The sequence below is a fragment of the Zoogloea sp. genome (genome assembly GCF_044344315.1).
GTDB lineage: Bacteria > Pseudomonadota > Gammaproteobacteria > Burkholderiales > Rhodocyclaceae > Zoogloea.
Genome location: NZ_JBIJDC010000003.1, coordinates 1 through 56,714, shown reverse-complemented (window position 1 = coordinate 56,714; position 56,714 = coordinate 1). Strand labels below are relative to the sequence as shown.

Sequence of the window (56,714 nt, the reverse complement as noted above, 5' to 3'; positions counted from 1 at the left end):
ACGGCAGCGTAAGGCAGGCTCCAGTACCAGCTTGGGGGCGGGGAAGAAGGTGCAGGTGGCAAGGGATTGAGAATCACGGATGGGCTGGAATTACGTTATCGCCGGAGCGGGCCGGGAGGACCATCAGAACTTTCCACACTGCGGATGACCACAATTGATGCGGATCCCGGGCTTGTCGATAGTGCACGGGCAGCCTGCTGTCGCCTCGGCAGCCCTTATCAAGTACAAGTTCCAATTACGGAGACAAAAAATGAAACTGCGCACTGTAATGTTCAGCCTCGCTGCCCTGGGTTTCTGTGCCTCGGCGTCTGCCCAGGCCCCGATCGTGATCAAGTTCAGCCACGTGGTGGCGGTGGATACACCCAAGGGCAAGGCCTCCGAGTTCTTCAAGAAGCGTGCTGAGGAGCTGACCAAGGGAAAGGTGAAGGTTGAGGTCTACGCCAATAGTGCACTTTACAAGGACAAGGAAGAACTGGAAGCCCTCCAGCTGGGTGCCGTGCAGATGCTGGCCCCGTCCCTGGCGAAGTTTGGCCCCCTGGGCGTGAAGGAATTCGAAGTCTTCGATCTGCCCTACATCTTCGATGACGCCAGCGAACTCCATCGTGTCACCCAGGGCCCCATCGGAGCCGGCATCCTGAAGAAGCTGGAGCCCAAGGGCATCGTTGGTCTGGCCTACTGGGACAATGGCTTCAAGTCCTTCTCCGCCAATACTCCGATCCGCACCCCGGCTGACCTGAAGGGCAAGAAGCTGCGCATCCAGTCGTCCAAGGTGCTGGAAGAGGAGATCCGTACGGTGGGTGGCCTGCCGCAGGTGATGGCCTTCTCCGAGGTTTACCAGGCGCTGCAGACCGGCGTGGTGGATGGCACCGAGAACCCCCACTCCAACATGTTCACCCAGAAGATGCATGAGGTTCAGAAGCACCTGACCGTGACCGACCACGGGTACCTCGGCTACGCGGTCATCGCCAACAAGAAGTTCTGGGACGGCCTGCCTGCCGACATTCGCGGCCAGCTGGAAACGGCCATGAAGGAATCCACCGTTTACGCCAACAAGATTGCCCAGGAAGAGAACGACAAGTCTCTTGAAGGCATCAAGAAGAGCGGCAAGACCCAGGTCTATGTGCCGACCAAGGAAGAGAAGCTGGCCTTCAAGAAGGCGATGGTCCCGGTCCATCAGAAGATGGAAGGCCGTATCGGCAAGGATCTGATCCAGTCCATCTACAAGGAAACCGGCTTCGACCCCGCGAAGCTGTAAGCACTCTCCGTTTCACGTCCGAAGGGCGCCCTCCCGCATGCAGGGAGGGCGCCAGGCCCGGGCTCCGTCCCGGCGCATCCAATCGCAATTCTCTGCGAGGCTAAATCATGAAATTACTCGATCACCTGGAAGAGTGGATCATCACCTTCCTGATGGGCGGGGCTACGGCAATCATTTTTCTGTCCGTGGTACACCGCTATCTGGCCGGTCTCAGCATTCCCGGTCTTCAGGACTGGCTGCTGTCCCTCAACTTCAGCTGGGCCCAGGAACTGTGCATCATCATGTTCGTGTGGATGGCCAAGTTCGGCGCCGCCTATGGCGTGCGTACCGGCATCCACGTGGGCGTCGATGTGCTCATCAACCGCCTGTCCGATAGTAACCGCAGCAAGTTCATCATCTTTGGTCTGCTCGCCGGCGCAACGTTTACCGGCATCGTGGCAACCCTTGGTGGCCACTTTGTGTGGGAGAACGGCGCCCACTACGCCTTCTTGAACATGACCGGTGCCGAGTTCGGTGATGTGCCCGAGGGCCCCACCACGCCCGACCTGGAATGGCCGACCTGGATCGTCTACAGCGCGATTCCCCTGGGTTCCAGTTTGATGTGCTTCCGCTTCCTGCAGGTGACCTGGAACTTCCTCAAGACGGGCGAGTTGCCCCATCACGACCACGGTCATGTGGATGGTCTTGAAGACGAAGTCGCCGCGGTGGATGCTAACCCCTACTCGCTGGACGACAACCTCCACATCCACGACCTCAAGCACAAGCCGCTCGGCGACCGTGAAGGAGACCGCAAATGAACGCCGCAATCATCTTCGGGATCCTGCTGGCCCTGATGCTGACGGGGATGCCGATCTCCATCTCCCTCGGCCTCACCGTACTCTCCTTCCTGTTCACCATGACGGAGGTGCCTCTCGAGTCAGTGGCCCTCAAGCTATTCACCGGCATCGAGAAGTTCGAGATCATGGCGATCCCGTTCTTCATCCTGGCGGGTAACTTCCTGACTCACGGCGGTGTGGCCAAGCGGATGATCAACTTCGCCACCTCCATGGTCGGGCACTGGTACGGCGGCCTGGGTCTTGCAGGCGTGCTGGCCTGTGCGCTGTTCGCGGCCGTGTCGGGCTCTTCGCCGGCCACCGTGGTGGCGATCGGCTCGATCCTTCTGCCGGCGATGGTCAGGGCAGGCTTCCCGAACAAGTTCGGGGCCGGCATCATCACCACGGCCGGCGCGCTGGGCATCCTGATCCCGCCGTCCATCGTCATGGTGATGTACTCGGTGGCTACCAACACCTCCGTCGGTGCGTTGTTCATGGCCGGCGTGGTGCCGGGTCTGGCCCTGGCGGCGACGCTGGGCGGCGTCACCTGGTACCGGGCGCGCAAGTTTAACTACCCCCGTCAGCCCAAGGCGTCGGTGGCGGAGCGCGTGAAGGCCTTCAAGGAGTCCGTGTGGGGCCTGCTGCTGATCGTGGTGGTGATGGGCGGTATCTACACCGGCATGTTCACGCCCACCGAGGCGGCCGCCATGAGCGCCATGTACGCCTTCTTCGTGGCCGTGTTTGTGTACCGCGACATGCCCCTGAAGGACGTGCCGAAGGTGCTGCTCAACTCTGCCAACATGTCGGCGATGCTGCTCTACATCATCACCAATGCGGTGCTGTTCAGCTTCATCATGACCAACGAGAACATCCCGCAGGCTCTGGCCGAGTGGATGCTGGGCAACGGGCTGGGTGTCGTCGCCTTCCTGCTCGCGGTCAACGTGCTGTTGCTGCTTGCCGGCAACTTCATGGAGCCCTCGTCCATCGTGCTGATCTTTGCGCCGATCCTGTTCCCGGTAGCGATGAAGCTGGGCATCGACCCGGTGCACTTCGGCATCATCATGGTGGTGAACATGGAAGTAGGCATGTGCCATCCGCCGGTGGGGCTCAACCTGTACGTGGCCTCGGGCATTACCAAGATGGGCATCACCGAGCTGACGGTGGCAGTATGGCCGTGGCTGCTGTCGATGCTGGTGTTCCTGGGGCTGGTGACATACTGGCCGGGCCTGTCGCTGTGGTTCCCGCGCATGCTTGGAATGATCTCCTGATGGCATCACGTCAGTTATTCAAGAAGCGTGGTTCCCGCGCATGCTCCGGATGATCTGATTTCCGCCTGCTGAATGTCCGAAAGCGCGCCCGAGTGGCGCGCTTTCGGTTTTTGAGGGTCCGGGTGCGTTTTGCCGGGCCTGCGCTTTGTGATAAAAGAGCGTGTTTACCGCGGCCGTCCGGTCGCGTGCGTTGTCAGCGAGGCCCGTGTTGTCCGAATCCCTCCCGTCGTCCGAGCACGACTGCTATCACTGCGGCTTGCCCATCCCCGCTGATGTGGATCTTCCGGTGGAGATCGATGGAACCCCCCACCAGATGTGCTGTACGGGCTGCCAGGCCGTGGCCCAGTCCATCGTCAGCAGCGGGCTGGTGGATTACTACAAACGCCGCGACACGCTGCCCGAGCAGGCCCGGGAGGCCATGCCCGACGAGCTCAAGGAGCTGGGGCTTTTTGACCATCCCGACTTTCAGCAGGGCTTCGTCAAGCCCATCGGCGAGCATGAGCGGGAAGCCGACCTGATCCTCGAAGGCATCACCTGCGCCGCCTGCATCTGGCTCAACGAGCAGCATGTGGCCCATCAGCCGGGTGTCACGGCGGTGGACATCAACTACGCCACCCGGCGTGCCCGGGTGCGCTGGGACGAGCGCAATATCAAGCTCTCCGACATCCTCGGCGCCATCCAGGCTATTGGTTACCGGGCCTACCCGTATGACTCCGCCCGGTCGGAGCAGATTTCCCAGCGGGAGCGTCGTTCCGCCCTGTGGCGCCTGTTCGTGGCCGGCTTCGGCATGATGCAGGTCATGATGTACGCCTTCCCGGTGTATGTGGCTGACCCCGGCGACATGACGGCCGACATCGAGTTGTTGATGCGCTGGGCCAGCCTGATTCTCACCGCGCCGGTTGTGCTGTATTCCGCCGCCCCCTTCTTCAGCCACGCCCTGCGCGATGTGCGCCTGCGTCGCCTGGGCATGGACGTGCCTGTGGCCCTCGGTGTGGGGGCGGCCTTTGTGGCGAGTTGCTGGGCCACCTTCACGGGCAGGGGAGAGGTGTACTTCGACTCGGTCACCATGTTCGTCTTCTTCCTGCTGTGCGGGCGTTATGTGGAGATGCTCGCCCGCCAGAAGGCCGTGCGCGGGGTCGAGGAGCTGGGCAAAGCCCTGCCGGCCTTTGCCGAGCGACTGGCTGCCTACCCGCTGCCGGAAGGTGAGCGGGTGCCGGTCTCGCAACTCGTGGCGGGCGACATCATCCGCATCAAGCCCGGTGAAACCGTGCCTGCCGACGGCGTGGTGATCGACGGCAACAGCGAGGCCAATGAAGCCCTCCTGACCGGTGAGAGCCGGCCGGTGCCCAAGGCGCCGGGGGCCGAGGTGACAGGAGGGAGCCTCAATATCGGCAGCCCCCTGACCGTGCGGGTCTCCCGCACCGGTGACAACACCCGGCTGGCGGCCATTCGTCATCTGATGGAGCGTGCGTCGGCAGAAAAGCCCAGAGTGGTTCAGCAGGCTGATCGCGTCGCCGCTTATTTCATCGTGGCGCTGCTGGTGCTGGCGGTGGTGACGGCTGCATGGTGGTGGTGGACCGATCCGGACCGGGCCTTGTGGGTGTTTGTCTCTGTGCTGGTGGTGAGCTGCCCTTGCGCCCTGTCCCTCGCGACACCGGTGGCGCTCACCGTGGCGACCGATGCCCTGGCCCGCATCGGCGTGCTGGTAACCCGCGGGCACGCCATCGAGGCGCTGGCCCGGGCTGATCATTTCGTCTTCGACAAGACTGGCACCCTCACATACGGAGAGATGCGGGTCGAGCAGGTACGCCTGCTGGGGCGCGTCGACGAGGCGGGCGTCCTGGCCCTGGCCGCTGCGCTCGAACAGGGTTCCGAGCATGCCATCGCCGCCGCGCTGCGTCTGCGTGCAGGTGGCGGGGCCTTGCCGGCCATCGCTGAACTGGCCGCGACCACGGGGCAAGGGGTGTCGGGTTTGCTCAACGGTGTGGCCCATCGCGTCGGGCGGCCAAGCTTCGTTGCCGAACTTGCCGGTTCGCCGGTACCCGAGGCTCTGCGTGAGGATGAGCGCTCAGGGCGCACGGTGATTGCCCTGGGGTCGGCGCAGGGATGGTTGGCGGGCTTTACCCTTTCCGATGGTCTCCGGGAGGATTGCCCCGCAGCTTTCGAATCCCTGCGTGGCAAGGGTATTGCTCTGTCCATCTTCAGTGGTGATACGCCGTCGACGGTCGAGGCGCTGGGCCGGCGTCTCGGGGTTGCACAGGCCCTTGGCGGCATGACGCCCGAGGACAAGCACCGTGGCCTGGTTGCCCTGCAGAAGGGCGATGCGGTGATCGCCATGGTGGGCGATGGCGTGAATGACGCGCCGGTGCTGGCCCAGGCACAGGTGTCGGTGGCTATGGGCGGAGGTACCGATCTGGCCCGCAACCAGGCCGACATCGTCCTGCTGAGCGGCCATCTTTCCTCTCTGGCCGAAGGGGTCACCCTGTCCCGTCGCGCGCTGGCCATCATCCGGCAAAACCTGTGGTGGTCGTTTGCCTATAATTTCACTGCCGTACCTCTCGCCATGTTCGGGCTCGTCACGCCGTGGATGGCGGGCATCGGCATGTCGGCGAGCTCGCTCTTCGTCGTCCTGAATGCCTTGCGCTTGCAGCGCAGGCCACCTCGCTGAGGGATTCCATGGAAAGTCTTTACCTGCTGATTCCCCTGTCCGTCGTGCTGGTTTTCGTGATCGGGGTTGTATTCTGGTGGTCGGTCCGGAGTGGTCAGTTCGATGATCTTGAAGGCCCAGGCTACCGAGTGGTGGTCGACGATGATGCACCGCCGGTGGTGAAACCTCCGGTCAAGGAGGATGACGGCGGTACGTCTCGCTGACGGGGTGAAAATTCACCACGCTATCTGAAGGGTTTTTGACCCAAATCAAGACGCCCGGGCAGGGAGATGCGCATACTCCGTTCCAAGTTGAAAACGCAAACACGAGCAACAAAATGCGTTTTCCTGGTGCGATGGCGCCAGTACTTAAGTCTCTCTGTTGGGGTTGGGGGTGCGCGATGCGCACCCTTTTTTTTCGCCTTTTTGCCCCCATTCCTGTGTTTCGGAAGCCATCTGTCCGATGTCTTCGCTTGCCGGTCAGCCCCCTTGCCTGACCGTCGCGAGTCACTGCGGAACCCTTCCTTCGTCCTGGATCAGCCTTGTTCCGGGCGGGCTTCGTGATTGCTTGTCAGCGCGTTCGATCGAGTGGTGTTGGGCCTTGTGCGTTGAAAAGCGCCGTTCTGAGGCGCCAACCTGCTAAAATTCCGGGCTTTAGTTTTTCGACCATCCTTTGTCTCACTGGAGTCTGCCTCATGGCCATTGAACGTACCCTGTCCATCATCAAACCCGACGCTGTTGCCAAGAACGTGATCGGTCAGATCTACGCCCGTTTCGAAGGCGCCGGCCTGAAGATCATCGCGGCCAAGCTGGTGCACCTCTCCGAGCGTGAAGCCGGTGAGTTCTACGCTGTGCACAAGGAGCGCCCCTTCTTCAAGGATCTGGTCTCCTTCATGACCTCCGGTCCGGTGATGATCCAGGCCCTGGAAGGTGAAAACGCCATCGCCAAGAACCGTGAGCTGATGGGCGCCACCGATCCGAAAAAGGCCGACAAGGGCACCATCCGCGCCGATTTCGCAGAGTCCATCGACGCCAACGCCGTGCATGGCTCCGACGCGCCCGAAACCGCCGCTGTGGAAGTTGCTTTCTTCTTCCCCGGCATGAACGTTTACAGCCGTTGATGATCTCTGGTTGCGGGATGAAAGCCCTTCTTCCCGCTGCCAAGGATGGAACTACCCGTGGTCAATCTCCTCGATTTCGATGCCGAAGCCCTTACCGACTGGTTTGTCCAGCAAGGTGAGAAACCATTCCGCGCCAAGCAGGTGCTCCGCTGGGTGCATCGCTTCGGTGCCACCGATTTCGACCAGATGACCGACGTGGCCAAGTCCCTGCGGGCCAAGCTCGCAGGGACGGCCTGCATCACGCCGCCGGTGCCGGTGCGTGACAGCATCTCCACGGACGGTACACGCAAGTGGCTGCTGGATGTGGGCAACGCCAATGCGGTTGAAACGGTGTTCATTCCCGAAACCAACCGCGGCACCCTGTGCATTTCCTCCCAAGCCGGCTGTGCCCTTGACTGCGCTTTCTGTTCAACAGGCAAGCAGGGCTTCAACCGCAACCTCAGTGCCGCTGAGATCATCGGTCAGTTGTGGCTGGCCAATCGCATGCTGGGCGCCAATGGCGACGGTGAGCGGGTGATCAGCAACGTGGTGATGATGGGCATGGGCGAGCCCCTCGCCAACTTTGACAACGTCGTGTCGGCCTTGAAGCTGATGCTCGACGATAACGCTTACGGTCTTTCCCGGCGGCGCGTCACCGTATCCACGTCAGGCATCGTGCCGGCCATGGATCGCCTGCGCGACGCCTGCCCCACGGCCCTTGCCGTTTCCTTGCACGCGTCCAATGACGCCTTGCGGGACAAGCTGGTGCCGATCAATCAGAAGTACCCCCTCCGCGAGCTGATGGCAGCCTGTCGGCGTTACCTTCAGAAGGCGCCACGAGATTTCATCACTTTCGAGTACGTCATGCTGGACGGCATCAACGATTCCGATGCCCATGCCCGTGAGCTGGTTGCCCTCGTGCGGGACGTACCTTGCAAATTCAACCTCATTCCGTTCAACCCCTTTCCGGGGTCCGGCTTCGAGCGTTCGCCGGCGCCGCGGATCAGACGTTTTGCTGAGATCCTTATAGATGCCGGTATCGTCACCACCACCCGCAAGACCCGCGGTGATGATGTGGACGCGGCTTGCGGCCAACTGGCCGGCCAAGTGCAGGACAAGACCCGCCGCACGACGCGCATTGTGCCGATTCAGGAGGTCTGACCGTGAAACGCATTATGCTGGCCCTGTCCATCCCGCTCATGCTGTCTGCCTGTGCGGGTCCGCAGATCCCGGGAGGGGTGGCGCGACTGGAGCGCCCGGTGTCCGAACAGCCCGTTCAGAGTGACGGACGGCGCAAGGCCAAGGTGCATGTGGAGCTCGGTCAGGCCTATTTTCAGGCGGGCCGCTTCGGGGTTGCCCTGGATGAGGCGCGTGCCGCGGCCACCTATGATTCCGGCTATGCCCCCGTTTATCAGCTGATGGGCCAGGTGCATATGTATCTGGAGGAGAACGAGATCGCGGAGGCGAATTTAGCCCATGCCCTGCGTCTCGCCCCGGGTGATCCGGAAGTGATGAATGCCTACGGCTGGTTCCTGTGCTCGGTCGGCAAGGAGCAGGCCGGGCTCGAGCTCCTGACCACGGCGGCACGCAATCCTTATTATCAGAGTCCCGCCCGGGCGCTCAACAATGCCGGGCTGTGCCAGGTTCGGCTCAAGAACGATCGAGCGGCTGAAGAGCAGTTTCTCCGGTCGCTGGAGACGGATGCGACCAATCTGCAGGCCATTTACCATCTCGCCGCCATCACCTACCGGCGAGGGGCCTATGAGGCGTCGCGGCGCTATATTGCCGCGCTGCATGAAGGTGGGGAGCCGACTGCCGAAAGCCTGTGGCTTGGCATCCGCGTCGAGCGTCGCCTCGGTGACCGGGCGGCCGAGGCTGCCCTTGCCCAACAGTTGCGTCGGCGCTTTCCCGCTTCTCCCGAATATCAAGCTTTCCAGCAAGGGCTGTATCAGTGACAGATTCTCAAGCTTTGTCGTCCTCCCCGAACCCGGTTGATGAAGTCCGGGCCGGTGATGGCCTGCGCCGCACTCGTGAGGCCCAAGGGCTCAGCATTTCTGAAGTGGCACATGCCCTCAAGCTCAACCCTCGGCAGATCGAGGCCCTTGAGTCCGGGCGTTTTGACCTCCTGCCGGGTTTTGCGTTCACCCGTGGTTTCCTGCGCAACTACGCCCGTCTCCTCAAGATCGATCCCGCACCCCTGCTGGCCCAGCTTGAGCCTCCAGAGGCCGATGCCAATGTGGAGCTGGCCCCTAGCTCTAACGCTCAGGGCGAGATGCCAGAGATTGGTCGAGGCCGTTTCCGCCGCTCGGTGATTCCCGGCATCCTGGCCGCCCTGGCGCTCCTTGGGGTCGTTGTGGCGGGCTGGTATTACGACACCCTGCGCTCTAAGCCGGCCGAGGAGCTGGCTGCCAGCCTTCCGGCCCCTGTTGAAGCTGTGCCCTCGTCCGAGCCCTCTCCGGCGGGTGAAACCGTCACCCCGGTAGCTGTTGGTGCCGCTGTGGCATCTCCGGCCGAGGTGGCCGTGGCCCCGCAGGTTCTTCCTGGTGCGCCGGCGGTTGCACCTGAGGTGGTGCCGGTTGCTGTTCCCGTGCCGGCAGTTGTCGAGACGCCAAAAGCCGCCGATGGCATGGAACGCCTGGTTTTCGACTTCAGCCAGGATGCATGGGTTGAGGTCAAGGACGCGAGCGGCAAGATCATTTTTTCGCGCCTCGGCAAGGCCGGCTCCCGGGAGCAACTCGAAGCACGTGCTCCCTTTTCACTGGTTGTCGGCAATGCCCGTTACGTGAAACTTGAGCGCAACGGTACGCCGGTCAATCTGGGCACCAAGGCGACGGTTGCCCGTCTCAAGCTGGAATGAGGGCAGAAACCATGGATCTTCTTCTCTCCGGGCGGGCTGCCGCGCGGCGTGTCACCCGTGAAGTGCGGATTGGTCAGGTTGTGGTTGGCTCTGGCGGCCCAATTGTCGTTCAGTCCATGACCAACACCGATACGGCCGATGATTTTTCGACCTCGATGCAAGTGGCCCAGTTGGCCCGGGCCGGGTCGGAGTTGGTGCGGATCACCGTGAATAACGATGAGGCGGCCAAGGCCGTCCCCAGGATCCGGGACAAGCTTCTGTCCATGAATCTCGACGTCCCGCTGGTAGGCGATTTTCACTACAACGGCCACAAATTGCTGGCTGACAACCCGGCCTGCGCCGAGGCTCTTGCCAAATACCGAATCAATCCAGGCAACGTAGGGCAGGGCGCCAAGCGCGACACCCAGTTTGCGTCCATTGTCGAAATGGCTTGCCGCTTCGACAAGCCGGTGCGCATCGGTGTCAACTGGGGCAGCCTGGACCCGTCGGTGCTGGCGAGGATCATGGATGAGAATGCCCGCCGCGAGATCCCCCGGGATGCCGGTGCCGTCATGCGCGAAGCCCTCGTGACCTCGGCCCTGGAGTCGGCTGCGAAGGCGGAAGAGTACGGGCTGGGTGGTGACAAGATCATCCTGTCTGCAAAGGTCAGCAGCGTGCAGGATCTGATCGCCGTCTATCGTGATCTGGCCGCAAAGTGTGATTACCCGTTGCACCTGGGGCTGACCGAGGCCGGAATGGGTTCGAAGGGTATCGTTGGCTCGACTGCAGCGCTTGCCGTGCTTTTGCAGGAAGGCATTGGCGACACCATTCGGGTGTCCCTGACGCCGGAGCCCAACGGGAGCCGCAGCCAGGAGGTCATCGTCGCCCAGGAGATCCTTCAGACCATGGGCTTGCGCGCGTTCACACCCATGGTGACGGCTTGCCCGGGCTGTGGGCGCACCACCAGCACTTTGTTCCAGGAACTGGCTTCCGATGTGCAGAGCTATGTTCGCGACAACATGCCGATCTGGCGTGAGCAGTTCGATGGCGTCGAGAACATGAACCTCGCCGTGATGGGCTGCATCGTCAATGGTCCGGGTGAGAGCAAGCATGCCAACATCGGGATATCCCTGCCCGGAACCGGTGAGTCTCCCGCGGCGCCGGTCTTCGAGGACGGCGTGAAGACCCAGACCCTGCGTGGCGACAACATCAGTAACGAATTCAAGACAATCATTGAAAGGTACGTGGCCCGTACCTACCGCCGCAAGGGCGCTCCGGCCTGAAGCGCCGGACGTCCCCCACGAAAAACAAGAAAGATCATGAGCAAAGTCCTCCAGGCCGTGCGCGGGATGAATGACATCCTGCCCGACGACGCCGAAGTGTGGGAGCAGTTCGAGGACATCGTCCGCAACTGGCTTCACAGCTACGGCTACCGTCCCATCCGCATGCCCATCGTCGAGCCGACGCCGCTGTTCAAGCGCGCCATCGGTGAAGTGACCGACATCGTCGAGAAGGAGATGTACTCCTTCGAGGATGCCCTCAACGGTGAGCACCTTACGCTGCGCCCGGAAGGCACCGCGTCCTGCGTGCGGGCCGCGATCCAGCACAACCTGCTGTTCGGTAATCCACGCCGACTCTACTATCACGGTCCGATGTTCCGCCACGAGCGCCCGCAGAAGGGGCGCTATCGCCAGTTCCATCAGGTTGGCGTGGAGGCCTTGGGCTACGAAGGTCCGGACATCGATGCCGAACACATCCTCATGTGCGCGCGTTTGTGGGACGATCTGGGTCTTGACGATGTCAGGCTGGAGATCAACTCCCTGGGTAGCAGCGAGGAGCGCGCAGCGCATCGTGCAGCCCTGATCACCTATCTCGAGCAGCACAAGGATCGCCTCGACGAGGATGGCCTGCGCCGCCTGTACTCGAATCCGCTGCGCATCCTGGATACCAAGAATCCCGACCTGCAGGGTATTGTCGAAGCGGCGCCCCGCCTTGCGGATTTCCTGGGCGAGGAGTCCCGTAAGCACTTCGATGGTGTGCAGACCCTGCTGAAGGATGCAGGAATGCCCTATCGTATCAATCACCGTCTGGTGCGCGGCCTTGACTACTACAACCGTACGGTCTTCGAGTGGGTCACGACCCGCCTCGGCGCTCAGGGCACGATCTGTGCGGGTGGCCGCTATGACGGGCTGGTGGCCCAGCTCGGCGGCAAGCCCGCGCCGGCGGCTGGTTTTGCCATGGGTGTGGAGCGACTTCTGGCCCTCTGGCAGGAGTGTGGTGGTGAGGCGGAACGTGTGGTGCCGGATGTCTATGTGGTTCATGCGGGCGAGGCCGCCCAGCGGGCAGCCTTTCGTGTGGCCGAAGCACTGCGCGGTACCGGGTTTTCAGTGACCCTGCATTGTGGTGGTGGGGGCTTCAAGTCCCAGATGAAGCGTGCCGATGCATCCGGCGCGCCCTTTGCAGTGGTCATCGGTGACGATGAGGCCGCGGCAGGCGAGGTCAGCCTCAAGCCCTTGCGCGACGGCAGTGAACAGATTCGCGTCCCGATGGACGCGCTCCCCGAAACCCTGGCGGACCGCCTACTCGAATCGGAAGAAGACGATGGCAGCATTTGACCTCGAAGAACAGGAACAGATTTCCCAGATCAAGGGCTGGTGGGAGAGCTATGGCACCGTTGTGACAGCGGTCGCCGTGGTTGCGGCCCTGGCCTCGGTGGGCTGGCAGGGCTGGAACTGGTACCGGGGCCAGCAAGGCGCCGAGGCTTCGGCCCTCTATGCGGTCGTGCAGCAGGCTGCTGTCGAGCACAATGCCCAGAAGGCCCGGGAAGTAACCGGGGCGATCATCGAGAAGTACAGCGGCACCCCCTACGCCGACCTGGCAGCCCTGCTGTCTGCCAAGGTGCAGAGCGATGCCGGCGATCTGAAGAACGCCCGCGTGCCCCTCGCCTGGGCGGCCGAGAAAGCCAACGATCCGGCCCTGCGCAACCTGGCGCGGCTGCGTCTGGCTACCGTACTGCTTGACGAGAAGGCCTATGACGAGGCCCTGGCGCAGCTCCAGGCTCCGGTCGATGCCGATCTGGCGGCCCGTTTCGCCGATCTGAAGGGTGACATCCTGGTGGCCCAGGGCAAGCCAGCCGAGGCGCGGGCGGCCTACAAGGCCGCTGTCGATGCACTGGCTACGGCAGTGAAGCCCGAGGCTTCCACCCTGCGTGAAATTGCCCAGGCCAAGCTTGATGCCGTCGGGGGTGCCCAATGAGGGCGCACCGCCTGGCGCTGATCCTGGCGGGTGCCTTGTGCCTGGGTGCGTGTTCGTCCCTGAATCCGTTTTCCTCGTCGAACACCAAGATCCCGTCGCTCAAGCCGCTGACCAGTTCCGTGAATGCGACCGAGACCTGGAAGGGGCGCGTCGGTGGGGCAGGTCGTTTCGTTTTTCAGCCGGCGGTTTCCGGCGATGCGGTTTTTGCAGCGGCAGGGGATGGCACTGTCGTCCGCCTGCAAGCCGGGCGGAGTGTCTGGAAGACTTCGGTCGACACTCCGATTTCCGGCGGCGTGGGTGCCAACAGTCGATTGGTTGTGGTGGGCTCGCCCAAGGGTGAGGTTATTGCCCTGGACGCGGAGTCGGGCCAGATCAAGTGGCGGGTGTCGGTCAATGCGGAGATTCTCGCTGCCCCGGTGCTGTCTGACGGGATAGTGGTGGTGCGTAGTGCAGATAGCCGCCTTTTTGGGCTTGATCCGGCGGACGGCAAACGGCGCTGGGTTTACCAGCGCGCCCTGCCTGCGCTCTCCCTGCGCAATTCAGCGGGCGTGGTGCTCGAAGGGAATGCGGTCTTTGCCGGCTTCCCGGGCGGCAAACTGGTGGCCGTCAGCGCAGTCAATGGCAGCCTGATGTGGGAAGGCGCCGTGGCCGTTCCGCGAGGTGCCACCGAGCTCGAACGGATTGCCGACATCACCAGCCTTCCGGTACTGGGGGCCCGTGCAGCGTGCGCGGTGGCCTATCAGGGGCGTATTGCCTGCTTCGATCTGGCCAACGGCTCCACCTTGTGGACGCGGGACATGTCCAGCTCGAAGGGGCTCGACCAGGATGGACGGCAGGTTTTCGTCACCGATGCGAAGGGGGCCGTACATGCCCTCGATCTGTCCACCGGTGCCAGCGCCTGGAAGCAGGATCAGCTTGCCGGCCGCGGCGCGGGGCGTCCCCGCGTGGTCGGAGAGCATGTGGTCGTGGGTGACATCGAGGGCTATGTGCATGTCCTTCGCAAGGACGACGGCAGCCTCGTAGGCCGCCAGCGCACTGATTCCAGCCCGATTCTTGCAGATATCCAGCGTGCCGGCAGCGACATCGTCGTGCAAACGCAGGACGGAAGTGTTTACGCCCTTGGCGTTCAATAACGGAGTCGCCGACGCGTGAAACCCACCCTGGTCCTGGTAGGACGCCCCAATGTGGGCAAATCGACCCTCTTCAACCGCCTCACCAAGACGCGTGATGCCCTGGTCGCCGATTTTCCTGGCTTGACCCGGGACCGCCGCTACGGCATGGGGCGAGCGCTTGAACGGGAATTCCTGGTGGTTGATACCGCGGGTTTCGACCCCGTGGCCAAGGATGGCATCGTTCATGAGATGGCCAAGCAGGCGGAGCAGGCGATCGCCGAAGCCGATGCACTGGTTTTCATGGTGGATGCCCGTTCCGGGCTTACCCCCCACGACGAGCAGATTGCCAGCCGTCTGCGTCGCGCCGGCCGCCCGACCTTTCTGGTCGTGAACAAGGCGGAGGGCATGAACCGGGCGATGGTGTCGGCCGAGTTTCATGCCTTGGGTATCGGTGACCCGCTATGTATTTCGTCGGCCCACGGCGACAACGTCAATTCCCTGATGGAGTTGATCCTGGAGTCCTTTCCGGAAGACGAGGACGATGAGCTTCCTGACGAAAAGGGCCCCCGTGTGGCCATCGTCGGACGCCCCAACGTGGGCAAGTCCACCCTGGTCAATACCCTGATCGGCGAGGAACGAGTCATTGCCTTCGACATGCCCGGAACCACGCGGGATGCCATTGAGGTGCCCTTCGAGCGCAACGGCAGGCATTACACGCTGATCGATACCGCGGGCCTGCGCAAACGCGGCAAGGTCTTCGAGGCAGTCGAGAAGTTTTCGGTCATCAAGACCCTGCAGGCTGTTGAGCAATGCAATGTCGTTGTCCTGGTGCTTGACGCAAGCCAGGAGATTTCCGATCAGGACGCACACATCGGAGGCTTTGCCGTGGAAGCCGGCAGGGCGCTGGTTGTTGCAGTGAACAAATGGGACAGCGTGGACGACTACCGTCGTGAGCGTATCAAGGAAGATATCGCCCGCAAGCTGCCCTTCCTGGGCTTTGCGCGATTTCTTTACGTTTCAGCCTTGAAGGGCCAAGGTATCGCCCCCATGTTGAAGGCTGTGGATGGCGCCTACGAAGCAGCGATGACCAAGCTGTCCACGCCCAAACTGACCCGTCTGCTTCTCGATACGATTGTCCGCCAGCAGCCGCCTCGGCACGGAGGCTTCCGTCCCAAGATGCGTTATGCCCACCAGGGGGGGATGAATCCTCCGGTGATCGTGGTGCATGGTAGTGCGCTCGATCATGTGCCACCGTCATATGTGCGTTTCCTGGAGCGGAGCTTCCAGGAGGCGTTCAAACTGCAGGGCACCCCTTTGCGGATACAATTCAAGTCGTCCCACAATCCTTACGCGAATAAGGATTGAAGAACCGTTTTCCACACCATCGAGCGGCTTGCTGTCATTTTGTGGCAGTGCAGCAAAAGGCTCTATAATTATTCCAAACTAAAACCATAGAGGTTCTACCATGAGCAACAAGGGGCAACTCTTACAAGATCCGTTCCTCAACGCATTGCGGCGCGAGCACGTGCCGGTTTCCATTTACCTGGTGAACGGCATCAAGTTGCAAGGTCAGGTCGAGTCCTTCGATCAGTACGTTGTTCTGTTGAAGAACACCGTAACCCAAATGGTGTACAAGCATGCCATCTCGACCGTGGTCCCCGCACGGCCGGTCAATATCCAGCAGGAACAAAACGAGGCAGCAAGCTGACTTCCCTCATCAAGGGCCATTTGAAGGCTGAAGATCAAGCGGGCTGACGCGTGTTTGAGCGACCCTCCGCGGGAAACCGCGCCGTTTTGGTTCAGGTTGATTTCGGGCAAGGCGGTATCGACGAGCGCCTCGCGGAGGTTGGCCTGCTGGCTTCAAGTGCGGGAGCCAGTGTGGTGGGTGTTGTCCAGGGTCGTCGGCAGGCGCCTGATCCGGCGTTCTACGTGGGCAAAGGCAAGGCTGAGGAGATCGGCCAGGTCGCCCAGATGAACGAGGCGGATCTCGTCATCTTCAATCACGACATCACCGCTGCCCAGCAGCGCAATCTTGAACGCAAGCTCAACTGCCGGGTTGTCGATAGATCGGCATTGATCCTCGACATCTTTGCCCTCCGTGCCAAAAGCCATGAAGGCAAACTGCAGGTCGAGTTGGCCCAGTTGCAGCACCTTTCCACCCGTCTTGTCAGAGGCTGGACCCACCTGGAGCGGCAAAAGGGCGGCATCGGTTTGCGTGGTCCGGGTGAGAAGCAGCTCGAAACCGACCGCCGGTTGCTGGGCGAGCGCGTCAAGATGCTCAAAGGACGGCTGGCCGTTCTTGAGCGTCAGCGCGCCGTGCGCAGGCGGGCACGGGAACGGCGGGACGTGCTCAGCGTGTCCCTCGTGGGTTACACCAACGCCGGAAAATCCACGCTCTTCAACGCCTTGACCAAAGCGGGCGCCTACGCCGCCGATCAGCTGTTCGCAACGCTGGATACGACCTCCCGTCGTCTTTTTCTCGGTGAGGCCGGGAACATCGTCCTCTCTGATACGGTCGGATTCATTCGAGATCTGCCTCACTCCCTGGTAGCAGCTTTTCACGCCACGCTTGAGGAAACGGTATCAGCCGATTTGTTGCTGCATGTCGTCGATTCATCCAGCGATGACAGGGAAGGACAGATTGCGGCTGTCAATGGTGTGCTCGACGAGATCGGGGCAGGGATGCTTCCGCAGATCCAGGTCTGGAACAAGATCGACGCGAGCATGGCAAGCGCGGAAGTGCAGCAGGACGCTTGTGGTAACATCTCGCGCGTTTTGCTCAGCGCCAGGTCAGGCGAAGGGCTTGATCTGTTGCGCCAGGTTCTTGCAGACGTGGCCCTGAAACACAAGGCAGCGCTGGCAGCCATCTCGGAATCCCGGGACGAGTCATACTGACGCGTTCCAGTTACCCCACTTCCCGGAGCGGATACATACCGTGATCTCAGGCATTCTCATGTCCCTCAATGATCCCAAATGGGGCAACCGTGGTGGCGGCGACAATCGCGGCGGCGGCGATAACCAGGGTCCTCCAGACCTCGAAGAATTGTGGCGCGACTTCAACCGGCGCCTGTCGGGCATGTTTGGCCGCGAGCCCGGGCGTAGTGGAGGCTCCGGTGGTGGTGACGGTGGTAACCGTCTGCCCGAATTCAATTTTCGCCAGTTCGGCGGCGGTATCGGGCTGATCGCTGCCTTCGGTGCCGTGGTCTGGCTGGCCAGCGGCTTTTACATCGTGGATGCAAGCCAGCGGGGAATCGTGCTGCAGTTCGGACGTTTCCTGGAAGCGACCGAACCGGGTCTGCGCTGGCGCCTGCCTTACCCCGTGCAGTCCCACGAATTGGTCAATTTGACCGGCGTGCGTACGGTGGAAATCGGCTATCGGGGGTCGGAGCGTAACAAGGTGCTCAAGGAAGCCCTGATGCTCACCGACGACGAGAACATCGTGAACATCCAGTTTGCTGTGCAATACGTCCTCAAGGATCCACAGCAGTATCTGTTTAACAACCGAGGCGCTGACGATTCCGTGATTCAGGCAGCAGAAACTGCTGTTCGTGAAATCGTGGGCAAGAGCAAGATGGACTTCGTACTGTACGAAGGGCGTGAGCAGGTGGCCGCAAATGCCCAGAAGCTGACCCAGGAAATCCTTGATCGTTACGCGACGGGTATCCAGGTGAGTAAGGTGACGATGCAGAACGCCCAGCCTCCCGAGCAGGTTCAGGCCGCTTTCGATGATGCGGTCAAGGCCGGTCAGGATCGTGAGCGCCAGAAAAACGAAGGCCAGGCTTACGCGAACGACGTGATTCCGCGGGCCCGCGGTGCCGCTTCGCGTCTGCTTGAGGAGGCAGATGCCTACAAGGGCAGGGTGGTCGCCCAGGCTGAGGGTGATGCCTCGCGCTTCAAGCAGATCCTGACTGAATATTCCAAGGCGCCGGAAGTGACGCGCCAGCGCATGTATATCGAGACCATGCAGCAGGTCCTGTCCAGCACGTCGAAGGTCATGGTGGATGCGAAAGGCAGCGGCAACCTGCTTTATCTGCCCCTCGACAAGCTGATGCAGGCGACCGCTGCAGCGGGTTTGGCTCCGACTGCCGATCCAGCGCAGGCGGCACGTCCCTCTGTCGCACCTGCGGCGGAGAGCTCAGTTACACCGCCGCGTGCGGATGCCCTCTCGGGTGAGGCCAGAACCCGCGAAGCCACACGCAATCGCGATCGGGGAGAACGTTGATGAGAGAGCGCCTGTCACTTTTTGTCGGCGTCGGCCTGTTTATCGTCGCCGTGTTGTCCATGTCCTTGTTTACCGTGGATCAGCGTCAGCATGCCCTCGTCTTCCAGTTGGGTGAGGTGAAGGAGCAGATCAGTGAGCCGGGTCTGCACATGAAGATCCCTCTCATCCAGAACGTGCGCTACTTTGACAGCCGGATCCTGACCCTCGATACGACGGAGCCCGAGCGCTTCATCACGTCCGAGAAAAAGAACGTGCTGGTGGATCTTTTCGTCAAGTGGCGCATCGTTGATCCGAAGCTTTACTACATCTCCGTCGGCGGGGATGAGGCCCGGGCGAAGACGCGCCTTGAGCAGACGGTGAATGCCGGTCTGCGCGAGGAGTTCGGCAAGCGGACGGTGCATGATGTGGTGTCCGGCGAGCGGAACAAGATCATGGATGAGATGCGTGTGAAGGCCGATCAGGATTCCCGCAAGATCGGCGTTCAGATCGTTGATGTGCGCCTGAAGCGGGTTGACCTGCCTGCCGAAGTGTCCGAGTCGGTTTATCGGCGCATGGAGGCAGAGCGCAAGCGCGTGGCCAACGAGCTCCGTTCCGAGGGGGGCGCCGAGGCAGAGAAGATCAAGGCCGATGCCGACAAGCAGCGTGAAGTGATCATTGCCGAGGCTTACCGCACTGCCCAGATGGTCAAGGGTGAAGGCGATGCGAAGGCGTCCGCCATCTATGCCCAGGCCTTCGGCCAGAGCCCCGAGTTCTATTCCTTCTACCGCAGTCTCGAAGCCTACCGCAGCAGCTTCAAGAGCAAGTCCGACGTCATGGTCGTTGAGCCGAGCTCTGAGTTCTTCAAGTACCTGAAGGGCGCTGGCGGTCGGTCCGGCGGTTCCGATTCGGGCAAGAGCGGGAAGTAATGGGGAGGACCCTGATCATCGCTTTTGCACTGATGCTGGTGCTGGAAGGCGTTATTCCCTTCGTCGCTCCCGCCGCCTGGCGGGAGACTTTTGCCCGCCTGATCCGTCTGGCTGACGGGCAAATACGTTTTGTCGGTCTGGGTTCGATGGTTCTCGGCCTCGCTATTCTGATTGTCTTTTCCTGAGGCGCTCTACCCATGTTGCGTTGGGTTCTACCCGAATATATCCAGGACGCCCTGCCCGCAGAGGCTGCCAAGCTGGAAGATCTGCGCCGTCGCCTGCTCGATGCCTTTCGTTTGAACGGATATCAGCTCGTCGCGCCTCCGCTACTCGAATATCTTGAGTCCTTGCTGACCGGCGCGGGTCAGGATCTCCAGTTGAAGACCCTCAAGCTTGTGGATCAGCTGTCGGGCCGTACCATGGGGGTGCGGGCCGACATCACGACCCAGGTCGCCCGCATCGACGCTCATCTGCTCAACCGCAAGGGGGTGACCCGACTGTGCTACTGCGGCACGGTTGCCCATGCCGTTCCTTCGTCGCTTACCGCAACCCGCGAGCCTCTCCAACTCGGTGCCGAGCTTTACGGTCACGCGGGCCTCGAAGCCGACGCAGAAGTGATCCGGCTGCTGGCCGGGACGCTGAGCATTGCCGGTGTCGGTACCTCGCGGATTGACCTGGGCCATGTGGGCCTGTTCAAGGCCTTGTCCCGCAAGGCGGGGTTGCCGGCTGATCGGGAAGAGGCGCTTTTCGATTGCCTGCAGGCCAAGGATCTTCCCGGACTGCATGAGTTGCTTGGCGATGTGGCTGCGGAAGTGCGGACCGGGTTGCTGGCTTTGCCAACGCTTTACGGGGCTGCTGACGTGCTGGGTAAGGCCCGCGCCTTGCTGCCCGACGATGGCGAGATTCGTGCTGCGCTGGATGACCTGGAGCAACTGGCCACGCAGCTGGCAGACTTGCCCATCAGCTTTGATCTGGCCGATTTGCGCGGCTACCACTATCACAGTGGTGTGGTGTTTGCGGCCTACGGAGGGAATTCTCCTGTCGCCCTGGCGCTCGGCGGGCGTTACGACAGCGTCGGCCGCGCCTTCGGTCGGGGGCGTCCGGCTACCGGATTCAGCCTTGATCTGCGGGAGCTTGCTGCGCAGGTTGCCGATCCACTGCTGCCTGGCGCCATCCTCGCGTCTGGCGCGGGGACGGAAGGTTTTGACGAGGCTGTAGCCCGCCTGCGCGAAGCAGGGGAGAATGTAGTCGTTGAATTGCCCGGCCATGAAGGCACGTGGCGTGAGGCCGGTTGTGACCGGCATCTAATTCTGCGGGGCGGCGCCTGGCAGGTTGAACCGCTTCAGGGAGAGTAAGAAAAATGGCAAAGAATGTAGTGGTGGTCGGTACCCAGTGGGGCGATGAAGGCAAAGGCAAGATCGTTGACTGGTTGACCGATCAGGCTCAGGGGGTAGTGCGCTTCCAGGGCGGGCACAACGCGGGTCACACCCTTGTGGTCGGGACGACAGAGTACAAGTTGAATCTGGTGCCCTCCGGTATCGTCCGGGAAGGCGTCCAGTGCTACATCGGCAATGGCGTGGTGCTGGACATCCATCACCTGCTGGCTGAAGTCCGTGGGCTGGAGGCTGGCGGCATCAAGGTGCGGGAACGCCTGCGGATCAGCCCGGGCTGTCCGGTCATTCTCGGCTATCACTCGGCTCTCGACCGTGCGCGCGAGGCGAAGAAGAGTGCCGGTGACAAGATCGGTACGACTGGCAAGGGCATTGGCCCGACCTATGAGGATAAGGTGTCCCGTCGGGCCCTGAGGGTCTACGATCTGTTCGATCCGAAACGCTTTGCCGAAAAGCTGGCGGAAGTACTCGACTATCACAATTTCGTTCTGACCCAGTATCTGGGCGCCGAACCGGTTGAGTTTCAGGCCGTGTTCGACCAAGCGATGGCCGATGCCGAAGAGATTCGGCCGATGGTGACCGATGTTTCGGCAGACCTTTACGCCATCAACAAGGCAGGGGGCAATCTGCTGTTTGAGGGTGCGCAGGGCACCTTGCTCGACATTGATCACGGTACCTATCCGTTTGTGACCTCCAGCAACTGCGTTGCCGGCCAGGCGGCTGCGGGTTCTGGCGTGGGCCCTGGCCGGCTGCACTACGTGCTGGGCATTACCAAGGCTTACTGTACCCGCGTTGGCGGCGGTCCTTTCCCCACTGAACTGGATTTTGAGACCCCCGGTACTCCGGGCTACCAGATGTCCACCGTTGGCCGTGAGTTCGGCACCGTTACCGGCCGCAAGCGTCGCTGTGGATGGCTTGATCTGGCTGCGCTGAAGCGTTCGATCATCATCAACGGTGTCTCGGGCTTGTGCATCACGAAGCTGGATGTTCTGGACGGGCTCACCGAACTCAAGCTGTGCACCGGTTATATGCTGGACGGCAAGCGTATCGACCTGTTGCCGATGGGCGCGGAGGAGGTGGTTCGCTGCGAACCCATTCTCGAGACCATGCCTGGCTGGAGTGGAACCACCTTTGGTGCGCGCACCTGGGATGCACTGCCGCCTGAAGCCCGGGCCTATCTGCATCGCATCGAGGAGATCTGCGAGATTTCCATTGATGTGGTGTCCACCGGGCCGGAACGTGACGAGACTATTCTGAAGCGCCATCCTTTCGGCGCCTGAGCGTAGGTCTCTCGATAAGCCCCGGTTGCAGGCTCGCCGCCTGCATCCGGGGCTTCGTCCATTCATGCCCGGGCGGAAACGAGGAGGGTGGAGCGGTGAACGACAAAACAAAAAGGCCGGTCATCAACTGACCGGCCTTTCCGATATATCTGGTGCCCAGAAGAGGACTCGAACCTCCACGCCTCGCGGCACTAGTACCTGAAACTAGCGCGTCTACCAATTTCGCCATCTGGGCAACGAAAGCGCTATTATAGAACAAATTGATGCAGACGCAAAAGCCTTGCAGCCCACACTTTTTGGATCATCCGTCGCAATCGAAACAAACAAAGAAAAAGCCGGTCAACCGACCGGCTTCTCCGAAACATCCTGGTGCCCAGAAGAGGACTCGAACCTCCACGCCTCGCGGCACTAGTACCTGAAACTAGCGCGTCTACCAATTTCGCCATCTGGGCAACGAGCTCAAAATTATAGAGTAGAAATTATCCGTGTCAATATCAAAAGCCAAGAACACTAAAAAACTTAGCAAACTGCGCCGCAGTGATCCCTTCTTCGAACGGGAGTGCCAGAAGTACGAATTTCCGCTGCCGAGCAGGGAGTTCGTCATCCAAACGCTTGGCGAGCAGGGCATTCCGTTGCCGTTTGCTGACCTTGCTGCTGCCCTGGATATCCAGGCGGCGGAGATCGAGTTTTTCGAGCGTCGCATGTTTGCGATGCAGCGTGATGGTCAGGTCATGCGCAATCGGCGTGGCGATTATCTCCTGCCCGCGAAGGCTGATCTCATTCGCGGTACGGTGCAGGGGCACCCGGAAGGCTACGGCTTTGTAGTAACCGACGAAGAGGGGGCCGACGTTTTCCTTGGACCCAATGAGATGCGTGAGGTCCTTCACGGGGATCGGGTGATGGTGCGCATTGCCGGCCTTGATCGGCGCGGCCGGCCGGAAGGCAAGATCGTAGAGGTGCTGGAGCGCGCCAATACGCGTGTGGTCGGTCGGGTCTTGGTCGAGAACGGGGTAACCCTGGTTGTCCCAGAGAACCGCCGCATCTCCCAGGAGATCCTGCTGGCCCCAGGGGCCAAATCCAAAGCCGTAGCCGGGCAGGTCGTGGTGGTGGAACTGGTCGAACAGCCGACCCGCTACGCTCAGCCTATCGGCAAGGTTGTCGAAGTGCTCGGCAACTATGCAGATCCCGGCATGGAGATCGAGATTGCCCTGCGCAAGCACGAGTTGCCGTTCGAGTTTGGCAAGGCGGCGAAGGAGCAGACCCGCCGCCTGCCAGACAAAGTCCGCAAGATGGACTGGAAGGGCAGGGAGGATCTCACTGCGCTTCCCTTGGTGACCATCGATGGCGAGACGGCCAGGGATTTCGACGACGCGGTGTATTGCGAACGCCAGGGGCGTGGTTTTCGGCTGGTGGTTGCCATCGCCGATGTCTCCCACTATGTGACGGTCGGCTCTGCGCTGGATGGCGAGGCCTACGACCGTGGCAATTCGGTCTACTTTCCGCGCAGGGTGATTCCGATGCTGCCGGAGAAGCTCTCGAATGGGCTATGTTCGCTGAATCCTCAGGTGGAGCGTCTGTGTATGGTCTGCGACATGGCCATCTCCCAGACGGGGGTGATCAAGCAGTATCGCTTCTATCCGGCGGTGATGTTCTCCAAGGCTCGCCTCACCTACAACCAGGTCGCGGCGGCGCTCTATGACAATGATCCTGCGGCGCTCGAGATCGTCGGTGGCCTGCTTCCCCACCTGCAGAATCTGGACAAGCTCTTCCGGGTGTTGCTCAAGGCCCGGGCAAAGCGGGGTGCGATCGATTTCGAAACCCAGGAAACCCGGATGGTGTTCGACGACAACGGCAAGATCGAGAAGATCATTCCGGAGAGTCGCAACGATGCCCATCGCCTGATCGAGGAGTGCATGCTCGCTGCCAATGTGTGTGCTTCCGAGTTCCTGCAGGGGCAGGAACATCCAGCCCTGTACCGGGTTCATGAGGGGCCGACCCCCGAGAAGCTCGCCAAGTTGCGGGATTTCCTGGGCGAGTTCGGGCTGCAGCTGGGAGGGGGTGAGGAGCCCAGGGCCGGTGATTACGCCCGGTTGCTGGAGAGCATCAAGGCGCGGCCGGATCTGCAACTTCTCCAGACCGTGATGCTCCGCTCCCTGCGTCAGGCGGTATACAGCCCTGAAAACGTGGGGCACTTCGGTCTTGCTTACGAGGCTTATACCCACTTCACGTCGCCCATCCGGCGTTACCCCGATCTGCTGGTGCATCGCGCGATCAAGGCGGCGCTTCTGGGGCAGCACTACACGCCGGCTCAGGAAAACGGGGATTGGGAGGCAATCGGCATGCACTGCTCGATGACCGAGCGCCGTGCCGACGAAGCTGACAGAGATGTGGAAAACTGGCTCAAGTGCTACTACATGCAGGACCGCATCGGCGAGGAGTTTGAGGGCAGCGTGTCGGCGGTGGTGCCGTTCGGGCTGTTTGTGGCGCTCCATGACGTCTTCGTCGAAGGCCTTGTGCATATCTCGGATCTGGGGAGTGACTATTTTCACTTCGACGATGCCCAGCATGCACTGGTGGGGGAGCGCACCGGCCAGCGCTATCGCCTGTCCGACCAGGTTCGGGTGCAACTGGTGCGGGTGAACATGGAGGCCAGCAAGATCGATTTTCGCCTCCTTCAGGGCCCGGAGCGTGTCACCGAGCGAGTGGGCAAGACATCGCGTACAAAGGCTGCACGCATTGCGCCGGAGCCTGCTCAGGCTGTGGAGGCTGCTCCTCCAGCAGGGCGCCGTCGATCGGCCAAGGCAAGCCAGCCCGAAGTGCCTGGCGAGGCGGTAGAATCAGCGCCCTCGCCGAAGGCCATGAAAGACAAAACCAAAGCCAAGGCCAAAACCTCAATGCCGCGCAAGAGTGCCGCGGACAGCACAAAGAAGAAAGCCAAGCCTCGTGTCTGACAACACCAGTTCCCGCCTCATCTACGGTTTTCATGCCGTTCTCGCCAAGCTTCGCCAGGATCCAGAGGGCATCTTCGAAATTTTCACCGATGCCCAACGTAATGACGCCCGGGCCAGGGATCTGCTTCGTCACGCCGAGCAGCTGGGTACCCGGATCATTCCGTCCGAGGGCGAGCGGCTTGATCGCATGGTTGGAACGCGTCGCCATCAGGGGGTGGTTGCCCGGGTGGATGGTCGTCGCAAGGAGCTGAAGCTGCCTGATGTTCTGGATGGGCTTACAGAGCCTGCCTTGCTGCTGGTGCTGGACGGCATTCAGGACCCGCATAACCTGGGGGCCTGTCTGCGCGTGGCGGATGCGGCGGGTGCCCATGCCGTGATTGCCCCGAAGGATAAGGCAGTCGGTCTCAACGCTACGGCCATCAAGGTGGCCAGCGGTGCGGCAGATACGGTTCCCTACATCACCGTCACCAATCTGGCTCGTGCCTTGCGGGAGATGCAGGAGGCCGGTGTGTGGATCCTGGGTGCTGCTGGCGAGGCGGAGAAGTCTATTTACACCGTCGATCAGAAGGGGCCGATCGCCTGGGTGCTGGGTGCGGAAGGCGATGGTCTGCGTCGTCTGACCCGCGAGACCTGCGACGAGTTGATCAGCATTCCCATGTACGGCACCGTCGAGAGCCTCAATGTGTCGGTTGCCAGTGGTCTCTGCCTGTTTGAGGCGCGTCGCCAGCGTGGCGGTTGAGCGTCATCGGCGATGAAGCTCGATTACGCTGAAGTACGCCATCTGCTTCGGCGTTCGCGCAGCGGGGCGCTTGGCAGCGTTTCGCTGGCCATGCCTGGGTTCCCGTTCGTGAGCCTGTTGCCTTACGTGCTCGATGAGGCCTGCAGGCCTCTATTCCTGCTCAGCGGTCTTGCTGAACACACGAAGAATCTTCTTGCCGATCCTCGGGCCAGCCTGTTGGTTGCGGAAGGGCTGGGTAGTGTGCTTGAGCAGGCCCGACTGACCTTGTTGGGTACGGTTGAGCGGGTGGAGCTGGATGCGCCCGGGCGCGTTCGTTTTTTGCGCTACTGCCCTGAATCGGAAAAACTCCTGGCGCTGGGGGATTTTGCCTTCTTCCGGATGGCGCCGCTGAAGGCCCGTTTCATCGGAGGTTTCGGGCGCATGGGGTGGATGGATGCTACCCCCATGCCCCATGTGCTTGCGCCCGGGGAGGAGGCTACGCTGCTCGAAGTTCTTGCGCACAGGGCTCCTGCCGGTTTGCGGGTGGAGGGGGTGGATGCGGAGGGGCTGGATATCGTAGCGGCCGGGGTCAGTCGTCGTATTGACCTGACGCCTACTCACACAGGGCTCGACGCCCTGCTTGAGGCTGCTGTGAATGGGATGGCGCGGGCCGGCTTGACCATGCCTGCCGATCCGCCCGCTGGTATATTTGCCTGAGGCTCAGTCGACCCGGTTGAGCTTGTCCATATATTGTTTCGTGAACACCCGATCCGGCAGATCCTTCGCTGTCATTTGGGAGTAGCGCAGTACCGACACCTCTCCTTTTTTGAGCGCATCTTCCATCACCAGTTGCGTTGGTCGGGTACGACCACCCAGATTCTGGAATTTCTCGTAGCGGGCAACCTTGAGAAGGCGTTCAGAGAGTGAGTAGAACTCTGCCCTGTGCGGCCAGTTATTTGATTGCCTGACCCAGTAAAGAACTTTTGCGTAGGTTACGCCGCGGTCCACAGCGGTGAGCTCCAAAACGTACATCTTCTCGCCGTCAATGGTCTCGGTTCGCAAGATCTTTGGTTCATAGTCACCAGAGAAATTGGCACGGGCCAAGTCGCCATTGGCGACTTGGCCCGTCAGCCGCTGTGCAAGTGAAAGACGCACTGGCTGGGAAATGTTGGGCATGAAGATCCACAGGTCGCGGCCCCTCATGAGCATTGCCTGGCCTCGATCGGTGGCCGGTTCGATGGTCTGTACGATCGTGTTTTCATTACCCTTGGAGAGAATTCTGTACTTCCTCTCTTCCGCGGGCTCACCGGGGCTGGTTGATTCAATGGTGATCAGGACCTGAAAACCGTCGCGGGGGAAGCGTACTTCATCGGAGCGGGCGACCACGTTGCGAGCTGTTTCGTCGTCGTCGGCGAGTGACAGGTTCGAGAGACCGATGGCAGCCACTGCCATGAGAGCCGTGCAGGTTTCGCGCAAGCCGGGCAGGTAAAAGTTGAAGCTCATGGTGTTATCCTTGGAAAGCAAACAACATAGTTCAATGCACAAATGCCGATCATCCGTGTTGACGATTTAAGCAAGACCTATCGACTTGGTGACCAAGACGTCACCGCGCTGGAGGGCGTGTCACTGACCGTTGAAGAGGGTGTGTTCATGGCCATAGCCGGACCGTCCGGTAGTGGAAAATCGACACTGCTCAATATCATGGGGTGCATTGATACGCCTAGCAAGGGGCGTGTTGAAATCGAAGGAAAGGACGTGTCTGGTCAGAGCCCGGACGACCTTGCCGACGTGCGTGCGCGAACGATCGGTTTCATTTTTCAGACCTTCAATCTCTTGCCTGTTCTTTCGGCCTTCGAGAACGTCGAGTACCCCCTTCTCCAGATGCCAGAGCTGTCCGCACTTGAGCGGAGGGACAGGGTGAATAACTATCTGTCCAAGGTGGGGCTGGCCAAGTACGCCCATCACCGTCCGAACCAGTTGTCCGGTGGGCAGCGGCAGCGGGTTGCGGTTGCAAGAGCGCTGGTGACTCATTCGCGGGTCGTGTTGGCTGATGAGCCGACTGCCAATCTGGATCGACGAACCGGGGAGAGCATTCTCAACCTGATGCGGGATCTCAACCAGAATGACGGTACGACCTTCGTGTTTTCAACTCACGACAAGCGGGTGATGAATCGGGCCGACCGTTTGGTCCGGATGGAGGATGGCCAGATCACCGCGCTCGGCCTGAGGCGCGATGGTGCATGGAAGTTTGTTCAGGATCGACGCAAGCCGGACGATGATCCTGATATCTGATCGCAATCAAACGCAAGAGGAATAGATGAATCCTTACAGCTCAAAGTCTGCATACATTGCATTGGTCCTTGCGATGCTGGCTTCAGTGGGGCCGGTTGTGGCGGCTGAAGATGATCTCGGTCTTGAGCTCGACGAGGCTGGAAAAATCAAGACTGGAGTCGTCCTCCAGTTTGATCTGGCGCGAACCTATGCCGATAAGGAGCATTGGTCCATGGCTCGCTCACGGGCGGAACTGGCTGCCCAGGGTGGCGGTTCCGGCTTCAAGTGGAAGATCTCCGGGCGAGCTGATGCCGATGCTGTCTTCGCCATCGACTCAGGCTTTTATCCCGATGCCGTGCGTCGAGACCAGCAGTACCAATTTGATCTGCGTGAAACATATGTGGATTTCTCGGCGGGCGATATGGATATCCGGCTCGGTCGGCAGCATATCGTCTGGGGTGAGATGGTCGGCCTCTTCTTTGCGGACGTGGTTTCGGCCAGGGATCTGCGTACCTTCTACCTGCCGGAGTTCGAACAGCTGCGCATTCCCCAATGGGCCGCTCGTGCCGAATATTATTTCGGTGAAACCCACGCGGAATTCGTCTGGATCCCGTCTCCGAGTTATGACCGGATCGGCAAGCCCGGCGCAGAGTTTTATCCGCTGCCAAGAGGGGCCAATGTGCGTGGAGAGGTCAAGCCGGACGCCTCGCTGGGAAATACCAACTGGGGGGGGCGTCTCTCCCGGCTGATTGGTGGCTGGGACGTGTCGGGTTTCTATTACCGCAGTCTTGATGTGGCCCAAACCTTCTATGCCGTAGGCGTAAACGATTTCCAGCCACGCCACGATCGAATTGCCCAGATCGGTGGCACTGTAGCCAAGGATTTCGGTGAATTCGTTCTAAAGGGTGAGGCCGTGCATACGCGAGGAAGACGCTTCCTTTCGGAGGATCCGACGGCCCCCAATGGCCTCGTGCGGCAGGACACCATTGATTATGTTATCGGGGTTGACGTACCTGCGTTCAATGAAGGTCATGTCAATCTGCAGTATTTCGCTCGTCGTGCGGCTAACCATGATCCATCCATTGGTTCGGAGCGCACCGAGGGCGGGGCCAGCATCCTTCTGAATACCCGCGTTACCCAGGCTTGGGAAGCTGAAGCCTTGCTGGTTTCCATGCTCAATCGCACCGATTTCATGTTCAGGCCGAAGGTGAGGTGGTCCGCAGCCAAGAACCTCAGAGTTGTTTTCGGTGTAGATGTCTTCGGTGGCAAACCCACGGGTCTGTTCGGTCGTTATGACGATCGTGATCGGGTTTACACCGAGGCACGTTGGTCTTTCTAGTTGTCAAGCCATCCCGTTCGGTGCCGAAATATGACGGATTTGGGCGGTTTTGGAGATTTTCCCAAACCCTGATCGTTAAAGCGTTGGCCCGTTGCGGGGTGGCGTGACGTTTTTCTCCGGAGTCGCGTCCGGGCTGCCGTAATATCCGCTTGTTATCATCAGAAGGCTGCAGACTGGCCTAATTGAGGGGAAGTTTTTCATGAAACGACTATTGACGATTGGCGCACTTGCCTGCTTTGCTGCCGGACTGACAGGGTGCGCGACGCCCTATCCCGCTGCGCCAGTTTCGGCCACAAATTCGGAATATAACTACCTGATCGGGCCTGGTGACTCCGTCAATATCGTGGTTTGGCGAAATCCAGAGCTGTCCATGCAGGTTCCCGTGCGGCCGGATGGCCGGATCACCACGCCACTGGTCGAAGATCTTCCAGCTGCGGGGCGCGATGCCTCGACGCTCGCCCGTGAGATCGAAAAGGCTCTCGCGAAGTACATCCGTGATCCGGTCGTGACGGTGATCGTCACATCGTTCGTCGGCCCTTACTCGGAGCAGGTTCGCGTCGTTGGTGAAGCGGCTCGTCCCATGACCCTCCCGTTCAAGCAGAAGATGACCCTGCTTGACCTGATGATCGCAGTAGGCGGCATCACTGATTTTGCCGATGGAAACCGGGCAACATTGCTGCGTACGTCCGAGGGAAGCAAGCAATACTCGGTTCGTCTGAGGGATCTCATCAAGCGTGGTGACGTTTCCGCAAACGTCGATCTCAAGCCGGGCGATGTGCTGATCATCCCCCAGAGCTGGTTCTGACCCATTCTTCTTGATCTCCTCCCCGGGGTGTCCCGGGGAGTCGCCTTCGGAATTTCCCAATGGAAGACATACTAAGACAGCTGGCGGTGATACTCCGCGGCATGTGGCTCTATCGCTGGTGGGGCTTGGCTGCTGCGTGGATCGTCGGCCCGATCGCTGCGGCGACGGTCTACTTGCTACCTGACCGCTATGAGTCTTCGGCACGTGTGTACGTGGATACCCAGTCGATCCTCAAGCCCCTGATGTCCGGGCTTGCCGTGCAACCCAACGTGGATCAGCAGATCAATATTCTCAGCCGTACGCTGATCAGTCGTCCCAATGTGGAAAAGCTTATCCGCATGGCCGACCTCGATCTTACGGTCAAGACCAAGGAAGAGCGCGAAGCGCTTATCGCCAGCGTCACCAAGTCTCTTGAGATCCGTGTTGCGGGTCGGGACAACCTATATACCCTCGCTTACACCGATACTGACGCTGAGCGCGCCAAGCGCGTTGTTCAGTCCATGGTGTCCATGTTTGTCGAGTCTGGCCTGGGTGACAAGCGCAAAGACTCGGACACGGCGCGCAAGTTCATTGAAGAGCAGATCAAGGCCTATGAGCAAAAGCTCGAGGAGGCTGAGAATCGTCTCAAGGAATACAAGCTGCGCAATCTTTCCACTGTCGGCTCCGGCGGTCGGGATTATTTCTCCAAGATGAATGAAGCCGGCGAACAGCTGAATCAGGCGCGCCTGGCCCTGCGCGAAGCTGAAAATTCGCGGGATGCGCTCAAGCGTCAGATCGTTGGTGAGGAGCCTGTTCTCCTGCCGGACAACGTGAGCAGCGCTGCCTTGGCTGCTGTTTCTGTGCCAGAACTCGATGGCCGCATCGAGGCGCTCAAGAAGGCATTGGATGGATTGCTGCAGCGTTACACGGATCAGCATCCCGATGTAGTGGGTGCCCGCAAGACCATTGAACTGCTGGAGGCTCAGAAGATCAAGGAGATCCAGTCGCGCCAGAAGTCGGCACCGACCGGTATGTCGAGTTCGGCCAACTCCAATCCGGTGTACCAGCAGCTGAAGATGTCCCTGGCCGAGGCCGAGGCCAATGTGGCGTCGCTCCGCGCCCGGGTTTCCGAGTATGAAAGCCGGGTCCAGTCCCTGTCTGCGGCATCCCGCATGCTGCCCCAGATCGAAGCTGAATATACCCAGCTCAACCGGGACTACGATGTCAATAAACGCAACTACGACCAGCTTGTGGCCCGTCGCGAGTCGGCCACGATGGCGGTCGAGATGGGGGCAACTTCGGGTGTCGCAGACTTCCGCCTGATTGATCCTCCCACTGTGCCTAACAAGCCGGCAGCGCCTAACCGGATGCTGCTGATGCCGGCTGCGGGTCTTGCGGCCCTGTTGATGGGGGCTGCCATCAGTTTTCTGATCAGTCAGATTCGCCCCACCTTCTCGGACACCAATGTGTTGCGGGACATGACCGGCCTGGCGGTTCTTGGCGCAGTCAGCATGATCTCTGATCCAGATCGGGCGCGAAACCTGCGCCGTGGGAAGATCGCATTTCTTGGCGGGGTGGGAGCCCTTGTGGGTTTGTTTGGCGCTATGACCGTCTGGCTGATGTTGGCCAGAATGGCTTGAGGGGCGAAAATGAGCATTATTGAAAAAGCCGTCGAGCGGCTCGAACAACTACAGAGAGCTGCGGGTAACGGCGATACTGCCGAGCGCCATGAACCTCTCGTCCAGGAGCCTGCCACTACCATCCAGTCTGCGCCTGCCGCAGTGGCCGTTGAGCGATCAACAGTAAAGGAGCCGGCCGTATCTGCTCCGGTCGAGGCGCGGGCTCAGAATCCTGATCGGCTCGTCGAAATCGATCTTGATCGACTTCATTCGATTGGCATCGTGACCCCCAATGCGCCGCGCTCGCTGATCGGCGACGAGTTCCGCATTGTCAAGCGCCCCCTGTTGCGCAATGTGCAGGGCAAGGGCGCGGCCGAGGTCAAGAACGCCAATCTGATCATGGTAACGAGCTCTTTGCCTGGTGAGGGCAAAAGCTTCAGCTCGATCAATCTTGCGATCAGCATGGCGATGGAGCTGGATCACACCGTGCTGCTGATCGATGCGGACGTCTCCCGTCCATCCGTGCTGAACATCCTTGGCCTGCCGCCGCGGAAGGGGCTGATGGATGTTCTGACGTCAAATGACATGCAGCTGGGCGATGTTCTCCTCAAGACCAACATTGAGAAACTCAGCCTGCTGCCGGCAGGGACGCCGCACCCGAGGGCGACGGAACTGCTGGCCAGTGACGCCATGAATCACTTGCTGGCCGAGCTTGCCGATCGTTATTCCGACCGGATCATCGTGTTTGATTCCCCGCCGCTTCTGGTGACGACTGAGTCCCGTGTTCTGGCTACCCATATGGGGCAGATCGTGATGGTGGTTGAGTCGAATCGCACTACCCAGGCGGCTGTAAAGCAGGCTCTTGCAACCATCGACTCCTGCCCGGTCAGGCTGATGCTTCTAAACAAGGCCCAGCAAACCAGTGGTGGTTCCTACGGCTACGGCTACGGCTACGGTTACGGTTACGGTTACGGTCAAGGACCGAGGGAGGGTGTGTGAAGCGCCGTCGTTACGTCCGGCACCATGGCTTCCTCCCGAGCCTGTGCTTCGCAGCCTTGTCGGCGGCGTTCGCCAATCCGGTCTTCTCTCAGGCCCAGGCGCCGATTTTTCAGACTGCGGTCAGTGTTTCGGAGACAGTCACCGACAACGTTCAACTGCGCAATGGCTCGGAGGCCACGAGTGAGTGGATCACCTTGATCAGCCCAAGCGTCTCCGCAAGGTCCTACGGAGGGCGCGTCAGGGGCAACCTCCAGGCGGCTTTCAATGCGTCGCTGTATGGCCGGGATTCGGAGCTCAGCCGCGGTTTTCTCACCTTGCGTGGTGATGGCAAGGTAACAGCCTTGGAGAACCGTGCTTTTGTTGATCTGATGGCGTCGGTCAGCCAAGAGGCGTTGTCCAGCCTCGGTGTCCAGTCCGGAGACAGTGTGACCGGGCGCACTAACCAGACGAGCGTCCGCAATATCGTTGTCAGTCCGTATGTCATAGGGCGTTTTGCGTCCACCGGAAAGGCCGAGGTGCGCTATTCCCTGGCTGACACCGACACATCCTCGTCCACCGTGCAGAGGACGCAGAGTCAAACCCTGTCGGCCAACCTCTCTGATCCTAACGCGTTTGGCAAGGCGGGTTGGTCACTGGCACTCTCCGACAGCGTCATTCAGTATTCCGACCGACGTGACCTCAACAACAGTTCGCTTCGGGGAAGCGCCCTGTTCCAGTTCAATCCACAGTTGCAGATGCGCCTTATTGCGGGTTCGGAATCCAACAATTTCCGTACCGTTGATGACAAGCGTTCGACGATTACAGGTATCGGTCTGGACTGGGCGGCGAGTCCCAAGACCAAATTTTCGGGGCTGTGGGAAGACCGCTTTTTCGGGCCCGGATACCTGATGACTGCCAGTCACCAGAGTGGGCGCTATGTTGTTTCGGCTCGCTATTCGAAGGATGCGAGCAGTACGAGCCAGTCTCTCAACGCGATTACGCAGTTCGATACATACGGCTTGTTGATGTCGATGACGGCCGCACGCTTTCCGGATTTTGCAGAGCGGGATGCCTTCGTGCGTGCTTACATCGCTGATCGGGGCCTTCCGGGCCGCCTGGGTAGTAGCCAGGCTGTGCTTTCGAACGGGGTCTTCCTTGATCGCCGCATCAATGTCGACATGATGCTGACCGGTCCAAGGAATACGCTCCAATTCACGGTATATCGGTCGGAGCGCTCTTCCCTGAGCAGCCAGGAGTTTGCGCTTGGACCGGATTTCACCTCAAATACCCATATCAAGGATATGAGCGGGACGATGAGTCTTACCCATCAGTTGACTCCGATTACCTCCGCAAGCATTGCTCTGACGCTGATGCGCAGTCAGCAAGAAGGCTCCAGTACCGGTACTGACCTGAGCAACCGTACCCGTCGTGTTACGGCCGGTGTCATGACGCAGTTCACACCCAAGACAAACGGCTCCCTCCTGATTCGTAACAGTGAGGGCAAAGGGATTACGACCTATACCGAGAACGCTGTCATCGGCTCGGTTTCCATCCGGTTCTGAGAGCGCTCATGTACGAAGCATATTTCGGTCTGCGAGGCAAACCCTTTCAGTTGAATCCGGACCCGTCCTTCTTCTATGGTAGCCGTGGTCATCGTAGGGCGATGGCTTATCTGGAGTACGGACTGCACCAGAATGAGGGATTCATCGTTGTGACCGGAGAGGTCGGCGCGGGCAAGACGTTGCTGGTGCGTAGCCTTCTCGAGAAGCTGGATCCCAACAAGATCGTTGCCGCTAACCTGGTGAGCACCCAGATTGATGCTGACGATATCCTCCGCTTGGTTGCGGCTTCCTTCGGCATCCCCAGCAAGCATCTTGCAAAGAGTGATCTGCTGCTGGCGATCGAAGCCTTTCTGGTGTCCACAACGGCCGCCGGAAAGCGTGCGCTGTTGATCGTTGACGAGGCCCAAAACCTGACGCAGCGTGCGGTCGAGGAACTGCGCATGCTCTCCAACTTTCAGCTTGAAGATCATGCATTGCTGCAGAGTTTCCTGGTCGGGCAGCCTGAATTCCGCACCATCATGCAGAGTCCCGAGATGGTCCAGTTGCGCCAGAGGGTCATCGCGTCCTACCACCTGGGCCCCCTGGATGTGGCCGAGACCCAGGCTTACGTGGAACACCGGCTTGGCTGTGTTGGCTGGAAAGGCAATCCGGCATTCGAGGCCGAAGCCATGAAGTCCATCTTCAGCCACAGCCAAGGCATTCCCCGGCGTATCAACGCCCTGTGTGACCGCATCATGCTGGCCGCCTTTCTGGGTGATCAGCGTCGGATCAGTGCGGAGCTTGTGGAGCAGATCGCGGCGGAAATGAGCGAGGAGCAGATCGTGCCTGCAGCGCTTCAGACAGGAGTCTCCGCCCCGGGTCAGGCAGTGCTTGCCCAGCCCGGAGCGATCGACATCCAGCGCCTGCTGGCTGATCCAGAGGCTGCCCGGACGCTTGCCACCATGGGGCCTGGCTATGATGCGACCCGCTTCGAGGAGCGTCTGGCCCTGCTAGAGCGGACCCTCTCCACCACCCTGAACGCCCTTAGCCAGTTGATCGGCGCCGCCCAGCAACCCGCCGGCGGAGAGGGGAAAGAGGCAGTAAGCAAATGACGGTATCGCATTCCGACCGGGGAGGCGTCATAAACGCCCTGACCATTGATGTGGAGGACTATTTCCAGGTCTCCGCCTTGGCGTCCCATTTTCCCAAGGATGTCTGGAACACCACCCCGTGTCGGGTCGAGCGCAATGTCGATCGCATTCTCGAGATGCTCGCCCAAAGCGGCGCGCGAGGGACATTCTTCACACTGGGCTGGATCGCTGAACGTTACCCCGAGCTGGTCCGACGGATTGCTGCAGAAGGCCACGAACTGGCCAGTCATGGCTATGCGCATGAGCGGGCCAGCGATCAGTCGCCGGAAGCCTTTCTGGCAGATATCAAGCTTGCCAAGGTTGTGCTGGAAGATATCGCAGGCTGTGAGGTGAGGGGCTACCGGGCGCCAAGCTTTTCCGTCGGTCTGTCCAATCCCTGGGCCCACGGTTGCATCGAAGAGGCCGGCTACGCCTACAGTTCCAGCGTGTATCCGGTGAAGCACGACCATTACGGTGTTCCCGATGCGCCGCGATTCCCTTACATGGTGGGGGCGGGCCTCGTCGAGATTCCCATTACGACGGTCAGACGGTTTGGGCGTAACTGGCCGGTTGGAGGAGGTGGTTACTTCCGTCTGTTGCCTTACCCGGTCTCTGCCTGGGGTATCCGCAAGGTCAATCAGGAAGATCGAAAACCTGCAATCTTCTACTTCCATCCTTGGGAAATCGATCCTGGGCAGCCGGTGGTGCGCGAGGCGTCCGCCAAGGCGCGCTTCAGGCATTACGTGAATCTCGCCCAGACCGAAGCCCGTCTTCAGCGCCTTCTTCAGGATTTTTCCTGGGGGCGGATGGACGAAGTGTTTCTGCCCGCGGCAAGTCCGTCAGTTTAAGGTTCCCAGCATGGTTTCTGTCGTCAATGTGCGTTCCTTCGCAGAGGCTGACTCTGCGCGCTGGAACGAGTTTGTGTTTGCCTGCCCAGGTGCGACTTTTTTTCATCGGATCGAGTGGCGCGGAATCATGCGCGACGTGTTTCGTCACCGCACTCACTACTTGCTTGCCGAACGGGATAACAGAATCGTTGCCGTCCTTCCGCTGGCGGAGGTGAAAAGCCGGCTGTTCGGCCATGCCCTGACTTCCTTGCCCTTTGCGGTTTATGGTGGGATTGCCGGAGATGATGTGGAGGCCGTGGCGGCGCTGGAGGCAGCCGCCGAAGATCTGGCCCGCAAAGCTGGCGTCCAGCATCTCGAGTATCGCAATCTCACTGTCCGTCATTCGGACTGGCCGCGGCAGGAGGTTTACTTCACTTTCCGGAAGGAGATCTTTCCGGACGAAGAAGCCAACATGGCGGCGATTCCCCGCAAGCAGCGCGCGATGGTTCGCAAGGGCATCAAGAATGGCCTAGTGGCCACCTTTGACAGCACGCCGGATCGTTTCTTCTCCCTTTACTCCGACAATGTGTTGCGCCACGGTACACCGGCCTTGTCGAAGAAGTTCTTCCAGACCCTGTTGTCGGTTTTCGGCAAGGATTGCGACATCCTCACCGTGACTACCGCTGACGGCAAGCTTCTTTCCAGTGTGCTGAGTTTCTATTTTCGGGAGGAGATCCTTCCTTATTACGCAGGGGATGATCTCGCTGCCCGGGATCTCGCGGCCAACGACTTCAAGTACTGGGAACTGATGCGTCATGCCTGTGCCCGGGGTTGTCGCATTTTTGACTATGGCCGCAGCAAAGCCGGTACAGGGCCATTCAGCTTCAAGAAGAACTGGGGTTTCGAGCCAACGCCCTTGTCGTACGAGTACCGTCTTTTCAAGCGGGACGCCGTACCCCAGAACAATCCCCTGAACCCCAAGTACAGGGCCTTCATCGCCTTGTGGCGGCGTTTGCCCATCGGTGTCGCCAATCGTCTTGGGCCGAGTCTTGTCCGCAATCTTGGCTGACAACTCTCCCGACACCATGTGCGCTTCATCTGGCTGTCAGCGCCGTCCCTGCCGACGGCAAGCAGAACAACTCCGCCACCCACGCCACAGGAAAACTCCATGAGCCCGCTTGTGCAGGTGTTCTCAGCCATTTCGGCCATCCTGGTCTGGGTGATCGCGTGGTATTTCGGCACGGCTCAGGAGGTGTCCTCCATCTGGTGGCGTTCCGACACCTTCGCCCACGGCCTGCTCGTTCTGCCGATTTCCGGATGGCTGGCGTGGCGCAACAAGGATCGGCTCGTTGGCTTGTCGATACAACCGGCCCTTGTGATGGCCTTGCCAATCCTGGCTGCCGGTTTTGGCTGGCTGCTGGGCGAGTTGGCCAGCGTTGCATCGGTAACCCACGTCGCGCTGTCATTCGTCCTGATCTTCAGCCTTGTTGGGGTACTCGGTTTCCGGCTGGCGCGCCCCCTGGCTTTCCCCATCCTGTTCCTGCTCTTCGGGATTCCGATCGGTGAGTTCCTGCTGCCCGTCATGATGGACTACACGGCTGAATTTACCATTGCCGCTGTCCGTCTGTCCGGGGTGCCGGTGTACCAGGAAGGGCTCCATTTCGTGATTCCCAATGGGCGCTGGTCGGTAGTCGAGGCGTGCAGCGGGGTTCGCTACCTGATCGCCTCTCTGATGGTCGGAACCCTTTATGCCTACTTGAGCTACCGCTCCCTGCGTCGACGGCTGCTTTTCGTGGCTGCCGCGATTGTGGTACCGGTCATTGCCAACTGGTTGCGGGCGTACATGATCGTCATGCTTGGTTATCTGAGTGACAACCGGATTGCCACTGGCGTAGATCACCTTCTTTACGGATGGCTGTTTTTCGGCATTGTCATCATCCTCATGTTCTGGATAGGCGGGCGCTGGCGTGAGGACCTTGATCCGGCTGAAACGCAGCAGCCGTTGCCCATGGTCTCACACGGCGGGGATCGTCCCGGGTTCGCCCGGGTTGTGCCGCTGGCCCTGGCGATCTTGGCAGCTCCCCTGACCCTGCACTATGTGGAGCGCTCCGAGTTGCTGCATCCGGCGACGGCCTCGCCGATTCCCCCACTGACTGTTTCGGCACCTTGGCGGGAGGCGAACGCGCCGTTGCCCGAGTTCAAGCCTTCCTTCATGGGTTACCGGGAGGATAGCCTCCGTCACTACACTGACGGGACGCATGTCGTTTCGGTTTACGTGGCAACCTACGCCGATCAGCAACCTGGGCATGAGCTTGTTCAGAGCCAGAATGCCTTGTTACTTCCCAATAATTCACACTGGAACCGACTTAATGAAGGGCAGGGGCCGGATTCGGGCGCGGGTCGCTGGCTTGAGACCCGCATGTCCGGGGCGTCAGTGAAGGCACTGGTATGGTCGGGCTACTGGATTAACGGTCGCCTGGTGACCAATGATTACGTTGCCAAGGGGTTGTTGGTGCTGGGGCGCCTGCAAGGGCATCCGGATACGTCGGCCTTCGGCGCCGTTTGGGCCTCGGCAGAAGATGACCTCAAGGCGGGTGCTGCCTTGCAGGCCTTTCAGCAGGTCAACGGCCAGGCTCTTGTCGACCATATTGCGGCCGCTGCCCGGCCAGCCCAGAAATGAGTTTGGCGGACAAGGATCAGCGTCTGCTGGTGATGCACGTGGTGTTCAGCTTTGCCGTTGGCGGGCTGGAGAACGGTGTCGTCAATCTCATCAATCGCCTTGACGCGCGACGTTTTCGGCATGTGGTGGTCGCTCTGACAAAATGTGACCCTGTGTTCTGCGCCCGCGTGACCCGCCCGGATGTAGAATTTGTGGCATTGCACAAATCTCCGGGGCATAGCGTCAAACTGTTTCCGGCGCTCTACCGTCTGTTTCGCAAGTATAGCCCGGATGTCGTCCATACCCGGAATCTCGCTGCTCTTGAAACAACCCTGCCAGCCTGGCTGGCAGGTGTTCCGGTGCGCATTCACGGCGAGCATGGTTGGGACGTCACCGATCCGGATGGGACCAATCCCAAGTATCGGCTGATCCGACGACTCCATCGCCCCTTCGTGACCCACTACATCGCGCTTTCGGGACACCTCAAGGCTTACCTGCGCGAAGCAATCGGGGTCCCGGAGAAGCGGGTGACACGAATCTGCAACGGGGTGGACCTGTCACGTTTCGAGGCACGCGGGCCGCAGCGGTTGCCCATCGATGGGTCGCCGTTCAATGATCCGGCGTACTACGTGCTGGGTACGGTAGGGCGTTTGCAGGCAGTGAAGGATCAGATGAATCTGCTGCGCGCTTTTGTGCTGCTCATTCGGCGGCGGCCCGATCTGGCTGTCCGCACACGTCTGGTACTGGCAGGAGATGGACCGATGCGGGCTGCCCTGGAAGCCGAGATTGCGCGGGAGTGTGTTCAGGATCACATCTGGCTGGCTGGTGAGCGTGGGGATGTGCCGAATGTCATGCGGGGCCTCGACTGTTTCGTGCTTCCCTCTCAGGCGGAGGGAATCTCAAACACCATTCTAGAGGCCATGGCCGGTGGCTTGCCGGTAGTGGCTACGGCGGTGGGTGGCAACGGCGAGCTTGTCGATGAGGGTGTGACCGGTATGCTGGTGCCACCGCAGGATCCGGCCTTGCTGGCCGACGCCCTCGAGCGCTATGTCTCCCGGCCAGAACTCGCTGTTGAGCAGGGCAGGGCGGGGCGTCTGCGTGTCGAGGCATGCTTCAGCCTCGATGGCATGGTGGGACAGTACGCGGGTTTGTATCAATCCCTGTCGGGACTTTCAAATTGACTTGCCCGGGCAAGGCGACGGAATAAAGGTTAGGAACTATGTGCGGCATTGCCGGACTTTTCGATACACGAGCGAAACAGACGTTCCCGCGCGAGCTCATGCAGCGCATGAACGACATCCAGCTTCACCGGGGCCCGGACGAGAGCGGCTACCACTTTGAGCCGGGTGTTGCCTTGGCGCACCGCCGCCTTTCGATCATCGACATCTCCAGCGGGCAGCAGCCGTTATTCAACGAGGACGAGTCGGTGGTGGTAGTCTTCAACGGGGAGATCTACAACTTCCAGGAGTTGATCCCCGAGCTCACCGCTCTTGGTCACCGTTTCCACACCCGCAGCGACACCGAAGTGATCGTACATGCCTGGGAGTCGTGGGGCGAGGCATGCGTCCAGCGTTTCCGCGGCATGTTTGCCTTCGCCCTGTGGGACCGCAATCGCCAGACCTTCTTCATGGCGCGCGATCGGATGGGTGTCAAGCCCATGTATTACGCGATCCTGAACGACGGCACCCTGATGTTCGGATCGGAGCTCAAGGTGCTGATGCAGCATCCCGGCCTCGATCGCAGTATGGACCCCCTGGCGGTCGAAGAGTACTTTGCCCTCGGTTATGTGGCAGAGCCGCGAACCATCTTTGCGGGTGCCCGCAAGCTCGAGCCCGGCTTCTCCCTGAGCATTCGTCACGGCCAGCCTGTTCCCGAGCCCAAGCCTTATTGGGACGTGCGCTTCACCCTGGACAACAAGATGTCCCTGGCGGACGCCCAGGCCGAGATGGTCGAGCGTCTGCGCGAGTCGGTGCGCCTGCGCATGGTGGCCGAAGTCCCCCTGGGGGCTTTCCTGTCGGGTGGCGTGGACTCCAGCGCTGTGGTGGCTACCATGGCCGGTCTGTCGGATGAGCCGGTGAACACCTGCTCCATCGCCTTTGACGATCCGGCCTTCAACGAATCGGCCTTTGCCCAGATGGTGGCCGACCGCTACAAGACCAATCACCGGGTCGAGATGGTCCAGTCCGATGACTTCGACCTTATCGATACTCTGGCAGCCCTTTACGACGAGCCCTATGCCGACAGCTCTGCCATCCCGACCTACCGGGTCTGTCAGCTGGCCCGCAAGCACGTCACGGTGGCCCTGTCTGGTGATGGTGGCGACGAGAACATGGGGGGTTACCGCCGCTATCGCTTCCACATGATGGAAGAGAAGATGCGCAGCGGTCTTCCCCATGCCGTGCGCAAGCCAGTCTTTGGCCTGCTCGGCCATCTTTATCCGAAGGCCGATTGGGCGCCGCGCGTGTTCCGTGCCAAGACGACCTTCCAGGCGTTGGCCCGCGATTCGGTGCAGGCCTACTTCCATTCTGTCTCCATCCTGCGGGACGACATGCGACGTCAGCTCTTTTCGCCCTCGTTCCGCAAGCAGTTGGGGGGGTACAACGCCCTGGAAGTCTTCCGGCGCCATGCCGCCAATGCGGGTACCGACGACGCCCTGGCGCTTGTCCAGTATCTGGATATCAAGACCTACCTGGTGGGCGACATCAATACCAAGGTCGACCGGGCCAGCATGGCCCATTCCCTCGAGGTGCGTGAGCCCCTGATGGATCACCCCCTTGTCGAATGGCTCGCCAGCCTGCCCACCCATCTCAAGATCAAGGGGCAGGAAGGCAAGTACATTTTCAAGAAGGCCATGGAGCCGATGCTCCCGAACGACGTGCTCTATCGTCCCAAGATGGGTTTTGCCGTACCCCTGGCCCGCTGGTTCCGCGGGCCACTCAAGGAGCGGGTGCAGAAGGCGTTGTTTGGCGACGTGCTTCGTGAAACTGGGCTTTTCAACGAAAAATACCTGCGTCACGTCGTCGAGGCCCACCAGTCCGGTGCCCGCGATTACAGCTCCACGATCTGGACCATCCTGATGTTTGAAGCCTTTGTCCGCAACAGCATGAAGAACGCCATGCCCGTCCTTGGCGGGAGGGCGGCATGACCCGCGTCCTCCATATTCTCGACCACTCCCTGCCGCTGCATAGCGGGTATACCTTTCGCACTGCATCCATCCTCAAACAGCAGCGCTTACGCGGTTGGGAGACCTTTCACCTGACCACGCCCAAGCAGGGGCCCAGCAATGGCGGGTCGGATCAGGCCGAGGGCTGGGAGTTTCACCGAACGCCCAATCGTGGTGACGAAGGCCTGATCAGTCAGATGCGTCTGACAGCCAAGCGTCTCGACGAGCTTGTACGCGAGCTTCGTCCTGACGTGCTGCATGCCCATTCCCCCGTGCTCAATGCGCTGCCGGCCCTTCGCGTGGGCAAGCAGCACCGCATTCCCGTGGTCTATGAGGTGCGGGCCTTCTGGGAGGACGCTGCAGTCGACCATGGCACCACCACCGAAGGTAGCGTGCGTTATCGCGTGACCCGTGCCATGGAAACCTACGCCCTGCGGCGCGCCGATCAGGTCACCACGATTTGCGAGGGCCTGCGCAAGGACATCGCCGAGCGTGGCATCTCCATGGACAAGATCACGGTGATTCCCAATGCCGTTGACGTGGACTCTTTCCAGTTGCGTGGTGACGCGGATCCGGTGCTGCGCAAGCGTCTCGGCCTTGAAGGCAAGACGGTGGTGGGGTTTGTCGGCTCGTTTTACGGGTACGAGGGCCTGGACCTTCTGGTCGGCGCGTCAGCGCACCTGCTCAAGCAACGCTCCGACCTGCGGGTTCTGCTGGTGGGCGGCGGCCCCCAGGAGGCCAATCTCAAGGCGCAGGTCGCAGCGCTCGGCATCGCCGACAAGGTGGTGTTTACGGGGCGTGTGCCCCATGCCGAAGTGCAGAACTACTACGACCTGATCGATGTGCTGGCCTACCCGCGTATTCCCATCCGCCTGACTGAACTGGTAACGCCCCTCAAGCCCCTCGAGGCCATGGCCCAGGGGCGCATGTTCGTGGCGTCCGATGTGGGGGGGCACAAGGAACTCGTGCGTCACGGGGAGACCGGTTTCCTGTTCCGGGCCGGCGACGAGCAGGCCCTGGCCGCTGCCATTGGCGAGGTGCTCGACAAGCGCGAACTGTGGCCGCGGATCAGAACTCAGGCGCGCTACTTCGTAGAGGTTGAACGCACCTGGAAGGGTAGCGTCGAGCGCTACCAGGACGTTTACGGTCGTGCCCTGGCCGCTTACGGCCGCTCGCTGTCCCGCTGAAGGAGCTGGCCACCACCGCGTGGCCAGAATCCTGTCGTCTGCTCCCGCCGCGCCATTCGTGTGGCCTCCGGAGAAGTCATACCCCACATGAACATACTATTCATTTGCCATCGTTTCCCCTACCCGCCGGTCGGCGGGGCCAAGGTTCGTGCCTTTCACATGATCCGCCACCTGTCGGAACAGGGGCACAAGGTGACCGTGTGTTCCCTGGCGCGGTCCCAGGACGAAGTGGAGGAGGGCAGGGGGATCGCGCCTTTCTGTGCTGGTTTCGAAATGGCCACCGTGAAGGCGCCGGTCCAGGTGCTGCGGATGGTGGTCAGCCTGCCCACGTTGGGTTCAGCGTCGGAGGCCTACTTCTATTCCCCGGAACTGCAGCGGCGTATCAACGGCTTGCTGAAGGATCGCCAGTGGGATCTGATCATCGTGCATTGCTCGTCGGTGGCCCGCTACGTTGAGGACGTGACCCATATCCCCAAGCTGCTCGATTACTGCGACATGGATTCCCAGAAGTGGCTGGAGTACGTGCGCTACAAACGCTTTCCGGTGTCGGCGGGCTATTGGCTGGAGGGGCAGAAGATCCTGTCGGCCGAGAAGCGCATCGCCCGCAAGTTTGATCTGGGGGCGGTGGCCACCGTGGCGGAGCAGCAGACCCTCGACAGTTTTGGAACCGGGGTGCTTTCCGACTGGTTTCCGAACGGTGTGGATACGGAGTTCTTCTCACCCTCGGCCGAGCCCTACGAGGAAAGCACCATCAGTTTCATCGGCCGCATGGATTACTACCCGAACGAAGAGTGCATGACCACCTTCTGTCAGGACACCCTGCCGCTCTTGCGGGCGGTCCGGCCTGATATTCACCTGATCATTGTCGGGGCCGAGCCCTCTCCCGGTGTGCGCAAGCTGGCTGAGCTGCCCGGGGTGACGGTGACCGGTTCCGTGCCGGATGTGCGCCCCTATGTGTGGCGCTCGGCGCTGACCATCGCCCCGCTCAATATCGCCCGGGGCACCCAGAACAAGATTCTCGAGGCCATGGCCATGGGAGTTCCGGTGGTCACCAGCTCCATCGCAGCCGGTGGCGTGGATGCCCAGGACGAGGCGCATTTTCTGGTGGCTGATACGCCTGCCGATTACGCCCGCGCCATCATGCGCATTCTCTCCAACCCGGTCGAACGGCAGCGTTTGAGCCTTGCCGGGCGCGAAAGAATGCTCACCCACCACACCTGGCTGCGGGCCATGGGGCGTCTTGATGGTGTCATTGAGCGATGCATCACACGCTTTGGCAAACGGCAGGGCTAAACTCGCGGGCGGTCGATGCAGCGGGTGCCCAGAGGTGCGCCGTGACCGGCCTTTGTCGCACTCAATGAAAGACCGCAATGGATGGTGATCAGTATTCGGGCTTGCGCCTGACGATAGTCGGCCCGCTCCCTCCGCCTTCCGGGGGGATGGCCAACCAGTGCAAGCAACTGCTTGGATTGCTCGAAGGAGAGGGCGCGCAGGTTGAACTGGTGCGCACCAATGCGCCCTACAGCCCTGCCTTTGTAGGGCGTGTGCCCGTGCTGCGGGCATTTGCCCGTCTTGTACCGTATCTCTTTGCGCTCTGGCGGGCCAGTGGCCGGAGTGACGTGATGCATGTGCTGGCCAACTCGGGGTGGTCCTGGCACCTCTTTTCGGCGCCGGCGATCTGGATTGCGCGTCTCCGCGGCACGCCGGTGATCGTCAATTATCGGGGGGGTGAGGCCGAGCCCTTTTTTGCTGCCGCGCCGCGCTTTGTTCATCGCACCCTGGGCAGTGCCAGCGGGCTGGTGGTGCCATCGGCCTTTCTCGAAGGCGTGTTCCGGCGTTTCGGGTTTGATTCCCGGATCGTTCCCAACATCATCAACCTGCAGCGTTTTGCCGTGCCGCGTTCGGTCGGAAAAGCGAATGCGCCCCATGTGGTGGTGACCCGCAACCTGGAGCCCATCTACGACATCCCTACCGTCCTTTCCGCCTTCGCCCGGGTGCTGAAGCGGATTCCCGCGGCGACCCTGACGGTGGCCGGCAGTGGTCCGGAACGTCAGAACCTGGAGAACATGGCCAGGGACTTGGGGATTGCCGGTGCCGTGACCTTCGCGGGTCGCATCGACAATGAAAAGATACCCGCCCTCTACGCCTCGGCCGACCTGATGCTCAATCCGAGCACCGTCGACAACATGCCGATCTCCATACTCGAAGCCTTTGCCAGTGGGGTGCCGGTGGTGTCCACCGATGTGGGCGGGGTGCCCTTCATTGCCGAGCATGAGCGCACCGCATTGCTCATTCCGGCGCGGGCGCCCGAGCGCATGGCCGAGGCGATGATCGAACTGCTTCTCGACCAGGACAAGGCGCAGCGGCTGTCCGCCGCCGCCAGCGAGGAAGTCAAACAGTACGCATGGCCGGTTATCCGCGAGAAATGGCTCTCGGCTTACCGTGCGGCCATGCCTGCCAAGGATTAGTCAAAATGGGCCTGTATACGCGACTCTGCTCGGGGGTGATCTTTCCGCTCCACGAGAAACTGAAATCCCATAACTCGGTTGAGCGTCTCCATGAGCTGGAGAAGAGCCAGTACCTGCCGCGGGAGGAGATTCTGGCCTTGCAGGCCGAGCGCCTGCGCAGCTTCCTGGTCGACATCGGAACCCACGTACCGTATTTCCGGGACTTGTTCCGTCAGTTGAACTTTGATCCGCGCCAGTGCCGCGGTGTGGAAGACCTGCAGCGCCTGCCCTTCATGACCAAGCCGGTGATCCGCGAGCAGGCGGATGCGCTGCGCGCCGACAACGCGGTGGCGCTGATGCGTTACAACACCGGCGGTTCGAGTGGCGAGCCCCTGATCTTCTACATCGGCAAGGAGCGCAAAAGTCACGACATTGCCGCCAAGTGGCGTGCCACCCGCTGGTGGGACGTGGATATCGGTGATCCGGAAGTCGTGTTGTGGGGCTCACCCATTGAGCTGGGCGCCCAGGACAGGGTCAAGGCAGTGCGGGATCGCCTGCTACGCACCTGGTTGCTGCCGGCCTTCGAGATGTCCGATGACAAGGTCCGCGAGATGCTCGCGACCATTCGCTCCCTGCGCCCGCGCATGCTGTTCGGCTATCCCTCAGCCTTTGCCCATATTGCCGAAAAGGCGCGTTCGTGGGGCATCCCCATGAACGATCTGGGGATCAAGGTGGCTTTCGTGACTTCCGAGATGCTCTACGAGCATCAGAAGAAGTCCATTTCCGAGATCTTCGGCTGCCCGGTGGCCAACGGTTACGGCTCCCGCGACGCCGGTTTCATCGCGCACCAGTGTTCCCATGGCAGCCTCCATCTTTCGGCGGAGGACATCGTCGTCGAGACGATTGATCCCGAGGGCCGTCCGGTGGCGCCAGGGGAGGCCGGCGAGATCGTGGTGACTCACACGGCGACGCGAGGCTTCCCGTTCGTGCGCTATCGGACGGGTGACGTCGGCGTGCTTGGTACCCAGGAATGCAGCTGCGGAGTGAAGCTGCCGGTGCTGAGCGAGGTCCAGGGGCGTACCACCGACTTCGTGGTGGCGGCCGATGGTACGGTCATCCATGCCCTCGCCCTCATCTACACCGTGCGCGACCTGCCGGGGGTGCAACGCTTCAAAATCATCCAGCACAGCCTCGATCGCACGGAAGTGATGGTGGTCGTCGATTCCCGCTTCGGTGATGGCGAGCGCCTACGCATCCGTCGTGATTTTGCGGCCAGACTGGGTGAGTCGGTACAGGTTGAAATTAACGAAGTGCCTGAAATCCCGCGTGAAAAGTCTGGCAAGAACCGGTATGTTGTGAGCCACGTCAAGCGCTGATAGTGCTGCGGTCGGAGGTCTGGAGGCTTGGCGGGATGCTGCCTGGCCAGGTCCCCGAGGCCGTAATCTGACCGCGTCACCTTTCAATTTTCCGGCTCACTCAGGGCAACTCACATTTCGTGTCAAACAGGCAGCGGCTCAGCCGTGGGCCTAGAGGATCAGATGGCTTCAATGAAAAAGGGATTGTCAGTTGCGCTTGAGGGGATGGGTTCCTTGCTGGGGGGGAACAGCAAGCGGTTGACGGTGCTGATTTTCCATCGCGTGCTTCCCGAGGTAGATCCCCTGTCGCCCGACGAGATGCATGCTTCCCGTTTTGATGCGCTGGTCGGCACCCTTGTTCATTTCTTCAACGTGCTGCCAATGGACGAAGCACTGTCCCGGCTGCGCGCTGGTACCTTGCCTACGCGATCGGTGGCCATCACCTTCGACGACGGTTATGCGGATAACTACACCATTGCCTGTCCCATCCTGATCAAGCATGGTGTCAAGGCGACTTTTTTCGTTGCCAGCGGATTCCTCGACGGTGGGATCATGTGGAACGATGTTGCTCGGGAAGCGCTCCGCAGTTTCCGTGGTGACCGCCTCGATTTGAGCTGGCTCGATCTCGGAGTCTGCTCCGTTGCTACGGAAGCCGAGCGCCACAGACTCACCGAGACACTATTGCCCAAGCTCAAGTACCTGACCCCCGAAGGACGGCGGACGGCCCTCACCCGGTTGATAGGGGATACCGGGGCCAGAATTCCCGACGATCTGATGCTGACGACAGCGCAGCTCCAAGGACTGCAGGCGGCGGGCATGGAGATCGGCGGACACACGATGGATCACCCTATTCTGGCCGTCTTGTCGGAGGCCGAGGCCCGGCAGCAGATGGCCGATAACCGGACCCATCTGACTCGCTTGTTGGGCAGGGCGCCTCGTTATTTTGCCTATCCCAACGGACGTCCTGAGCAGGACTATCTTGCAGTGCATGCCCGGATTGCCCGCGAGCTTGGTTATGAGGCCGCGTTTACGACCTCATACGGTTCTGCCGGGCCCGAATCCGGTTCATTCGAGTTGCCCCGATTTACTCCTTGGGACAAAGACGCACTGCGCTTCTCCTTGCGTCTCGGGCACAATTTTTTCAGGAGCCATTCCCGGCGCCTTCTTAGCGATGAGGCTTTGGTGTGAGTGTCCACTTTTGCAGCGCATCCAAGCCGTCACTCTTGACGCATATGATCGATTCGGGGGACTCCAATGCGTGACTTGCTGATCGTCCTGTTGGTGCTGGGCGTTCTGCCTTCCGCGTTCCGCCACACCTACGTAGCTGTCAATCTGTGGACCTGGATCAGCGTGATGAATCCGCACAGGCTGACGTATGGTTTTGCGGGGGATTTTCCGTTTGCTGCCATAGCGGCGGTGGCAGCCTTGATGTCGTTGATCATTTCCAAAGATGATCTCAAGCTTCCAAAGGAGAAGGCAGTGATTCTCCTGGTGCTTTTTGTGCTTTGGATGTGCATCAGCAGTGCTGCAGCCTACTATCCCGGGGAGTCCTTTGTTCAGCTCAAGAAGGTCATAAAAATTCAACTAATGACCCTGATCGCTTTTGCTGCAATAAAAGAGCGACGGCATATCGAGTTGTTCATTTGGGTTAACGTGGTTTCACTCGGCTTCTATGGTTGGAAGGGCGGCTTCTTCACGATTTCTACGGGGGGGAATGCGCGCGTATGGGGGCCTCCGGGTGGATTAATCGAGGGGAACAACGAGATTGCCGTGGCACTGATCATGGCGATTCCGCTGATGAATTACCTCCGTACAGTGGTTGAGCATATCTGGGTACGACGGGGTCTCGTTATGACGATGGTGCTGTCGGCCGCAGCAGCTCTCGGTACCCAGTCCAGAGGTGCATTGTTGGCACTCGTTGCCATGGGGGCGGTTTTGTGGATGCGATCCGAGCGTAAATTCGCCATGGGTATCATCGTTGTTCTGGCGGGCGTCGGGCTTGTTGCCTTCATGCCGTCCGCTTGGGAGCAGCGCATGTCCACCATCGCAGAATACGAGCAGGACGGGTCGGCGATGGGACGCATCAATGCATGGTGGTTTGCTTTCAATATGGCGAATCACCGCATTACGGGTGCCGGCTTTGAGGCCTACACCGGAGAACTGTTTGCCGCATTCGCTCCCGATCCACTCGATGTCCACGCTGCCCACAGCATCTATTTCCAGGTTCTTGGAGAGCACGGTTACATCGGACTACTTCTTTTCCTGGGGATTTGGGTGAGCACTCTCGGTCTCGCCGGTCGTCTGCGCTCGCAGACAAAAAACGACGAGGAACTCAAGTGGCTTTTCAATCTCGCGGGGATGTGCCAGGTGTCGTTGGTCGGTTACGCTGTGGGGGGAGCCTTCCTCAGTCTTGCGTACTTTGATCTGCCCTACAATATCGTGGTGATGGTTGTGGCAGGGCATGGCTGCCTGCTTGCTCATCGCCGTGCTGAGGCGCGAAAGGTGGTTATGCCCTCCACCAAGGAGTTCGAGCGGCTTTCATCGAACCGCCGGGTAAATCTTCCATCTTCCGGATAAGGCGTTGGGGGGCTTTGTTCTGATGGACGATGTGCAGAGGCGTGAGGGTATTTGAAGTTCTTTGAACAGTTCGACATTGTCGTGAAGTGCGTAGCCTATCGGCTGCTGAAACCTGGAACAACTAAACATGAAGATGCGCGAACTTTGGTTTTACATTGCCGCTGGCTGTGCTCTGGCCGGATCGGCATTGGCCCAGCAGGGCCTGCCACCGGAGTGCGGCAGTCTTCGGAGTTCTTTTGGCCCTTACGACTATCGAGCTTCCATTGGAACGAGTGAGCTTAATGTCGTTGAGTCGTTCCACTTTACGTCCAATGTGGAAAGCCTGCGCAAGGGCAATACGGGGCCGGTTGGTGGCGAATTGAGCTATACCCTCCGGGCCTTTCCGAATCACCACCGGGCCTTGTTATCCATGGTTCGGCTCGGATCAAATCTCAAAGTACCGAAGGCGCCCGGCGCGTCCCACAGCGTCCAGTGTTTCCTGATGCGTGCGGAGACGTTTCAGCCAGGGGATGCGATGGTGAAGGTGATCTTTGGTCATTATCTCCTCAAGCAGGGGCAAAGGGCCCTGGCCCTGGAGAAACTTGCCGAGGCTGATGTGAGTGAAAGTAAGAACGCCAACGCCGCTTACAATCTGGGTCTTGCCTATTATGACGCCGGCGAATTCGGCAAAGCGCTGGAAAATGCGCATACGGCCTATCGGTTGGGCTTTCCGCTGCCCGGGCTGCGGGACAAGCTCAAGCGTGCTGGAAAATGGCGTGATGCGCCCTCGGTAGTGGTTGTCGATAAGAGCAATCCAGAGGAGTCGGCAACGACGCCGATTGCGGCTCCGTCGGCTTCGCCGCCCGCCGTGGTTGACAAGGAAGATTAAGGCTGGGAGATTCGGCGGCGTCGTGCCCCAGGGCGCTCTACTGGGCGCGCGCCTGTACAATCCTGAGGTTTTGGATTAGCATGCTCGACAAGGTTTATGTACCAAACGGCGACGAAAGTCGCCGTTTCGCCTTTATGGCCGTTGGCGTGTTCAGGCGCCGTGGTCATGGGGGCAGTCAACGAAACTAGGTTCTACCATGTCTCATTTGATGAACACCTACGGGCGGCTTCCAGTGGCCTTTAGTCACGGCGAAGGCTCTTGGCTGTTTGATCTGGCGGGTAAGCGTTATCTCGACGCGCTCTCCGGCATTGCGGTGACTACGCTTGGTCATAATCATCCAAAACTCGTGAAGGCGGTCTCCGAGCAGGCTGCCCGCGTCATCCATACGTCGAATCTTTACGGCATTCCACTGCAGGAGGCACTCGCTGACAGGCTGGCCGAACTGGCGAGCATGGACGAGGTGTTTTTCTGTAACTCAGGTGCCGAGGCAAATGAAGCAGCCATCAAGCTTGCCCGTCTATACGGGCATGGCCGTGGTATTGCTGAGCCAGCGATCGTCGTCATGGAGCAGTCGTTTCACGGACGTACCCTGGCGACGCTCTCGGCAACGGGCAACAAGAAGGTTCAGGTGGGTTTCGAGCCCCTTGTGAGTGGCTTCGTGCGTGTTCCCTTCGATGATCTCGCCGCTCTGCAGGCCGCGGTCACCGGTCGGAATGATATCGTCGCCATCCTGGTTGAGCCCGTACAGGGGGAAGGTGGCATTCGTGTCGCCCATCAGGCTTATCTGCAGGCCTTGCGTTCCTTGTGCGATGAGCGGCAGTGGCTCTTGATGTTCGATGAGGTCCAGTGCGGTATCGGGCGTACCGGAAAATGGTTCGGGCATCAGAATGCAGGGATCAAGCCCGATGTGATGACCCTCGCAAAAGGCCTCGGGTCCGGGGTGCCGATCGGTGCATGTCTGGCCGCAGGCCGTGCAACGAGCACCTTCAAGCCGGGAAATCACGGTTCCACCTTCGGTGGCAACCCGCTGGCCTGTGCCGCAGCCTTGGCTACCCTCGCTGTTGTTGAGGAAGAGGGTTTGTTGTCCAATGCTCTTGTTGTCGGTGATCTTATTCGCAGTACGCTTGCCAAGGCGCTCGAGGGGGTGAGCGGTGTGGTGGATATCCGTGGGGCTGGCCTGATGATCGGTGTCGAGCTCGACCGCTCCTGCGGTGCGCTGGTCACCCAGGCTCTGGAAGCAGGATTTCTGATCAATGTGACCGCGGACAAGGTTGTCCGCCTTCTGCCGCCGCTGAATTTCAGCACTGCAGATGCGGCGACGCTGGTAGAGGGGCTGGCTGCGCTGATCAGGGAATTTCTCGCAGCACAATAACCAAGAACGAGTGCCATGAACGCACCGAGACACTACTTACAGTTCAAAGACTTTTCTCGCGCCGAGTACGACTATCTTTTTTCCCGCACCCGCTGGATCAAGGACCGGTTCAAGCGCTACGAGCCCCATCACCCCCTGTTCGATCGAACGCTGGTGATGATCTTCGAGAAGGCAAGCACGCGAACGCGGCTGTCGTTCGAGGCTGGCATGCAGCAACTCGGTGGCTCGGCAATCTATCTCAACACCCGTGACTCCCAACTTGGACGCGGCGAACCGGTGGAGGATGCGGCCCAGGTGATCTCCCGGATGAGCGACATCGTCATGATTCGCACCTTCGAGCAGTCGATCATAGAGCGCTTTGCAGAATATTCCCGGGTGCCCGTGATCAACGGACTGACCAACGAATATCACCCGTGCCAGATTCTCGCTGACATCTTCACCTTCATCGAGCATCGGGGCCCCATTCAGGGCAAGACGGTGGCTTGGGTTGGGGACTCCAATAATGTGTGCAACACATGGCTGCAGGCGGCCGAGGTGCTCGACTTCCAGGTGCGAGTTTCGACACCGCCGGGTTACGAGGTCGAGCCGGAGCGAGCCGGGTTGTATGGCACCGGGAATTTCGTTCAGCTTGACGACCCCATGGAGGCGTGTCGCGGGGCCGACCTGGTGACCACTGACGTCTGGACCAGCATGGGTTTCGAGGCCGAGAACGAAGAGCGGATGCGGGACTTTGCCGATTGGCAGGTGGATGAGGACATGATGAAGGTGGCCAATCCTGGTGCCGTTTTCATGCACTGCCTGCCTGCTCATCGGGGCGAAGAGGTCTCGGCTGAAGTCATCGACGGCCCCCAGTCGGTCGTTTGGGATGAGGCGGAGAACCGTTTGCATGCACAAAAGGCGCTGATGGAGTTTCTTCTCATCGGCAAGACCGACGGCGACTGCGTCTGACGCAGTCTATTGATTTAAGAATCATTTACTCATTTTCGGAAAGCGGGACATGAGCGACGTAAAGAAGGCGGTGCTCGCCTATTCGGGCGGACTGGACACCTCGGTGATCCTCAAGTGGTTGCAGGACACCTATCAGTGCGAAGTTGTCACCTTCACGGCCGACCTAGGCCAGGGCGAAGAGCTGGAGCCGGCCCGGGCCAAGGCGTTGCAGTTTGGCATCAAGCCGGAGAACATCTTCATTGACGATCTCCGCGAAGAGTTCGTTCGCGATTTCGTGTTCCCGATGTTCCGCTGCAACACCGTGTATGAGGGTGAGTACTTGCTCGGTACGTCCATCGCCCGACCGCTTATTGCCAAGCGCCAGATCGACATTGCTCGCCAGACGGGGGCTGATGCCGTGTCCCACGGTGCGACCGGCAAGGGTAACGACCAGGTTCGCTTCGAGCTCGGCTACTATGCCCTGATGCCGGGCGTGAAGGTCATTGCCCCGTGGCGCGAGTGGGATCTGCTGTCCCGCGAGAAGCTGCTGGCCTATGCCGAGAAGAATGGCATTCCCATCGAGATGAAGCACAAGCAGGGTGGCTCTCCGTATTCCATGGATGCCAACCTCCTGCACATCTCTTTCGAGGGTCGTCACCTGGAAGATCCGGCTGCTGAGGCCGAAGAGTCCATGTGGCGCTGGACGGTGTCTCCCGAGGCCGCGCCGGATGCTGCCGAGTACCTGGATCTGGAGTTCGAGAAGGGTGATCTGGTCTCGATCAACGGCACCCGCATGAAGCCGCATGAGCTGCTGGCCAAGCTCAACGAACTCGGGGGCAAGCACGGTATCGGGCGCCTCGATCTGGTTGAGAACCGCTATGTGGGTATGAAGTCGCGCGGCTGTTATGAAACGCCGGGCGGCACCATCCTCCTGCGTGCCCACCGTGCCATCGAATCCATCACCCTGGACCGTGAAGTCGCCCACCTCAAGGACGACCTGATGCCCCGTTACGCCAGCATGATCTACACCGGCTACTGGTGGTCGCCCGAGCGCCGGGCCCTGCAGGCATTGATCGACCAGACCCAGCAGACCGTGAATGGCTGGGTGCGTGTCAAGCTGTACAAGGGAAATGTGATTGTCGTGGCCCGGGACTCGAAGACCGACTCCCTGTTTGACCCGACCATCGCCACCTTCGAGGACGACCAGGGTGCGTACAACCAGAAGGACGCCCACGGTTTTATCCGCCTCAACGCCCTGCGCATGCGGATTGCTGCAAACGCCCGCAACAAGCGGAGCTGACAGACCGGCATGGATCCCACCGCGCCCCTCTTTTTTGGGCTCACTGTCGCAGAATTCGAGGAGATTTCCCTCCAGGTCTGCGTCGGTGGCCTGATCATCTATATGGTCTTCATCATCGGACAGCTCGCCTGGGAGTCCAAGGCGGGCAAGTATGGTGCGATCTGGATGTTCGTAGGGCTCGGTGTCGGCTTTATCGGTTTTATGGCGAAGGGCATCATCCAGCGTATGCTGGGCATCGAATGAATTTAGGAAGTGATCTGAACATGACTCAGGAAATTCAGTTTGACGGCGTGTCCGTCGTCAAGAAAGCCAACGTTTATTTCGACGGTAAGTGCGTCAGCCACACGGTCATTCTGGCGGATGGTGTGCGCAAGTCCGTGGGCGTCATTCTCCCCTCCACCCTGACCTTCAACACGGGTGTTCCCGAGATCATGGAAGGCGTGGCTGGCAACTGCCGCGTTCGCCTGAAGGGCGAATCCGAGTGGAAGAGCTATGGTGCGGGCGAGTCCTTCACTGTGCCGGGCGACTCCAGCTTCGATATCGAAGTGAGCGGCGACGCCTATCACTACGTCTGCCATTTCGCCTGATCGGGAGACAGCCATGCCGTCATTCGACATTACGTCCGAAGTCGATATGGTTGCATTGCGCAACGCTGTTGAAGGGGCGAACCGCAAGATCACCGGGCGTTACGACTTCAAGGGGAGTGATGCCCGGGTTGAGCAGGCTGAGAAGTTGCTGACGCTGCATGCGGACAGTGATTTCCAGCTCGAGCAGATGCTGGCGATCCTGCTGCCCGAAATGACCGCCAAGAAGATCGATGTGCGCTGCCTGAAGCATGGCGACGTACAAAAGGTGAGTGGCAACAAGGTGAAGCAGGAACTCACCGTTCGGGTCGGGATCGAACAGGAGCAATCCAAGAGGATCGTCAAGCTCATCAAGGACAGCAAACTCAAGGTTCAGGCGTCCATCCAGGGTGAGGCGGTGCGGGTTTCCGGTGCCAAGCGGGATCTTCTTCAGGAGTGCATTGCGTTGGTACGCAAGGACATCACTGACTTTCCGCTGCAGTACGGCAATTTCAGGGACTGAAAAATGAACATCTCGTCGGTTGCATCCACTTCCCAGGTTCAAACCCAGGATGCCGTTTCTGTTGCGATGCTACGCAAGTCGCTTGATCAGCAGCAGGCTGCGGCGGCACAGATGATTGCATCCCTGCCGCAACCCGCCTCCTTGCCTGACCCTGCGGCGACGATGGGTCGGTCTGTCGATACCTACGCCTGAACGGGTTCGTGTTGACTTTGTCTGCTGAAGCGCCGGCCTGAAAAGGCTGGCGCTTTCTCTTTCCGGTATCAGGTGCGCGAGAGCCCCTGTATCCATTTTGTGTACAGCAATTCGGCATGTCGGCTTAGGGCGGAGAGCCGCCGATCGATGTCGATCCCCATCTCTGCGGGTGTCTGGACTGAATCGGCAGGGTTTGCATCCCTGATTTCTTCGGCTCCGCTCTCGCACCAGGTTTGAATCATCTCGCGCTTCATTTCCACGTGGCACTGCATTCCCAAGTGCTTGCCCAGCACGAAGGCCTGGTTGGCGCACGCTGCACTTTCCAGGATCCGCGTAGCGCCGTCCGGAATCGAGAACGTCTCCCCGTGCCAGTGGAAGCTTTCAAACTCCAGGGTGTTCCCCAGCCATTCCCTGGCCAGCGGCGAGTCGATGACCCTGACGGGGGCCCAGCCGATTTCCTTGACCGGGTTACTGCTCACTATCCCCCCGAGGGCGCGGCTCATCAGTTGTCCGCCCAGGCAGTGACCAATGACCGGCTTATCAGCCGCCATCATCTGTCGGATCAGGGTGAGCAGGGGAGGAATCCACGCCAGCTTGTCGTTGACGCTCATCGGCCCACCCATCAGGCACAGCCCCGAAAATTCATCCGGGGAGGCCGGGACAGAATCTCCCGCGTCGATGCGGATCAGGTTCCACGGCAGGGCGTGCTGTCCGAGGAATGTGGCAAAATGTCCCGGACCTTCTGTCGGGCTATGGCGAATGACTGCAATCGGTTTCATGTCGGGTTTCCGTTTTTTTCGCTGCTTTCAGTTTATCGGTCTGATCCTGGCTTGTGGGGTCAATCCCGCATTGGCCACCGAGGTCGCCCTTGCCGGCGTCTTCCCCGGAAAAGCGCTCCTTGTCATCAACAACGGCGCGCCGCGCAGTGCCGGAGTGGGAAGCACGACGGCAGAGGGTGTCCGCGTTATTGCAGTTGACGGACAGGGTGCAACTCTCGAGTTCGATGGCCGGCGTCACAGGCTGGTGGTCGGCGAGCACGCGGTCAGCGTTGCAACGCCCGCGGGCGCCGGAAGTCCATCCATCGTTATTCATGGGGACAGCCGCGGGCACTTTAACGTGGTGGGGGCAGTCAACGGCGTCGAAGTGCGTTTTCTGGTCGATACAGGTGCCACCTCGGTAGCCTTGGGAAGGTCAGACGCATTGCGGGCGGGAATCGAGTTCACCAAGGGCGATCCGCTAACAGGCCGATGCAAAACTCCGAGAAGCCCCGCCAGCCGGGTCTCTCGCTATTTGATTTCTCATGACTTCATTCCCGGAATTGGCTTCCCAATCCCGTTTTGA

Annotated in this window: 54 protein-coding genes and 2 tRNA genes (1 of these 56 running past the window's edge); 51 read left to right on the top strand and 5 right to left on the bottom strand. The window is 60.4% G+C overall.

The window, feature by feature from the left end:
- Positions 1–77: the 5' end (the start) of a sensor histidine kinase gene (locus ACIQ09_RS01370; RefSeq protein WP_398304954.1), read on the bottom strand. It extends 1,897 nt beyond the left edge of the window; the window shows 77 of its 1,974 coding nt (coding positions 1–77); it begins with the start codon at positions 75–77; its stop codon lies beyond the left edge, outside the window.
- 173 nt (positions 78–250) lie between these two features.
- On the opposite strand from ACIQ09_RS01370, the gene ACIQ09_RS01365 reads away from it, so the two are divergent.
- From ACIQ09_RS01365 to ACIQ09_RS01265, 21 genes are all read left to right on the top strand, one after another.
- Positions 251–1,255 carry a TRAP transporter substrate-binding protein gene (locus ACIQ09_RS01365; protein WP_398304951.1) on the top strand — a complete coding sequence of 335 codons (1,005 nt, stop codon included), beginning with the start codon at positions 251–253 and terminating at the stop codon, positions 1,253–1,255.
- 104 nt (positions 1,256–1,359) lie between these two features.
- Positions 1,360–2,052, top strand: coding sequence for a TRAP transporter small permease (locus ACIQ09_RS01360; protein ID WP_398305039.1), 693 nt, complete (start codon positions 1,360–1,362; stop codon positions 2,050–2,052).
- The gene (locus ACIQ09_RS01355) at positions 2,049–3,335 is read left to right on the top strand and encodes a TRAP transporter large permease (protein WP_398304948.1); all 1,287 of its coding nucleotides are present in this window, start codon (positions 2,049–2,051) and stop codon (positions 3,333–3,335) included. The genes ACIQ09_RS01360 and ACIQ09_RS01355 overlap by 4 nt, the downstream gene beginning before the upstream one ends.
- Positions 3,336–3,540: 205 nt before the next feature.
- The gene (locus tag ACIQ09_RS01350) at positions 3,541–6,003 is read left to right on the top strand and encodes a heavy metal translocating P-type ATPase (protein ID WP_398304945.1); all 2,463 of its coding nucleotides are present in this window, start codon (positions 3,541–3,543) and stop codon (positions 6,001–6,003) included.
- An 8-nt stretch (positions 6,004–6,011) separates the two neighbouring features.
- Positions 6,012–6,206, top strand: coding sequence for a cbb3-type cytochrome oxidase assembly protein CcoS (gene ccoS / locus ACIQ09_RS01345; protein WP_398304942.1), 195 nt, complete (start codon positions 6,012–6,014; stop codon positions 6,204–6,206).
- A 470-nt stretch (positions 6,207–6,676) separates the two neighbouring features.
- The gene (gene ndk, locus ACIQ09_RS01340) at positions 6,677–7,102 is read left to right on the top strand and encodes a nucleoside-diphosphate kinase (protein WP_398304939.1); all 426 of its coding nucleotides are present in this window, start codon (positions 6,677–6,679) and stop codon (positions 7,100–7,102) included.
- Between the two features lie 45 nt (positions 7,103–7,147).
- Positions 7,148–8,242 (top strand): 23S rRNA (adenine(2503)-C(2))-methyltransferase RlmN, encoded by a 1,095-nt coding sequence (gene rlmN, locus ACIQ09_RS01335; RefSeq protein WP_398304936.1) that lies wholly within the window; start codon positions 7,148–7,150, stop codon positions 8,240–8,242.
- 2 nt (positions 8,243–8,244) lie between these two features.
- Complete coding sequence (pilW, locus tag ACIQ09_RS01330; protein ID WP_398304933.1) at positions 8,245–9,036, top strand: type IV pilus biogenesis/stability protein PilW; 792 nt, start codon at positions 8,245–8,247, stop codon at positions 9,034–9,036.
- Positions 9,033–9,938 (top strand): helix-turn-helix domain-containing protein, encoded by a 906-nt coding sequence (locus ACIQ09_RS01325; RefSeq protein ID WP_398304930.1) that lies wholly within the window; start codon positions 9,033–9,035, stop codon positions 9,936–9,938. The genes pilW and ACIQ09_RS01325 overlap by 4 nt, the downstream gene beginning before the upstream one ends.
- Before the next feature lie 11 nt (positions 9,939–9,949).
- Complete coding sequence (gene ispG, locus ACIQ09_RS01320; RefSeq protein ID WP_398304927.1) at positions 9,950–11,200, top strand: flavodoxin-dependent (E)-4-hydroxy-3-methylbut-2-enyl-diphosphate synthase; 1,251 nt, start codon at positions 9,950–9,952, stop codon at positions 11,198–11,200.
- Between the two features lie 36 nt (positions 11,201–11,236).
- A complete protein-coding gene (hisS, locus tag ACIQ09_RS01315) occupies positions 11,237–12,532 on the top strand; it encodes a histidine--tRNA ligase (RefSeq protein WP_398304924.1) in 1,296 nt (431 codons plus the stop codon).
- On the top strand, positions 12,519–13,172 hold the full coding sequence (locus ACIQ09_RS01310; RefSeq protein WP_398304921.1) for a YfgM family protein: 654 nt from the start codon (positions 12,519–12,521) through the stop codon (positions 13,170–13,172). Before hisS ends, ACIQ09_RS01310 begins: the two co-directional genes overlap by 14 nt.
- The gene (gene bamB / locus ACIQ09_RS01305) at positions 13,169–14,305 is read left to right on the top strand and encodes an outer membrane protein assembly factor BamB (RefSeq protein ID WP_398304919.1); all 1,137 of its coding nucleotides are present in this window, start codon (positions 13,169–13,171) and stop codon (positions 14,303–14,305) included. The genes ACIQ09_RS01310 and bamB overlap by 4 nt, the downstream gene beginning before the upstream one ends.
- Positions 14,306–14,320: 15 nt before the next feature.
- Positions 14,321–15,649 carry a ribosome biogenesis GTPase Der gene (gene der, locus ACIQ09_RS01300; RefSeq protein ID WP_398304917.1) on the top strand — a complete coding sequence of 443 codons (1,329 nt, stop codon included), beginning with the start codon at positions 14,321–14,323 and terminating at the stop codon, positions 15,647–15,649.
- Between the two features lie 100 nt (positions 15,650–15,749).
- Positions 15,750–15,992: an RNA chaperone Hfq gene (gene hfq / locus ACIQ09_RS01295; protein ID WP_079434940.1), complete on the top strand. Its 243-nt coding sequence runs from the start codon at positions 15,750–15,752 to the stop codon at positions 15,990–15,992.
- A gap of 50 nt (positions 15,993–16,042) precedes the next feature.
- Positions 16,043–17,179, top strand: a complete 1,137-nt coding sequence (hflX, locus tag ACIQ09_RS01290) for a GTPase HflX (protein ID WP_398304913.1) — start codon at positions 16,043–16,045, stop codon at positions 17,177–17,179.
- Between the two features lie 58 nt (positions 17,180–17,237).
- A complete protein-coding gene (hflK, locus tag ACIQ09_RS01285) occupies positions 17,238–18,506 on the top strand; it encodes an FtsH protease activity modulator HflK (protein WP_398304910.1) in 1,269 nt (422 codons plus the stop codon).
- Complete coding sequence (gene hflC, locus ACIQ09_RS01280) at positions 18,506–19,411, top strand: protease modulator HflC (protein ID WP_398304907.1); 906 nt, start codon at positions 18,506–18,508, stop codon at positions 19,409–19,411. Before hflK ends, hflC begins: the two co-directional genes overlap by 1 nt.
- Positions 19,411–19,596, top strand: a complete 186-nt coding sequence (locus ACIQ09_RS01275; RefSeq protein ID WP_398304905.1) for a DUF2065 domain-containing protein — start codon at positions 19,411–19,413, stop codon at positions 19,594–19,596. The genes hflC and ACIQ09_RS01275 overlap by 1 nt, the downstream gene beginning before the upstream one ends.
- Before the next feature lie 12 nt (positions 19,597–19,608).
- Positions 19,609–20,766: an ATP phosphoribosyltransferase regulatory subunit gene (locus ACIQ09_RS01270; protein ID WP_398304902.1), complete on the top strand. Its 1,158-nt coding sequence runs from the start codon at positions 19,609–19,611 to the stop codon at positions 20,764–20,766.
- A gap of 5 nt (positions 20,767–20,771) precedes the next feature.
- On the top strand, positions 20,772–22,082 hold the full coding sequence (locus ACIQ09_RS01265; protein ID WP_398304899.1) for an adenylosuccinate synthase: 1,311 nt from the start codon (positions 20,772–20,774) through the stop codon (positions 22,080–22,082).
- Between the two features lie 150 nt (positions 22,083–22,232).
- On the opposite strand, the gene ACIQ09_RS01260 is transcribed toward ACIQ09_RS01265, so the two are convergent.
- Together ACIQ09_RS01260 and ACIQ09_RS01255 are read right to left on the bottom strand one after the other, a co-directional pair.
- Positions 22,233–22,317: transfer RNA gene (locus ACIQ09_RS01260), tRNA-Leu, on the bottom strand.
- A gap of 132 nt (positions 22,318–22,449) precedes the next feature.
- Positions 22,450–22,534, bottom strand: a tRNA-Leu gene (locus tag ACIQ09_RS01255).
- Between the two features lie 39 nt (positions 22,535–22,573).
- On the opposite strand from ACIQ09_RS01255, the gene rnr reads away from it, so the two are divergent.
- The 3 genes from rnr to ACIQ09_RS01240 are packed head-to-tail and all read left to right on the top strand — an operon-like array spanning position 22,574 to position 26,468.
- Positions 22,574–25,033, top strand: a complete 2,460-nt coding sequence (gene rnr, locus ACIQ09_RS01250; protein WP_398305036.1) for a ribonuclease R — start codon at positions 22,574–22,576, stop codon at positions 25,031–25,033.
- Entirely contained in the window at positions 25,026–25,772 is a 747-nt protein-coding gene (gene rlmB, locus ACIQ09_RS01245; protein ID WP_398304896.1) for a 23S rRNA (guanosine(2251)-2'-O)-methyltransferase RlmB, read from the top strand. The genes rnr and rlmB overlap by 8 nt, the downstream gene beginning before the upstream one ends.
- Positions 25,773–25,784: 12 nt before the next feature.
- Positions 25,785–26,468 (top strand): HugZ family protein, encoded by a 684-nt coding sequence (locus ACIQ09_RS01240; protein ID WP_398304893.1) that lies wholly within the window; start codon positions 25,785–25,787, stop codon positions 26,466–26,468.
- A gap of 3 nt (positions 26,469–26,471) precedes the next feature.
- Here the strand turns inward: ACIQ09_RS01240 and ACIQ09_RS01235 are convergent, their stop codons facing one another.
- Positions 26,472–27,254 carry an outer membrane lipoprotein-sorting protein gene (locus ACIQ09_RS01235; protein ID WP_398304890.1) on the bottom strand — a complete coding sequence of 261 codons (783 nt, stop codon included), beginning with the start codon at positions 27,252–27,254 and terminating at the stop codon, positions 26,472–26,474.
- Positions 27,255–27,296: 42 nt separating this feature from the next.
- Here ACIQ09_RS01235 and ACIQ09_RS01230 point away from each other — a divergent pair, with 42 nt between their 5' ends.
- The 26 genes from ACIQ09_RS01230 to ACIQ09_RS01105 all read left to right on the top strand — a co-directional run bounded on the left by ACIQ09_RS01230 (position 27,297) and on the right by ACIQ09_RS01105 (position 55,373).
- Positions 27,297–28,043, top strand: coding sequence for an ABC transporter ATP-binding protein (locus ACIQ09_RS01230; RefSeq protein ID WP_398304887.1), 747 nt, complete (start codon positions 27,297–27,299; stop codon positions 28,041–28,043).
- A gap of 25 nt (positions 28,044–28,068) precedes the next feature.
- Positions 28,069–29,361 carry a DUF1302 family protein gene (locus ACIQ09_RS01225; protein WP_398304885.1) on the top strand — a complete coding sequence of 431 codons (1,293 nt, stop codon included), beginning with the start codon at positions 28,069–28,071 and terminating at the stop codon, positions 29,359–29,361.
- Positions 29,362–29,560: 199 nt separating this feature from the next.
- Positions 29,561–30,166 (top strand): XrtA/PEP-CTERM system exopolysaccharide export protein, encoded by a 606-nt coding sequence (locus tag ACIQ09_RS01220; RefSeq protein ID WP_398304882.1) that lies wholly within the window; start codon positions 29,561–29,563, stop codon positions 30,164–30,166.
- A 59-nt stretch (positions 30,167–30,225) separates the two neighbouring features.
- Positions 30,226–31,785 carry an XrtA system polysaccharide chain length determinant gene (locus tag ACIQ09_RS01215; protein WP_398304878.1) on the top strand — a complete coding sequence of 520 codons (1,560 nt, stop codon included), beginning with the start codon at positions 30,226–30,228 and terminating at the stop codon, positions 31,783–31,785.
- Positions 31,786–31,794: 9 nt separating this feature from the next.
- On the top strand, positions 31,795–32,763 hold the full coding sequence (locus ACIQ09_RS01210) for an XrtA-associated tyrosine autokinase (protein ID WP_398304875.1): 969 nt from the start codon (positions 31,795–31,797) through the stop codon (positions 32,761–32,763).
- A complete protein-coding gene (locus ACIQ09_RS01205; protein WP_398304872.1) occupies positions 32,760–34,304 on the top strand; it encodes a TIGR03016 family PEP-CTERM system-associated outer membrane protein in 1,545 nt (514 codons plus the stop codon). The genes ACIQ09_RS01210 and ACIQ09_RS01205 overlap by 4 nt, the downstream gene beginning before the upstream one ends.
- Before the next feature lie 8 nt (positions 34,305–34,312).
- On the top strand, positions 34,313–35,395 hold the full coding sequence (locus tag ACIQ09_RS01200) for an XrtA/PEP-CTERM system-associated ATPase (RefSeq protein ID WP_398304869.1): 1,083 nt from the start codon (positions 34,313–34,315) through the stop codon (positions 35,393–35,395).
- Entirely contained in the window at positions 35,392–36,261 is an 870-nt protein-coding gene (locus ACIQ09_RS01195; protein ID WP_398304866.1) for an XrtA system polysaccharide deacetylase, read from the top strand. Before ACIQ09_RS01200 ends, ACIQ09_RS01195 begins: the two co-directional genes overlap by 4 nt.
- A 10-nt stretch (positions 36,262–36,271) precedes the next feature.
- Positions 36,272–37,309, top strand: coding sequence for a FemAB family XrtA/PEP-CTERM system-associated protein (locus tag ACIQ09_RS01190; RefSeq protein ID WP_398304863.1), 1,038 nt, complete (start codon positions 36,272–36,274; stop codon positions 37,307–37,309).
- 99 nt (positions 37,310–37,408) lie between these two features.
- Positions 37,409–38,920: an exosortase A gene (xrtA, locus tag ACIQ09_RS01185; protein WP_398304860.1), complete on the top strand. Its 1,512-nt coding sequence runs from the start codon at positions 37,409–37,411 to the stop codon at positions 38,918–38,920.
- Positions 38,917–40,080 carry a TIGR03088 family PEP-CTERM/XrtA system glycosyltransferase gene (locus ACIQ09_RS01180; protein WP_398304857.1) on the top strand — a complete coding sequence of 388 codons (1,164 nt, stop codon included), beginning with the start codon at positions 38,917–38,919 and terminating at the stop codon, positions 40,078–40,080. The genes xrtA and ACIQ09_RS01180 overlap by 4 nt, the downstream gene beginning before the upstream one ends.
- A gap of 38 nt (positions 40,081–40,118) precedes the next feature.
- Entirely contained in the window at positions 40,119–42,044 is a 1,926-nt protein-coding gene (locus ACIQ09_RS01175; RefSeq protein ID WP_398304854.1) for an XrtA/PEP-CTERM system amidotransferase, read from the top strand.
- Positions 42,041–43,249: a TIGR04063 family PEP-CTERM/XrtA system glycosyltransferase gene (locus tag ACIQ09_RS01170; protein ID WP_398304851.1), complete on the top strand. Its 1,209-nt coding sequence runs from the start codon at positions 42,041–42,043 to the stop codon at positions 43,247–43,249. The genes ACIQ09_RS01175 and ACIQ09_RS01170 overlap by 4 nt, the downstream gene beginning before the upstream one ends.
- Before the next feature lie 87 nt (positions 43,250–43,336).
- Entirely contained in the window at positions 43,337–44,542 is a 1,206-nt protein-coding gene (locus tag ACIQ09_RS01165; RefSeq protein WP_398304848.1) for a TIGR03087 family PEP-CTERM/XrtA system glycosyltransferase, read from the top strand.
- 77 nt (positions 44,543–44,619) lie between these two features.
- Positions 44,620–45,717, top strand: coding sequence for a glycosyltransferase family 4 protein (locus ACIQ09_RS01160; protein WP_398304845.1), 1,098 nt, complete (start codon positions 44,620–44,622; stop codon positions 45,715–45,717).
- Positions 45,718–45,722: 5 nt separating this feature from the next.
- Positions 45,723–47,072, top strand: a complete 1,350-nt coding sequence (locus tag ACIQ09_RS01155; RefSeq protein ID WP_398304842.1) for a phenylacetate--CoA ligase family protein — start codon at positions 45,723–45,725, stop codon at positions 47,070–47,072.
- A gap of 171 nt (positions 47,073–47,243) precedes the next feature.
- The gene (locus ACIQ09_RS01150) at positions 47,244–48,239 is read left to right on the top strand and encodes a polysaccharide deacetylase family protein (RefSeq protein WP_398304839.1); all 996 of its coding nucleotides are present in this window, start codon (positions 47,244–47,246) and stop codon (positions 48,237–48,239) included.
- A 66-nt stretch (positions 48,240–48,305) separates the two neighbouring features.
- Positions 48,306–49,628 carry a putative O-glycosylation ligase, exosortase A system-associated gene (locus tag ACIQ09_RS01145; protein WP_398304836.1) on the top strand — a complete coding sequence of 441 codons (1,323 nt, stop codon included), beginning with the start codon at positions 48,306–48,308 and terminating at the stop codon, positions 49,626–49,628.
- A 127-nt stretch (positions 49,629–49,755) separates the two neighbouring features.
- Positions 49,756–50,496 (top strand): tetratricopeptide repeat protein, encoded by a 741-nt coding sequence (locus ACIQ09_RS01140; RefSeq protein WP_398304833.1) that lies wholly within the window; start codon positions 49,756–49,758, stop codon positions 50,494–50,496.
- Between the two features lie 196 nt (positions 50,497–50,692).
- Complete coding sequence (locus tag ACIQ09_RS01135) at positions 50,693–51,868, top strand: acetylornithine transaminase (protein WP_398304830.1); 1,176 nt, start codon at positions 50,693–50,695, stop codon at positions 51,866–51,868.
- A gap of 15 nt (positions 51,869–51,883) precedes the next feature.
- Positions 51,884–52,816, top strand: coding sequence for an ornithine carbamoyltransferase (gene argF, locus ACIQ09_RS01130; RefSeq protein WP_398304827.1), 933 nt, complete (start codon positions 51,884–51,886; stop codon positions 52,814–52,816).
- 49 nt (positions 52,817–52,865) lie between these two features.
- Positions 52,866–54,095, top strand: coding sequence for an argininosuccinate synthase (locus ACIQ09_RS01125; protein WP_398304824.1), 1,230 nt, complete (start codon positions 52,866–52,868; stop codon positions 54,093–54,095).
- A gap of 9 nt (positions 54,096–54,104) precedes the next feature.
- Positions 54,105–54,338 (top strand): DUF2788 domain-containing protein, encoded by a 234-nt coding sequence (locus tag ACIQ09_RS01120; protein ID WP_398304821.1) that lies wholly within the window; start codon positions 54,105–54,107, stop codon positions 54,336–54,338.
- A gap of 20 nt (positions 54,339–54,358) precedes the next feature.
- The gene (locus tag ACIQ09_RS01115; protein ID WP_398304818.1) at positions 54,359–54,682 is read left to right on the top strand and encodes a pyrimidine/purine nucleoside phosphorylase; all 324 of its coding nucleotides are present in this window, start codon (positions 54,359–54,361) and stop codon (positions 54,680–54,682) included.
- Between the two features lie 13 nt (positions 54,683–54,695).
- Complete coding sequence (locus tag ACIQ09_RS01110; protein ID WP_398304815.1) at positions 54,696–55,181, top strand: YajQ family cyclic di-GMP-binding protein; 486 nt, start codon at positions 54,696–54,698, stop codon at positions 55,179–55,181.
- 3 nt (positions 55,182–55,184) lie between these two features.
- Positions 55,185–55,373 carry a putative motility protein gene (locus tag ACIQ09_RS01105; protein ID WP_398304812.1) on the top strand — a complete coding sequence of 63 codons (189 nt, stop codon included), beginning with the start codon at positions 55,185–55,187 and terminating at the stop codon, positions 55,371–55,373.
- 68 nt (positions 55,374–55,441) lie between these two features.
- On the opposite strand, the gene ACIQ09_RS01100 is transcribed toward ACIQ09_RS01105, so the two are convergent.
- Positions 55,442–56,152, bottom strand: a complete 711-nt coding sequence (locus ACIQ09_RS01100; protein WP_398304809.1) for a type 1 glutamine amidotransferase — start codon at positions 56,150–56,152, stop codon at positions 55,442–55,444.
- Here ACIQ09_RS01100 and ACIQ09_RS01095 point away from each other — a divergent pair.
- Complete coding sequence (locus ACIQ09_RS01095) at positions 56,133–56,714, top strand: TIGR02281 family clan AA aspartic protease (RefSeq protein ID WP_398304806.1); 582 nt, start codon at positions 56,133–56,135, stop codon at positions 56,712–56,714. The two genes, ACIQ09_RS01100 and ACIQ09_RS01095, sit on opposite strands and share 20 nt — an antisense overlap.

Bases quoted from the DNA above. Each gene is read 5' to 3' on its own strand.
- ACIQ09_RS01225 (WP_398304885.1), top strand. From the start codon at position 28,069: ATGAATCCTTACAGCTCAAAGTCTGCATACATTGCATTGGTCCTTGCG.
- ACIQ09_RS01115 (WP_398304818.1), top strand. From the start codon at position 54,359: ATGACTCAGGAAATTCAGTTTGACGGCGTGTCCGTCGTCAAGAAAGCC.
- ACIQ09_RS01145 (WP_398304836.1), top strand. From the start codon at position 48,306: ATGCGTGACTTGCTGATCGTCCTGTTGGTGCTGGGCGTTCTGCCTTCC.
- ACIQ09_RS01265 (WP_398304899.1), top strand. From the start codon at position 20,772: ATGGCAAAGAATGTAGTGGTGGTCGGTACCCAGTGGGGCGATGAAGGC.
- xrtA (WP_398304860.1), top strand. From the start codon at position 37,409: ATGAGCCCGCTTGTGCAGGTGTTCTCAGCCATTTCGGCCATCCTGGTC.
- ndk (WP_398304939.1), top strand. From the start codon at position 6,677: ATGGCCATTGAACGTACCCTGTCCATCATCAAACCCGACGCTGTTGCC.
- ACIQ09_RS01110 (WP_398304815.1), top strand. From the start codon at position 54,696: ATGCCGTCATTCGACATTACGTCCGAAGTCGATATGGTTGCATTGCGC.
- ACIQ09_RS01150 (WP_398304839.1), top strand. From the start codon at position 47,244: ATGAAAAAGGGATTGTCAGTTGCGCTTGAGGGGATGGGTTCCTTGCTG.
- ACIQ09_RS01155 (WP_398304842.1), top strand. From the start codon at position 45,723: ATGGGCCTGTATACGCGACTCTGCTCGGGGGTGATCTTTCCGCTCCAC.
- ACIQ09_RS01210 (WP_398304875.1), top strand. From the start codon at position 31,795: ATGAGCATTATTGAAAAAGCCGTCGAGCGGCTCGAACAACTACAGAGA.
- ACIQ09_RS01365 (WP_398304951.1), top strand. From the start codon at position 251: ATGAAACTGCGCACTGTAATGTTCAGCCTCGCTGCCCTGGGTTTCTGT.
- ACIQ09_RS01200 (WP_398304869.1), top strand. From the start codon at position 34,313: ATGTACGAAGCATATTTCGGTCTGCGAGGCAAACCCTTTCAGTTGAAT.
- argF (WP_398304827.1), top strand. From the start codon at position 51,884: ATGAACGCACCGAGACACTACTTACAGTTCAAAGACTTTTCTCGCGCC.
- hflC (WP_398304907.1), top strand. From the start codon at position 18,506: ATGAGAGAGCGCCTGTCACTTTTTGTCGGCGTCGGCCTGTTTATCGTC.
- rlmN (WP_398304936.1), top strand. From the start codon at position 7,148: ATGGAACTACCCGTGGTCAATCTCCTCGATTTCGATGCCGAAGCCCTT.
- hflK (WP_398304910.1), top strand. From the start codon at position 17,238: ATGTCCCTCAATGATCCCAAATGGGGCAACCGTGGTGGCGGCGACAAT.
- ACIQ09_RS01240 (WP_398304893.1), top strand. From the start codon at position 25,785: ATGAAGCTCGATTACGCTGAAGTACGCCATCTGCTTCGGCGTTCGCGC.
- ACIQ09_RS01125 (WP_398304824.1), top strand. From the start codon at position 52,866: ATGAGCGACGTAAAGAAGGCGGTGCTCGCCTATTCGGGCGGACTGGAC.
- ACIQ09_RS01195 (WP_398304866.1), top strand. From the start codon at position 35,392: ATGACGGTATCGCATTCCGACCGGGGAGGCGTCATAAACGCCCTGACC.
- ACIQ09_RS01175 (WP_398304854.1), top strand. From the start codon at position 40,119: ATGTGCGGCATTGCCGGACTTTTCGATACACGAGCGAAACAGACGTTC.
- ACIQ09_RS01135 (WP_398304830.1), top strand. From the start codon at position 50,693: ATGTCTCATTTGATGAACACCTACGGGCGGCTTCCAGTGGCCTTTAGT.
- ispG (WP_398304927.1), top strand. From the start codon at position 9,950: ATGGATCTTCTTCTCTCCGGGCGGGCTGCCGCGCGGCGTGTCACCCGT.
- ACIQ09_RS01230 (WP_398304887.1), top strand. From the start codon at position 27,297: ATGCCGATCATCCGTGTTGACGATTTAAGCAAGACCTATCGACTTGGT.
- ACIQ09_RS01220 (WP_398304882.1), top strand. From the start codon at position 29,561: ATGAAACGACTATTGACGATTGGCGCACTTGCCTGCTTTGCTGCCGGA.
- ACIQ09_RS01275 (WP_398304905.1), top strand. From the start codon at position 19,411: ATGGGGAGGACCCTGATCATCGCTTTTGCACTGATGCTGGTGCTGGAA.
- ACIQ09_RS01100 (WP_398304809.1), bottom strand. From the start codon at position 56,152: ATGAAACCGATTGCAGTCATTCGCCATAGCCCGACAGAAGGTCCGGGA.
- ACIQ09_RS01235 (WP_398304890.1), bottom strand. From the start codon at position 27,254: ATGAGCTTCAACTTTTACCTGCCCGGCTTGCGCGAAACCTGCACGGCT.
- ACIQ09_RS01270 (WP_398304902.1), top strand. From the start codon at position 19,609: ATGTTGCGTTGGGTTCTACCCGAATATATCCAGGACGCCCTGCCCGCA.
- ACIQ09_RS01310 (WP_398304921.1), top strand. From the start codon at position 12,519: ATGGCAGCATTTGACCTCGAAGAACAGGAACAGATTTCCCAGATCAAG.
- ccoS (WP_398304942.1), top strand. From the start codon at position 6,012: ATGGAAAGTCTTTACCTGCTGATTCCCCTGTCCGTCGTGCTGGTTTTC.
- ACIQ09_RS01120 (WP_398304821.1), top strand. From the start codon at position 54,105: ATGGATCCCACCGCGCCCCTCTTTTTTGGGCTCACTGTCGCAGAATTC.
- ACIQ09_RS01215 (WP_398304878.1), top strand. From the start codon at position 30,226: ATGGAAGACATACTAAGACAGCTGGCGGTGATACTCCGCGGCATGTGG.
- ACIQ09_RS01105 (WP_398304812.1), top strand. From the start codon at position 55,185: ATGAACATCTCGTCGGTTGCATCCACTTCCCAGGTTCAAACCCAGGAT.
- ACIQ09_RS01355 (WP_398304948.1), top strand. From the start codon at position 2,049: ATGAACGCCGCAATCATCTTCGGGATCCTGCTGGCCCTGATGCTGACG.
- ACIQ09_RS01095 (WP_398304806.1), top strand. From the start codon at position 56,133: ATGACTGCAATCGGTTTCATGTCGGGTTTCCGTTTTTTTCGCTGCTTT.
- ACIQ09_RS01180 (WP_398304857.1), top strand. From the start codon at position 38,917: ATGAGTTTGGCGGACAAGGATCAGCGTCTGCTGGTGATGCACGTGGTG.
- hfq (WP_079434940.1), top strand. From the start codon at position 15,750: ATGAGCAACAAGGGGCAACTCTTACAAGATCCGTTCCTCAACGCATTG.
- ACIQ09_RS01165 (WP_398304848.1), top strand. From the start codon at position 43,337: ATGAACATACTATTCATTTGCCATCGTTTCCCCTACCCGCCGGTCGGC.
- ACIQ09_RS01160 (WP_398304845.1), top strand. From the start codon at position 44,620: ATGGATGGTGATCAGTATTCGGGCTTGCGCCTGACGATAGTCGGCCCG.
- ACIQ09_RS01140 (WP_398304833.1), top strand. From the start codon at position 49,756: ATGAAGATGCGCGAACTTTGGTTTTACATTGCCGCTGGCTGTGCTCTG.
- bamB (WP_398304919.1), top strand. From the start codon at position 13,169: ATGAGGGCGCACCGCCTGGCGCTGATCCTGGCGGGTGCCTTGTGCCTG.
- ACIQ09_RS01190 (WP_398304863.1), top strand. From the start codon at position 36,272: ATGGTTTCTGTCGTCAATGTGCGTTCCTTCGCAGAGGCTGACTCTGCG.
- hisS (WP_398304924.1), top strand. From the start codon at position 11,237: ATGAGCAAAGTCCTCCAGGCCGTGCGCGGGATGAATGACATCCTGCCC.
- ACIQ09_RS01170 (WP_398304851.1), top strand. From the start codon at position 42,041: ATGACCCGCGTCCTCCATATTCTCGACCACTCCCTGCCGCTGCATAGC.